This is a genomic window from Rhizobium oryzicola (genome assembly GCF_030504645.1).
GTDB classification, from domain to species: domain Bacteria; phylum Pseudomonadota; class Alphaproteobacteria; order Rhizobiales; family Rhizobiaceae; genus Neorhizobium; species Neorhizobium oryzicola.
This window is the reverse complement of the sequence record NZ_JAUKWQ010000005.1, coordinates 172,133-228,639: the sequence shown is the minus strand read 5'-3', so window position 1 is coordinate 228,639 and position 56,507 is coordinate 172,133. Positions and strand designations below refer to the sequence as shown.

The window sequence follows — 56,507 nt, the reverse complement described above, 5'->3', positions numbered from 1 at the left end:
TCACCGTCGCTCTCAATGAGCAGATCAAGAATGGCAATTACGCCAAGCTCCTGTCCCGTTGGAGCCTGACGGCCGAAGGCGTGAGCGAATCCCGAACCAATCCGCCGGGACTGCCGAAGAAATAATCGCTGGAGCGCGCCGTGGGGCGCGTGTCCTTCCATCCAATGAGGAGAGTGACATCGTGTCGATGTTCCAAAAGATTGGCCGTATTCTCGCGATCAGCCTAGTGCTTGCCAGTGCCGGGCTTGCTTCCGGGGCGTTAGCCGGAGCCGATAGCGTTTACGACCTGTCGCCTGAGCAAAACGGGCGCATTCATGTGCGCAAGAACCCGGACGCGATTGCTGCCATTCCGGCCGAGTTCAAGTTCGTGACGCCGGGCAAGCTCACCGTCGCGTCTGCCGTGGGTGGCCCGCCGCTGAATACTTATGCGACGGATGCGAAGACCGTCGTTGGCTCCGATCCTGATTTCGCCTCCGCCATTGCTGAAAGCCTCGGCCTGCAACTGGAAATCATCCCGGTTGCCTGGGCGGATTGGCCGTTGGGCTTGAGTTCCGGCAAGTATGATGCGGTGATATCCAATGTCGGCGTGACAGAGCAGCGCAAGGAGAAATTCGATTTTTCAACCTATCGGCAAGGTCTCCACGGTTTTTATGTCAAGGCCAATAGCCAGCTCCCCGTAATCAAGGAGCCGAAGGATGCTGCGGGCCTGCGCATTATTGTCGGTGCCGGCACCAACCAGGAGCGCATCCTGGTGCGGTGGAGCGAAGAGAACGTCAAAGCCCGTCTGAAACCGATCCAGCTGCAATACTATGATGACGAGGCTACACAGCTACTCGCGCTGCAGTCCGGCCGTGCCGACGTCATCGTGCAGCCGCATTCCACGCTGGTCTACATCGCTAACCGCGACAAGAATATAAAACGCGCCGGTACTCTCTCGGCGGGATGGCCGGAGCGGTCCGATGTCGCGATCACCACCCGCAAGGGCTCCGGTCTCGCCAATGCCCTCACGATTGCCACGAACGGACTGATCGCCAGTGGCGATTACCAGAAGATCCTCGATCGCTGGCAGTTGATCGACGAAGCCTTGTCGAAATCCGAGACCAATCCGCCCGGACTGCCAAAGTACTGATGCCGAAACAACCACTTGTGCATATTCAAAGGCCCTGACCCATGGCTCTCTCCATTTCGCATATCGGCTTCCTCACCCCCGGCAACTATCCCGATGACGATCCTGCAGCCGGTCTGGAGGATTCGTTGAAGCTCTTTGAGATCGGTGAGGAACTGGGCTTCAACAGTGCATGGGTGCGTCAGCGCCATCTGGAGCATGGCGTGTCGTCGGCGCCGGTCTTCCTCGCGGCGGCAAGCCAGAGAACAAAACGGATCGAACTGGGTTCAGCGGTGATCCAACTCGGTTATGAAAACCCGTTCCGTTTGGCGGAGGATCTGTCGATGGCCGATTCTCTCTCGGGTGGGCGTCTGAATGTCGGCGTTAGCGCAGGTCCGCCGCTGCATGCGGAATTGGTCGCGCCATTGGTCTTCGATGGTGATTGGCGCAGTTTCGATTTCTCATATGGGCGGGTGGAGCGGCTTCTTGATAACCTCTCCGGGCGCTATCTGGGCGATGGTGAAACCTATGTGGTCTCGCCAGGCAACCGCCAAAGGGCCCGATTGCAACCTTTCGCAGCGGGTCTTAAGAACCGGGTCTGGTATGGCGGCGGTTCACTTCGCTCCTATCAGTGGACTGGCAGCAAGGGGCTCAATCTGATGATCGGCAGTCTCACCTCCGGCGATGTCTCCGATCGCTTCGAAGAGACGCAGCTTGCCCAATTGAGGGCCTATCGTGCTCTGTTGCCGACCGGCCGCATTCCGCGGGTCGCCGCCGGACGGGTGATCGTGCCGACCGATAGCGCCGATGCCAAGACACGGGCCCGCTACAGCGCCTATGCGGCCAGCCGCCACGAACGGACCCTGTCCCCGCAGGGGCCGCGTCGCACCCTGTTCAGTCGCGACCTCGTGGGGAGTTCGCAGGAGATTATCGAGCGGCTTCAGGCCGATCCCGTGCTGGCCGAGGTGCAGGAACTGCGTCTCGAACTGCCTTACGAGTTCGCACTGGATGAGTATGTGCAGATCATCACCGATTTCGCCAGGCTGATCGCCCCGCAGATCGGATGGCAGCCGAGGACCGAGCCCATTGCAGCAGCTACGTTGTCGAGCGACCGCCGGTTCGCAAATTAATCTAGTTGTTCAGTAGAATTTAGATGCGTGTTTCTTCGGGCCCGGTCGATAAACACCTATGATCCTGATCGTCGCAATCAAACGGGAAATCCTGCATGGTTGATACGCTTATTCTGCCGGGCCTGAACGGATCGGGCGAGGCGCACTGGCAGCGCATCTGGGTTCGCGAGCGTCCGGACTGCCGGGTGCTGGAGCAGGAGAACTGGGCCTGTCCCGACTTGCGCAAGTGGCGTGCAAGGCTGGAGGAGGAACTGGCGGGTTCCGAAGCCGTCATCCTGGTTGCACACAGCCTGGGCTGTATCCTGGCGGCCAGCCTTGCCTGGTCGCCTTATGCCAGGAAGATCCAGGGCGCGCTTCTGGTCGCGCCCTGCGACATGAAGAAGGTGGAGGAGTTGCACCCGTGTGCCGTCCATCTGGACCAGTTTCCCAATAATCCCCTTCCTTTCCCCAGTCTCGCCATCGGCAGCGCGAACGATCCCTACATGGATCCGGCATCCCTTCAGCGGCATGCTGCCTGGTGGGGCAGCGATGTGAAATCGCTTGGCGCCGTTGGTCATATCAATGTGGCCAGCGGTTTCGGGCGCTGGTCGCAAGGCTATGCCATTTACGATGACTTCGTTGAGCGCTTGAACCGGCGCGATACTTCTGCAAAGCCGCAGCAGCGCTTGCCCGTCCGGACGGACCTCCTGAGCGCCGTCATCGATTCGAAGCTTTCACTCTTCCCGCACTGACAGGCCACACTCATCGATCCCGCTGGCCGGCTCTCGCCGTCAGATTCAACGGCTATTCACGTCTCTTATGAAAGCGAGGACGGAGATCGTTGATCTCCGTCCTCGCGTCTGCGTGGAGCATGCTTGGGAGGATCGGCTCAAAACGCCGCAGACGGAATCCAGCTGGCGGTCACCGCGGTGCTGGTCGAAAAGGCCGGGATCTTCTTGGCCAGTTCTTCGATGGTATTGACGCCGGCATCGCGCAGATCCTTCTGCGTCACCAGCACAGGATCCACCACGATCTGGTGCGGCACATTTTCGCCGGCCAGCTGAAGGGCTGCCGCCCGAATGGAGACCGCGCCGACGACTGCCGGGTTGGTGGCGGCAGTTGCGACCCAGGGACTGCCCTTCTCGGTGATCTCCTGAATATCTGCAGTCGAGATATCGGCCGAATAGATCTTCACCTTGTCCGCGATGCCGAGGTCGTTGACGGCCAGCTTCACGCCGCGGGCAAATTCGTCATAGGGCGCGAAGACCACGGTGATGTCAGGATTGGCGCGGAATACCGCCTTAGCCTGATCTGCGGTGGCGGTCGCCGTTGTATCGCTGACGGTGCCGAAGCGCGCCTTTTCAACGATATCCTTGTTCGCGCCCTTTACCTTTTCCCAGACTTCGTTGCGGCGATCGAGCGGCGCAAAGCCCGCGACGTACACGTAGCCGGCCTTGAAGCTGGTGCCGTTATCCTTCAGTGCCTGCTGCAGGGCCAGTTCCGCCAGCTTGTGGTCGCTCTGTTCGACCTGCGGGATCTTGGGATTGTTGAGGTTGACGTCGAAGGCCACCACCTTGATCCCCTTGTCGAGCGCCTGCTGCACCACGTCGGAGAGCGCTTCCGGCTGGCCGTGATCGATGACGATCGCCTTGGCCCCAATGTTGATGGCCTGCAGGATTTGTTCGCGCTGCTCGGCCGCATTCTGGCGGCCGGGGAAAATCTGGAGATCGACGCCCAGTGCCTTGGCTTGAGACTGCGCACCGGCCTGATAGGCCTGGAAGAAGTCACCAGCAGAAATATAGCTGATGAGCGCGATCTTCACGTCCCCCTTGTCAAATGGAGCAGGCGCGCCGTTCAAACCGGCTGCCATGGCCGATGACGTCGCCAGAAACGCGATTGTCGCGGTGACAGATGATTTCAATCCGATGGAACGCAATGTCATGGAAAGACCCTCTCTTAAGGCACGCGCACCCGACCCTGAATGTCGATGCAGTGCGGAAACCGGCTTCACCGCACGTTCTCGGCGGCGATCATAATAATCCATAATTTTGATAGATAATTCAGCGCGAATTGTTGCGTATTGCGGGGGTGAACCGGGTTTTCTTGCTCCGGCGCGGGCGGGCCTGGAAAAATCTGACTATCGTCAAGCCACAGATTGTTGTGGTTGAACGGGTCTTGGGATTACCCGCGATGAAGTTCGCCAAGCGACTGAAAAGAGAAATCTTTTCTACATTTCAGCTGCCGCAGGCAAGGCGCGTTCTTGAATGACAGGCTGTTGCGATTACCACTCATGGCGCATCAATCACGGACCGCGTCATGCCTCTCATCGATATCGAAAATGTCCGTCGATCCTTTGGATCCACCAGGGCGCTGGCGGGAGCTTCCCTTGTGATCGAGCGTGGCGAAATCGTTGCGCTGATGGGTGCCAATGGTGCCGGCAAATCGACGCTGGTGAAGATCCTGTCCGGCGTTCAGGCGGCCGATAGCGGGTCGATCCGGATGAACGGGCAGGCTTGCGCGCCACAGACGCCAGCGCAGGCCGCGGCGCGCGGTGTCGTCACCGTTCACCAGTCGACGGATCTTGTCGGTATTCCGGACCTGACCGTGGCGGATGCGCTTCTGCTCAATCATTTTGTTGATGGCCGCCAACCCTTCTTTTTGACGGCGCGCAGCGTCCGGCGAACTGCCGCGGATATATTGCGGGAGGCCGGTTTCGATCTGCCGCTCGAGCGTCGGTTTTCGGAGTTGGGGCCTGCGGACCGGCAACTCGTCGCGATCGCGCGGGCGCTATCGATGAAGGCACAGTTGCTGATCCTTGATGAACCGACAGCCAGTCTTTCGACGGAAGAGGCAAGCCGGCTTTACCAGACGGTGCTGGGCCTGAAGGCACGAGGCATCTCGGTTCTCTACATCTCGCATCGCACCGCCGATATCGCTGCACTTGCCGACCGCGCTGTGGTGCTGCGGGGCGGGAAGGATGTCGCGGCCTTTACGCGGCCGATCAACTTCAATGCGGCGATCGAGGCGATGATCGGCAGGCCGTTGAACGCGGCGCGCCCGCAGGCACGGGCTGCCCTTGGGCCGGTCGTGCTGGAGCTGCGAGCGGTTCAGTTGCATCGTGGAACCGCGCGGTTCGATCTTCAGGTGCGTGAAGGTGAGGTTGTCGCGATCACCGGTGTACTGGGGGCCGGCAAGAGCCGCCTGTTGTCTGCGCTGTTCGGAACTCACCATTTTGCAGGCGGGCAGGCATTTCTGGATGGACGCGCCTATGCGCCGCGCAATCCGGCAGAGGCCCTTGCCGCCGGTGTCGTGATGGCCGCCGAGGACCGGCATCGCTCATCCTTGATGCCACGCGACTGGCCGGGAGAAACCATTGCCGCCACCATCAGCCTGCCGCATCTGCCGCGCTGGTATCCGCGTGGCTTGATGTTCTCTGGCCGGGAGACCCAGGAAGCGAACAAGGCGATTGCCAGGCTGGGCATCAAGGCGCAATCGCCGCATCAATCCATCTGGGCGCTTTCGGGAGGCAACCAGCAAAAGGTGGTGCTGGCGCGCTGGGAAGCTGAACCAAGCCGTCTTCTTCTGCTGGACGAGCCTTTTCAGGGGGTCGATGTCGGCGCCCGCCAGGACATCATTGCTGCCATCCGCGCCGACCGCAGCCGCACCACCTTGATTGCCACATCCGATGCCGAAGAGGCCCTCGAGGTCGCGGACCGGGTCCTCGTTATGGAGAACCATAGCTTGCGACCGGAACATCAGAGCGACGCGCCTGCGCCGCTGGAGGAACATGCATGAGCGAGATCAGCCAGAGTCAAGCGGTACCAGCCCCTTATCATCGAAGCACGGCAGATGTGGTGAAGGACATCATCCGGCGCGGAGCCGTCTTCCTGCTCTTAGGCGCCCTGTTCATCCTGTTTACGGCAGCGCAACCGGCCTTCCTGACCGTCAACAACCTGATGAGCGTTTTGCAGGCGGTGTCGGTCGTGGCGATTATCGGGGCGGGGGTCACGGTCACGCTGGCGATCGGCGGGTTTGATCTCTCGGTGGGCGCGGTGGCCGCCTCCAGTGTCATGGCTGCCAGCTATGCCATGATCGTGCTCGGCCTTTCCGCCTGGCAGACCGTGCCGCTGGTGCTGACCTTCGGTGCGCTGGTGGGGCTGGTGAACGCCTTCCTCATCGTCAAGCTGAAGGTGCCGGATCTGCTGGCGACGCTTGCCACCATGTTCCTGTTGACGGGGCTGCAACTCATCCCGACCGCCGGTCGCTCCATTTCCGTTGGCCTGATCCTGCCGAATGGCACGACCGCCACAGGCAAATATGATCCGCTCTTTCTGCTGATCGGCCGCTCCAGTCTGTTTGGTACCGTCCCGCTGCCGGTCGTCCTGATGGCAGTGGTTGCCGTCGCTCTCTACGTGCTGACGGAACATACGCGCTTTGGCCGTCTGCTGTTTGCCACCGGCGGCAACGAGATCGCAACCCGGCTGGCCGGGGGCAATACGGCCCGTATCCGCACCATTGCCTATGTTCTGTCCGGTACGCTGGCGGCGCTTGGCGGCATCATCGTTGCCGCCCGTGTCGGCCGTGGCGATGTGTCGTCCGGTGCGTCCCTGCTGATGGATTCGGTCGCCGCCTCGCTGATCGGCTTTGCGGTGCTCAGCCTCAAGCGTCCGAACGTGCTGGGAACCACGGTGGGCGCGGTCTTCGTTGGGGTTCTCCTCAACGGGCTGACCATGCTCAACGCGCCTTATTACACGCAGGATTTCATCAAGGGTGTCGTGCTCGTGGGGGCGCTTGCGCTGACCTACGGCTTCAGCCGCGCCCGCACCTAAACCCTCCTTTTCAAGTCTATGGGGACATCAATGAAGAGACTGATCAAGACATTCGCCGCCGTGATCGGCGGAACCTTTGTGCGCATGCCGCCATGGCGGCCGGCATTGCCGGTGCGCCGGCACCCTTCGACAAGCGGCAGGTCAACATCGCCGTCGTCAGCTTCCTCGGCAGCGGCGACTGGCTGCAGGCCTTTGAGGCCGGTGTGAAGCGGCAGGCGGATGCGCTTGGCGTAAAACTCACCGTCTCGCAGGCGCGCAACGACAATGAAACGGAGCGCAATCTGGTCGAGCAGGCGATTAATCTTGCCGTCGATGGCATCATCATCAACAATGGCCGTCCCGAAGTGCTGAAGGATGTCGCACAAAAGGCTCTCGACAAGGGCATCAAGGTGGTCGCCTATGACGTGAACCTCGACAATCCGAAAATTCCGCAGATCGAGCAGAGCGACAAGGATATGGCGACCCTGGTTCTCGATCAGGCCATCAAGGACAAGGGCGATGGCTTTACCGGCGGCGCGGTCTATGTGGCGGGCTTTGCGCCGCTCGACCGTCGTTACGCTGTCTGGAAGGATTATATCGCCAAGCATAACCTGAAGGAAAAGGCTGTCTGGGGCGTGGTGAACGATACGGTCCCGGCCTCGGTGGCCGACCAGACCAAGGCTGTGCTGCGCGCCAACCCGGATATTTCCGTCATCTTCACCCCTTGGGATGAGTTCGCGAAGGGCGTGAAACTCGCCATTGATGAACTCGGCGTCGCCAATAAGGTGAAAATCTACGGTGTCGATACCTCCACCGCCGACATCCAGCTGATGATAGAGCCAGACAGCGCCTGGGTTGCAACGGCAGCAACCAATGCTGCCGTGGTGGGTGAAGTCGCGGTTCGTGCCGCGTCGCTGGATATTGCCGGTCAGTTACCCGGCGCATCTGTGCTGCTGAAGCCAACGCTGATCACTCGCGACGATCTCACTAAGAACAATATCGGCACGATCGAGGACTTGCAGAAAAAGTTCCCGGCTTTCCAGAAGAGCGATGCCGCAACGGCAAGCTGGATTCCGGCTGCGAGAAACTGATCAGTTCGCATCGCCTCTTCGGGAGGCGATGCATGTTTACACGAGACATTCGAGACGCATCATGGCCCAGAACCACCTGCCTGCCCCCGATTATGCCCGCAATATGAAACTGATCGGCCATAGCGATATTGGCGGTCGGGGCGATGGTCTGCAATTGATGGTGCATCGCGGCCACGCCTATGTGGCGCATCCCTGGTCACAGGGCTTTTCCATCATTGACGTGCGGGATCCGGCCCATCCGAAGACGGTCAATTATGTGCAGGCGCCAGCCAACACCTGGAACATCCACCTGCAAACCCATGGCGATCTTTTGCTGGTTATCAATGCGCTCGACCTCTTCGCGGATGTGGACACCTTCACCGACGAGAAGGCCTATTACACCCAGTCGGTGGGCGAGACGGTTGCTGCGAAAAAGCGGGAACGCGCCTGGACCGCAGGCATGACGGTGTTCGACATTTCCGTGCCGGATCGCCCGCGCAAGATCGGTCAACTGGATGTGGAGGGCGTCGGCTTCCATCGCCTCTGGTATGTTGGCGGGCGCTATGCCTATGCCTCGGCGCTGCTGGACGGATTTTCAGACTATATCTTCGTCACCATCGACATGGCGGATCCGACGAAGCCGGAACTGGTCGGTCGCTGGTGGCTGCCGGGGATGAACCGCGCAGCAGGTGAGGAGCCTGATTGGGGCGAGGGTCGTCGCTATGCGCTGCATCACGCCCTTGTTCATGGCAACACCGCCTATGCCTGCTGGCGCGATGGCGGGCTGACACTGCTCGACATTACCGATCATGCGGCGCCGAAGCTGATCAAGCACCACAACTGGTCTCCGCCCTATGGCGGCGGCACCCATTCGCCGCTGCCGCTGCCCGGTCGTGATCTCCTTGTCGTGGCCGATGAGGCCGTGCTGGACAATGAGGAAGATGGCCGCAAGCACACCTGGGTGTTCGATATTCGCGTGCCGGAAAACCCGATCAGCATTTCGACCTTCCCGATCCCGAACGAGGCGGATTATGCCTCAAAGGGAGGGCATTTCGGTCCGCACAACCTGCATGAGAACCGGCCTGACAGCTTTCAGTCGGAAACCTTGATCTTTGCGACATGGCAGAATGCCGGCATTCGCGCCTTCGATATTTCCGATCCCTATTACCCGGTCGAGACCGGTGCGCTGGTTCCAGCTGGTCCCACGGTCATGACAGATCGGCGTCCCGGCAGGCCGCAGGTCATCCAATCCGCCGATGTGTTCGTGGATGCAAATGGACTGATTTACGCTACCGATTACAATGCCGGGCTGGAGATTATCGAATACGGCGGATGAGTGTGTTTCGCGGCCCCTGCGCGGTCTCCGGTAACGCGTAACGCGGGGAGGGCTATTGCTCCGATTTTCCGTTTGGAGCAAAAATCTTCCATCAAACGCTACTCTATTATTCCATAATGTCTATCGATTTATAGCGTTTCTGCGATGCTTCTCTCCGGCAAGGCCAAGACCGGCATGGAGAAAGCGATGACCAAGACCATCCATTTCAACGCCTTCGACATGAACTGCGTCGGGCATCAATCGCCCGGTCTTTGGGCGCATCCGCGAGACAAATCCTGGAAGTACAAGGATCTGGATTATTGGCAGGATCTTGCGCGCACGCTGGAGCGCGGCATCTTCGACGGCATCTTCATTGCGGATGTGATCGGCTACTACGACGTCTACAAAGGCAATAATTACCACGCCATCCATCAGGCGGCGCAGATCCCGGTCAACGATCCGATCCAGCTTGCCGCACCGATTGCCCTGGCAACCGAACATCTTGGCATCGGCATCACCGCATCGACCTCCTTCGAGCATCCCTACACCTTCGCGCGCCGTCTGGCGACGGCAGACCATCACACCAAGGGACGCATCGGCTGGAACATCGTCACCTCCTATCTCGAAAGCGGGGCAAAGAATGTCGGCCAGACGGGGCTGCAGCGGCACGACAACCGCTATGAGATCGCCAACGAATATCTGGAAGTGATCTACAAGCTGCTCGAAGGCTCCTGGGAAGAGGGGGCCGTTGTGCGGGACCGGGAGGCACGCGTCTTCACTCTTCCTGAAAAGGTTCATGAGATCGGACATCATGGCAAATATTTCCATGTGCCGGGCTATGGTCTCACCGAACCATCACCACAGCGAACGCCGGTGCTCTATCAGGCTGGTGCTTCGGGTCCTGGCAAGAAATTCGCCGCCGAGCATGCCGAATGCGTGTTCGTCGCGGCGCAGACCAAGACCATTCTGCGTAATTATATCCTCGATATCGAGGAGCGGTTGCGGGTGGCCGGGCGCTCGCGCGCAGACATTCGCATCTACAATCTGCTGACCGTTATTGTCGACGAGACAGACGAGAAGGCGCGTGACCGGTTCCGCGACTATCTCGATTATGTCTCCTATGATGGCGCGCTCACCTTCATGTCCGGCTGGACCGGCGTCGATTTCTCCCATTACGCACCTGACGATCTCGTTCGCAAGGTGGAGACCAACGCCATCCATTCCGCCATCGAAAGCCTGTCCGAAGGCGATCCGAACAAGCGCTGGACCATTCGCGAACTGGCTGAATGGGGCGGCATCGGCGGCATGGGCCCGGTTGTCGTCGGCTCTGCCCAGACGGTGGCGGATGAATTACAGGCCTGGGTGGAGGAAACCGGCGTCGACGGGTTCAATCTTGCCTATGCGGTCACGCCCGAAACCTTCGAATCCATCGTGGACCTGCTGGTGCCGGAACTGCAGCGTCGCGGCGTCTATCCCAAGGCCTACAAGCCGGGAACGCTGCGCGAGAAGTTGTTCGGCAAGGGCCCCTATCTTTCCGAGACACACCCCGCCAACCGTTACCGCGACATCGAAGCGGTAAAGCGGTCCCAGGCATTGCTGCCGACAGGCAGCTGACGATCAACTCACCAGAACAGGATATCGGCCCATGGGTACGCTTCCCGAGAGGAATATCGACTATTCCGTCCATCCCCGCGTCAATTCCGCTGATCCCATTCCGCCGCGGCCTCGTCCCGCAGAGCCTGCGCATATTATCCGCAGTGATGCCGAAGCCATCGCGATTGCGCAAAGACTGGCTGAGAGGTTCAAGGTCGGCGCGGCACTTCGCGATCGGGAAGGTCTCTTGCCGCTGGCGGAGCTGGACGAATACTCACAAAGCGGTCTCTGGAGCATCAACGTGCCCAAGGCCTATGGTGGGCCGGAAGTCTCCTATGCAACGCTCGCCAAGGTGATTTCCATCATCGCTGCCGCCGATCCGGCCATTGCGCAGATCACCCAGAACCATCTGGCGATCGTCGCGACCGTCGATCTCGATGGCACGGAGGAGCAGAAGCAGCTGTTCTTCGGCTGGGCGCTGGCCGGCTTGCGCTACGGCAACGCCTTCTCCGAATCGAAGAGCAAGAATGTCGCGACCTTCGAAACCAAAGTGCGCTTCGAAGGCGACGACGTCATCGTCAGTGGCGAAAAGTTCTACACCACGGGCGCGCTTCTCTCGCATTTCGTGCCGATTGTCGGTGTCGATGAGACGGGCCAAGGCCATCTCGTCTTTGCCGAGCGCGATGCGGCGGGTCTGACCGTCACCAATAACTGGTCCAGTTTCGGCCAGCGCACCACCGCATCCGGATCGGTCAAGATTGATGATGTCCGCCTGCCGCGCGTGCGGGCGCTGAAGGTCACCTCCTTCGATCACCCCACCGTTGGCGGCCCGGTCTCGCAGATCATCCAGTCCGCCATCGATGCCGGCATTGCCCGGGGCACGATCGAAGACACGATTGCCTTCGTCAAGACCCATAGCCGACCATGGGTCGACAGCGGCAAGGAAACGGCGGGAGAGGATCTCTTCACGATTGCTGCGGTCGGTGACCTCAAGATCCGCCTGCATGCGGCCGAAGCACTGCTCGACATCGCGGGTCGTGCGATCGATGCGGCGCGTGCCAACACCACGTTGGAGACCGTGTCCGAGGCGACGATCAAGACCGGCGAATCCAAGGTGCTAACGACAGAGATTGCCATTCTTGCGGCCAACAAGCTCTTCGAGCTGGCTGGTACGCGCTCGACGCTTGCCGAACACAATCTCGACCGCCATTGGCGCAATGCCCGCGTCCATACGTTGCATGACCCGGTGCGCTGGAAGTTCTTCCATGTCGGCAATTATTACCTGAACGGCGTGCACCCGCCGCGCCACGCCTGGAATTGAGGTCATTCATGAGCAGCGATGACCGCAAACTGCACCGTCAGGCGGCCCTGGTGACAGGACGCCCGGCACCGCATGTGCCGCCGCGCCGCCAGCCGGCGCATCGGATCAAGGATGATGCGGAAGCCATTGCTACCGCCAAGGTCTTGGCGCGTGAGTTTGCCGAGGGTGCTGTGGCTCGTGACCGGGAGCGGCGTCTGCCGCTTGCGGAAATCGAGCGATTTTCGCAAGCGGGCCTCTGGGCGATGACGATCCCGAAGGAGTATGGCGGGGCCGGTGTTTCCGGTGCAACGCTCGCCGAGGTGACCGCGATCATCTCGGCGGCCGATTCCTCCATTGGGCAGATCCCGCAAAACCATTTCTACATGGTCGAGGCCCTGCGTCTGGCGGGAACGGAAGAACAGAAGCGGCATTACTTCGCTCGCATTCTGGATGGCGACCGGCTCGGCAATGCCTTTACCGAAATCGGTACCAAGACGCCTGTCGACTTCAAGACCCAGATTGCTGAGCGGGATGGAAAGCTGCTTTTGAACGGGCAGAAATTCTATGCGACCGGCTCGCTGTTTGCCCATATCATCGTTGCCGTTGCCAAGAACGAAAGGGGCCGCGTGCAGATCGTCTTTATCGATCGCGCCACGCCGGGTCTGGAGTTGATCGACGACTGGAGCTCGTTCGGTCAGCGCTCGACCGGAAGCGGAACCGTAACCTTCGACAATGTCGAGGTGACAGCCTTCCAGGTGGTCGATCATGATGTCGTCTTCGAACAGCCGACGCCCATGGGACCGCTGGCGCAGATTGTCCATGCGGCCGTGCAGGTAGGGATAGCGCGCAGCGCATTGGCCGAGACGATCTCCTATGTCAGGGCCTATGCGCGGCCGTTCTTCGAACTCGACATCGAACACGGTTACGAGGATCCGCACAGCATTCACGCGGTCGGCGACGTCTCGATCCGCGTGCATGCGGCGGATGCCCTGCTGGCGCGGGCGGGTCATCTGCTGGATGCGGCAATCGCGGAGCCAAACGAGCGGACCGTTGCGGCGGCCTCCATCGCGGTTGCCGAAGTCAAGGCTTACGGTACGGAGGCGGCACAGCTTGCCGCCAACAAGCTGATCGAGCTCGGCGGTGCCCGCTCCACCTTGGAAGCTTACGGGCTCGATCGCTTCTGGCGCAATGCCCGCACGCATTCGCTGCATGATCCGGCGCGGTGGAAATACCACCATATCGGCAATTACTATCTCAACGGAAAGCTGCCGCCACGGCACGGGGCGATCTGAGGCGGTAAATCAGCGTGGGCGTTGCATTGACATCGGCCTCTGGGTCCAATGCTCCATAGCTGCTGATTCAAAAACCCCCGGCGAGAAAGCCGGGGGCGAAAGAAGCTTAATCGGGTCTGCGGTTCTGTTATCGAAGGCGCTTGGCTGCCGGTTCAGGCACCAGCTCGCCGTTCAGGCGGCGGTCCAGATAGTCCTCGCATTCGCCCATCAACTCATCGACCTTGCCGTTGAAGAAGTGGTTGGCGCCTTCGACTGTGCGATGCGTGATGAGGATGCCCTTCTGTGTCTTCAACTTTTCGACCAGCCCGTTCACATCCTTCTCCGGCGCGACCTTGTCCGAATCGCCGTTGATGATGAGGCCGGAAGACGGGCAGGGCGCCAGGAACGAGAAGTCATAGATGTTCGGCTGAGGCGCAATCGAGATGAAGCCTTCGATTTCCGGGCGGCGCATCAGAAGCTGCATGCCAATCCAGGCGCCGAAGGAATAACCCGCCACCCAACAGCTCTTCGAGTCCGGATGCAGGCTCTGCACCCAGTCGAGCGCGGACGCGGCGTCGGACAGCTCGCCTGCGCCGTGATCGAACTCACCCTGGCTGCGGCCAATGCCCCGGAAGTTGAAGCGCAGCGTGGTGAAGCCGCGCTTCTGGAACATGTAGAACGCCTGGTAGACGATCTGGTTGTTCATCGTGCCACCGAACTGCGGATGCGGGTGCAGGATGATGGCGATCGGCGCGCTCTTTTCCTTGGAGGGCTGGTAGCGTCCTTCGAGGCGGCCGGCTGGGCCGTTGAAAATGACTTCGGGCATCGATACTCCGGTCAGATTTTTCGGTTCAAAACCGTTTCCGCAGCCGCTTTGACTTGACGAAGTCGCTCAGCTTTTCTAGAACTCAGTTTAGAACCGTTCGAAACTTTGGGTCTCCAATGGAAACCCCAATGGTCGTCCTTTACGGCATGCGCGACGAAAATTTCAAGGGAAATGCGTCGTTCATCTCTAAGTAGACTGGGAAGTTAACTCGGCAATGGCTGTCACAAGAGCATATCTGGACTGGAACGCGACGGCACCGCTCAATGCGGTGGCGCGAGCCGCGATGCTCGAAGCCTATGATCTGCCGGGAAACGCTTCGTCTGTTCACGCCGAAGGGCGCCGTGCGCGCGCTGCCTTGGAAAAGTCGCGGCGCCAGGTTGCTGCCCTCGTACAGGGAGAGGCGCAGAACGTCATCTTCACAAGTGGTGCCACGGAAGCGGCCAACCTGGTTCTGACACCCGAATACCGCATGGGCCGGGCGCCCTTGCGTATCGGTCGGCTATTCGTGTCGGCCATCGAGCATCTGGCCGTCAGGGATGGTGGCCGTTTCCCAACGGATCGCGTTTCGGAAATCCCGGTGACGGCACAGGGGGTGCTGGATCTCGCAGCGCTTGAGGCAGCACTTGCTGCGCATGATCCGGCAGAAGGACTGCCGATGGTCGCGGTCATGCTTGTTAACAATGAAACCGGCATCATCCAGCCTGTTGCGGAGGCTGCGCGTCTGACCCACGCCAAGGGCGGCATCCTCGTCGTGGACGCCGTTCAGGCTGCTGGTCGCGTGGATATCGACATCAACGCGCTCGACGCGGACTTTCTCATCGTCTCCTCGCATAAGATCGGCGGCCCGAAAGCGGTGGGCGCCTTGATTGGCCGGGGTGAGATCATGATGCCGGCGCCTTTGGTGCGCGGTGGCGGCCAGGAAAAGGGTCACCGCTCCGGCACGGAGAATTTTCCGGGCATTGTTGGCTTTGGCGCTGCGGCGGACATCGCAGTTCGTGATCTCTCGGAACGCGTGTCTCTGATCAGCGCGCTGCGGGATCGACTGGAATGTGAAATGCGTTCCACTGTGCCTGAGGTGATCATCCATGGTGCCGATGTGGCGCGCGTCGCCAACACGACCTTCTTCACGCTGCCGGGTCTGAAGTCCGAAACCGGTCAGATTGCTTTTGATCTCGAAGGCGTATCGCTTTCCGCCGGGTCTGCCTGCTCGTCCGGCAAGGTCGGTCAGAGCCATGTGCTGGCGGCGATGGGATGCGATCCGGCGCTTGGAGCGCTGCGTATATCGCTGGGACCGGACACGACTGACAAGGATATCGACAAGGCGCTTGCCGCCTTTCGCAAGATTGCTGGCCGCCTGAAGCCGGCAGGACAGGCGGCGTGACCTTGCAAAGTTGCGGAAACGCAAAAATATGCTTGCCAAATGGTGGGAAAACCGCCTTCTGGCGCCTACATAGGGGCGAACCCCCGCCACACTTAGACAACCTGCCGGACCCTTGATTCCGGCTAGATTGGAGAATGACCATGGCTGCCGTGCAGGAGACGATCGATCAGGTTCGCCAGATCGATGTGGACCAGTACAAATATGGCTTCGAGACCGCGATCGAAGTGGAGAAGGCTCCAAAGGGCCTGTCCGAAGAAATCGTCCGCTTCATCTCCGCGAAGAAGCAGGAGCCGGAATGGATGCTGGAATGGCGTCTTGACGCCTATCGCCGCTGGCTGACGATGGAAGAGCCCACCTGGGCGCGCGTCGACTATCCGAAGATCGACTTCAACGACATCTATTATTATGCAGCGCCGAAGAGCGCGTCCGGCCCGAAGTCGCTGGACGAGGTCGATCCGGAGCTGTTGAAGACCTATGAGAAGCTCGGCATTCCGCTGAAGGAACAGGAAATCCTGGCCGGCGTCGAAAAGCCGCGCGTGGCCGTCGATGCCGTCTTCGACAGCGTGTCTGTCGTGACGACCTTCAAGAAGGAACTGGCCAAGGCCGGCGTGATCTTCATGTCGATCTCGGAAGCCGTGCGCGAGCATCCTGAACTGGTGAAGAAGTATCTGGGGTCGGTCGTTCCCGTCACCGACAACTACTATGCGACGCTGAACTCTGCCGTGTTCACCGACGGGTCCTTCGTCTTCGTGCCGAAGGGCGTTCGCTGCCCGATGGAGCTCTCCACCTATTTCCGCATCAACGAGAAGAACACTGGCCAGTTCGAGCGCACGCTGATCATTGCCGAGGAAGGCGCGTACGTCTCCTACCTCGAAGGCTGCACAGCACCGCAACGCGACGAGAACCAGCTGCATGCGGCTGTCGTTGAACTGGTCGCGCTTGACGATGCCGAGATCAAGTATTCGACCGTGCAGAACTGGTTCCCGGGCGACAAGCAAGGCAAGGGCGGCATCTACAACTTCGTCACCAAGCGTGGCGATTGCCGTGGCGACCGCTCCAAGATCTCCTGGACGCAGGTCGAGACCGGCTCTGCCATCACCTGGAAATATCCGAGCTGCATTCTGCGCGGCGACGACAGCCGTGGCGAGTTCTACTCGATTGCCGTTTCCAACGGTCACCAGCAGGTCGATAGCGGCACCAAGATGATCCATCTCGGCAAGAACACGTCGAGCCGCATCATCTCCAAGGGCATTGCCGCCGGGGTTTCGCAGAACACCTATCGCGGCCAGGTCTCGGCGCATCGCAAGGCAACGAATGCCCGTAACTTCACGCAGTGCGACTCGCTTCTGATCGGCGACCGCTGCGGCGCGCATACGGTGCCGTACATCGAGGCGAAGAATTCTTCCGCACAGTTCGAGCACGAGGCGACCACGTCGAAGATTTCCGAGGACCAGCTGTTCTACTGCCTGCAGCGCGGCATTCCGGAGGAGGCCGCGATCGCGCTGATCGTGAACGGCTTCGTCAAGGAAGTCATTCAGGAGCTGCCGATGGAGTTCGCCGTGGAGGCGCAGAAGCTGATCGGCATCTCGCTGGAAGGCAGCGTGGGCTAACGGTCCAAGGATCAAGAACAAGGGGCGTCCGAGGCGCCGAGGGAACTGACAGGCGGCTCTTGAACCGCCCTATGAACAGGAACGACAACATGCTTGAAATCAAGAACCTGCACGCGCGTATCGCCGAGGACGGCACCGAGATCATCCGCGGCCTCAATCTGACGGTCAAGGCTGGCGAAGTGGCGGCCATCATGGGCCCCAACGGCTCCGGCAAGTCGACGCTGTCCTACATCCTGTCGGGCCGCGAGGACTACGAAGTGACAGAGGGCGACATCCTCTATAACGGCGAGAGCATTCTGGAGCTTGATCCGGCCGAGCGCGCGGCACGAGGCATCTTCCTGGCCTTCCAGTATCCGGTCGAAATTCCGGGCGTTGCCACCATGCAGTTCCTGAAGGTCGCGATGAACGAGCAGCGCAAGGCCCGCGGCGAAGCGGAACTGACGACGCCTGACTTCATGCGGCGCGTCAAGGAGGCGGCTGCCGAGCTGAAGATCAATCCTGACATGCTGAAGCGTCCGCTCAATGTCGGCTTCTCCGGCGGTGAAAAGAAGCGCGCGGAAATCCTGCAGATGGCGCTGCTGGAACCGAAGCTTTGCGTGCTCGACGAAACCGATTCTGGTCTCGATATCGACGCGCTGAAGATCGTCGCCGATGGCGTCAACGCGCTCAAGTCTCCTGATCGCGCCACGATCGTCATCACCCATTACCAGCGCCTGCTCGACTACATCGTGCCGGATACGGTGCATGTCCTCTACAAGGGCCAGATCATCCGCACCGGCGACAAGGATCTGGCGCTGGAGCTGGAAGCCAATGGTTATGCCGACATCATCGGCCAGGCCGCCTGATCGAAACACGGGGAATGGGTATGAACATGCAGACGACAAGCCGGCTGACCGCCGCTGAATCTGCGCTGATCGACGCCTATACCGGCCAGCTCGGCGAGCTGCCCGGCAACGGTGCCGTCATCAGTGCCCGCGATCGCTTGGTGGACGATCTGAAGACCAATGGCTTGCCGACGCGCCGCGTCGAGGCCTGGCACTACACCGATTTGAAGACGCTGCTGCGTTCGGTTCCGATGGACGCTGGTACAGGCAGCGCGGATGCCATCGAACCGCTCGTCGCTGGCGCGCATGTCATCGGCACTCGCCAGGGCCAGATCGTCGGCAAGCCATCGGTAGAAGGCGTCGTTGTCGGTGCATTCGCCGACATGCTGCGCGAAGGGACGGCGGCTCCAGGCCTTTCGGTGATCGATCGCGACGACACGATCGGCAAGATCAATGGCAGCTTTGTCCGCGACGGGCTCGTGCTGGAGTTTCCGGCGGGTGTCACGGTAGAACAGCCGATCGAGATCCAGGCGCTGCATGGCGCCGGTCAGGCGCATACGCGCTTTCCTGTCAGCTTCGGTGCTGGCTCCAAGGCTGTCGTTATCGAGCGGCATGCGCAGACGGGCGAGGGCTCTGCATTTGTGTCGTCCGTCAGCGATATTTCGCTGGAGGATGGCGCTGACGTCACCTGGATCGTGCTGCAGCAGCAGGGCGCTGACGATACGCATCTCGGACAGGTGCGCATCCGGGTCGGCGAAAATGCCAAGCTGAAGCTCTTCGTGGTCAATGCCGGCGGCAAGCTGGTGCGCCAGGAGTTGCGCGTCGATGTGGCGGGTGAGGGTGCCGAACTCTCGCTGCGTGGCGTCAACTTGCTTGGCGGCGATACGCACACGGATGTGACGCTGGTTCTCGGCCACAACGTGCCGAACACGAACTCGACGGAAATCTTCCGCAACGTGGTGTTCGATCGTGCTCGCGGCGTGTTCCAAGGCATGATCAAGGTTGCGCTTGATGCGCAGAAGACTGATGCCCGCATGGCCTGCAACACGCTGCTGATGTCGGACGACGCAGAATTTGCCGCCAAGCCAGAACTCGAAATCTTCGCCGACGACGTGCAGTGCGGCCATGGTGCGACGGTTGCCGATATCGACGACAATCACCTCTACTACTTGATGGCGCGCGGCATTCCGCGCAATCACGCGCGCGCCATGCTGGTCAATGCCTTCGTGGCGGAGATCGTCGAGGAGCTGGAAGATGAGGCACTGGTCGAGGCGCTTGAAGGCGTGATTTCGACCTGGCTCGCCAAGCATGCCTGATCATGGCCCAACCTCTCCATCGTCATGCTCGGGCTTGACCCGAGCATCCATGGACGGACGAGTTTGTCAGAAAATGAGTGGATCCTCGGCGCAGGGCCGAGGATGACGCAGAGCAAGGAGCGACGCTCCCGGGTCAGATCGGCCTTTGTGACCGCCCTGTCCGAAAGCGCGAATTGAAAGGGTCTGCAATGGGCCAGATGAATTCGACCGCCTACGATGTCGAAGCAATCCGCAAGGATTTTCCGATCCTCTCCACCCTGGTGCACGGCAAGCCGCTGGTCTACCTGGACAATGGTGCCTCGGCGCAGAAGCCGCAGTCGGTGATTGACGCGATCAGCCAGGCCTATTCCCATGAATATGCCAATGTGCATCGCGGCCTGCATTACCTGTCCAACGCCGCGACTGAAGCCTACGAGGCTGCGCGTGAAAAGGTGCGCCGCTTCCTGAATGCGCCGTCGGTGGACGATATTGTCTTCACCAAGAACTCGACCGAGGCGATCAATACGGTCGCCTATGGCTGGGCGATGCCGCACCTGAAAGAGGGCGATGAGATCGTTCTGACGATCATGGAGCATCACTCCAACATCGTGCCCTGGCATTTTCTGCGCGAGCGGCAAGGTGTGAAGCTGGTCTGGGTGCCGGTCGATGACGATGGCGCATTTCATCTCGAAGACTTCGAGAAGTGCCTGACGGACAAGACACGCCTGATCGCGATCACTCATATGTCGAATGCGCTCGGCACCGTCGTTCCGGTCAAGGATGTCTGCCGCATTGCCCGCGAGCGCGACATTCCTGTTCTGGTTGATGGAAGCCAGGGCGCCGTGCATATGCCGGTCGATGTGCGCGATCTCGATTGCGACTGGTATGTGATGACCGGCCACAAGCTCTACGGTCCGTCCGGCATCGGCGTGCTCTACGGCAAGGCCGATCGGCTGCGCCAGATGCGGCCTTTCCAGGGTGGCGGCGAAATGATCATCGAGGTCGGTGAGGATATCGTCACCTACAATGATCCGCCGCACCGTTTTGAGGCCGGCACGCCGCCAATCGTGCAGGCAATCGGCCTTGGTTATGCACTGGATTATATCGAGAAAGTAGGACGCGAGGCGATTGCAGCCCATGAGGCGGATCTGACGGCCTATGCGACCGAGCGGTTGCGAGCGATCAACTCGCTGCGCATCATCGGCAACGCGCCCGGCAAGGGTGCCATCTTCTCGTTTGAGTTGGCGGGCATCCATGCCCATGACGTTTCAATGGTCATTGACCGCAAGGGTGTCGCGGTGCGTGCCGGCACCCATTGCGCCATGCCGCTCTTGAAACGGTTCGGCGTGACGTCTACTTGCCGTGCATCCTTTGCGATGTACAACACGCGCGCCGAAGTGGATGCGCTGGCCGACGCGCTGGATTATGCGCGCAACTTCTTTGCCTGAGGACAGACAAAATGTCGACCGAAGAAACCATTCCAAAGTGGGATGCCCGCGAAGGCATCATCAATTCACCGATCCCGGCAGACGAACTTGCTCGGCTTTCCGATGATATCGTGGCGGCGCTGAAGACGGTCTACGACCCGGAAATTCCCGCCGATATCTTCGAACTTGGTCTCGTCTACAAGATCGATATCGAAGACGACCGCCTGGTGAAGATCGTCATGACGCTGACGGCTCCGGGCTGCCCGGTCGCCGGCGAAATGCCGGGCTGGGTGGAAAATGCTGTCGGCGCCGTGGAAGGTGTCTCCGGCGTCGAGGTGGAAATGACCTTCGATCCGCCGTGGACGCCAGAGCGCATGTCGGAAGAGGCGCAGGTGGCCGTCGGCTGGTATTGAGCCAGTCGATGCGTTAGTCTCGTCAGGACTGAAGCGGAGGCTGGATTATGGCGCGCGCGCATCCCATTCGCATCGAACTGAATGATGACATGAGCGAGATCGTTGAAAGCGTTCTCGAGAGCGGCGAGTTCCAATCCGCCGATGAGGTCGTTTCGGCGGCGCTGAATGCCTTCCAGGTGCAGCGCCTGCTAGCAAACTTCGCGCCGGAGGAATTGGATGCGCTGATCCAGGAAGGTATCGACAGCGGCGAACCGATCGATGGAGAAGAGTCATTCCGTCGCTTGCGAGCTCAATTTGAGCGCGATTTCGGGATGAAGGCCGAATGAGCTATCGCCTTCGGCCACGGGCTGAGCGCGACGTGTACGAGATTATGTCCTACATCGGAAAGCATAATCCGCGAGCGGCACTGCGTTGGCAGGATGAGATCTATGCGACGTTCCAGCTGCTCTGTTCTATGCCTGGGATCGGTGCTGCCCGTGAAACCTCAAGGCTCAAGAGCCGGATGTTTTCGAAGGACGGCTATCTGATTTTCTGTCGGCCTGATGATGAGGGTATTGAAATTCTGCGTGTCCTCCACGCAGCTCGCGATTGGCCGAAGCTGCTGCGATAGCTTGCCTTATTGATAAGGAAGCGCTTGGCGCTTACATTATATTTCGAACCACCGGACCTTGAACCCGGTTGCGTGAAGGAGAATGAGCCGATGGGCTTTGCAGTGATGAGCATGACGGATGCTGCCGCGTCCCGCGTGAAAGCGATCGTGGAAAATTCCGGGCCGGATGCAAAAGGTATCCGCGTCGGCATCAAGAAGGGCGGTTGCGCCGGCATGGAATACACGGTCGATCTGGTGACCGAACCCAATGCCAAGGACGATCTGATCGAGCATGCCGGTGCGAAGGTTTGGATCGAGCCATCCGCCGTGCTTTATCTCTTGGGCACGCAGATGGATTTCGAAGTGACCAAGATGCGCTCCGGCTTCACCTTCAACAATCCGAACCAGACATCCGCCTGCGGCTGTGGCGAATCGGTAGAATTGAAGCCAGCCGATCTGGCACAACTCGCGAAAGAGCGCGCCGCAGAGCAGGTCGCCACCTAACGCGCCTACGTCAGGGCGTCAGTTCCGAGAGATAGTGAAGAAGCTTTTCCGTCGCCGCCGCCGCTCCGGCGGCGTCTTTGTTTTGTATGGACCGGATGATGCCGACATGCAGGCTGACGGAGCGATCCATGCCCTCGGCGGATGCGGTTGAAAACCAGAGACGGCGCGAATGTGTCTGAAGAGCGCCCAGTGCTCCGGTCACGAAACGGTTTGGGCAGGCTTCTTCCATCAGGTCATCGAAGCGCTTGTCGGCGGTAAGGAAGGCCTCGATGTCCGATGTGGCTGCCGCACCACTCATGTCTTTCGCGCATTCGATCATTTTTTGCCGTTGTGCGGCGCTGGCATGCTCGGCCACAAGACTCGCCGCCAAGGGTTCAAGGCGCTTGCGCACTTCCATAATCTCGGCGTAATCGGACGCCACGATATCTGTGATTTGCAGGCCGATCCGAGGGCGCACCACAATCAGGCCCTGCCATTCCAGCTTCTGGATGGCTTCACGAACCGGGGTCCGGCCATGGCCTGCTGCCTCGATCAACTGCTTTTCCGTGACCAGTGCTCCAGGTGCGAGCTTCAAGGTCACGATCAGGTTTTCCAGCACGTGATAGGCTTGGCGGCTCAGCGAATCCGGGATGGTGGCGGGTGAGGTGAGCGTATTCATGATTATCTGATATATCAGTGCTTGACATGTCGCAATCGGAATGCGTATGAATGCTGATATATCAGCTTAAGGAGAGCGATCATGTGGCGCGGTGTGTTTCCGGCAGTAACGACGAAGTTCAAAGACGATGGCTCCCTGGACCTGAAGGAGATGGAGCGCTGCTTCGGCCTGCAGTTCGAAGCGGGTGTGGACGGCATGATCGTATGCGGCTCGCTTGGCGAGAACATGACGTTGGAGCCTTCCGAGAAGATTGAGATCCTGAAAGTCGCGAAGTCGGTCGCAGGGACCAAGCCGGTGCTCATGACCGTCTGCGAAAGCTCGACCCAACGAGCGAAGACGGCTGCAAAGGCTGCTGCGGAAGCCGGCGCCAATGGCCTGATGATCCTGCCGGGCGTGCCTTACAAGTCGGCACCCTCGGAGACGCTGAACCATGTTCTTTCGGTCGCGACGGCGTCCGGCTTGCCGTCGATGGTCTACAACAACCCGATCGCCTATGGCGTCGACGTGACCATTCCGATGTTCGAGGAACTGGCGAAGAACGAACTGATCGTCGCCATGAAGGAATCGACTGACGATATCCGCCGCATTACCGATGTCTTCAACGCTTTCGGCGATCGCTTCGATGTCTTCACCGGCGTCGATAACCTTGCGCTCGAAAGCCTTATGATGGGTGCGCATGGCTGGGTCGCCGGCCTCGTCGTTGCCTTCCCGAAGGAGACGGTTGCGATCTGGAAGCTGTCGCAGGCCGGTCGTTATGTGGAAGCGCTCGCCATCTATCGCTGGTTCCGCCCGCTGCTTGATCTCGATGTGTCCACCTTCCTGGTGCAGAACATCAAGCTGGCAGAAGTGCTGGCGATCCAGACCAATGACCGCGTTCGCGAACCGCGCCTGCCGCATTCGGGTGCAGAGCGCGCCCGCCTGACCGCCATCATCGAGAAGGCGATTGCCGAGCGTCCGGTTCTGCCGAGCCTGTAAGGCTTCCAGATCCTTCATCGACCGCAAGCACAAAGCGCCCCGATCTCCGCAAAGAGAGCGGGGCGTTTGCTGTTAAGGGCGTCATGAAGGAAAGTTGTCAGTCCCGCTTGATGGTCGCCAGCACATCCCAGATCGTTGCGCCTGTTTCGAACACGGCGGCATTGGCCTTGAAGCTTTCGGAGGCACCGATCAGATCGGTCATCTCGCCAGCGACATCGACATCATTGTCGCCATCACGGCCTGTTGTCGTCGCTTGCGTGACGGATGCGCTGACCTGCCCGTTCGGACCGGACGATAATTGGGTGGAGAGGCGGGCATAGCCGGGGTGGCTGGCGTTTGCGATGTTGTTTGCTGCCGTCGAGACGCGCAACGTCTGTGCCTGCATGCCGGACACGGCTGTGGTCATGGCAGTGGATATGCTCATCGTTCCCAATCCTCTCCAGGCAAATATGCCTGTCGCAACCTTCTAGACGAAGATGACACTGGATGCCTCAAGCATCGCTGATGTTCGTTCATGAGAGATGAATGATGAAGCTGCACTTGGCTCGATTGCAGCTGAGGCGTGCCAATCCCGCGATCAATCCTTTCGGATGTCTTACTCCACGGGTGTTTGCCGCTCCACGAATCTCTCTTGAAGCATGTTCAGAAAGGCACGAACAGCAGGATTGGCGCGCCGGCTTTCCGGCCACAGCGCGGTGACCGTGTTTCGCTCCACCTCGAAACCCGTCAAAATAGGTAGGAGATCGCCGCGCTTGACGTGAGGTGTCGCGACGAACGAGGCGCATATTCCGATGCCGGCACCTGCGACCAGCGCCGCGACGACGGCCTCGCTGGCATCGACGAGGATGCCGGACTTTGGCAACAGCTCGATCTCCCGCCCGCCGATTCTGAATGGCCAGCGAAACATCTGCCCCGTGCTCTGATAGCGCAGGTTGACCGTGTCGTGGCTCTCCAGCTCATCCGGATGTTGCGGCACACCACGTTCTTCGAGATAGGCGGGCGAAGCGTAACATCCGAGATGAATCGGTGCGAGCTTGCGCGACAGCAGCCCGCTATCGGCCAGTTCTCCGATGCGCACCGCAATATCAATACCTTCATCGACGAGATCGACCAGTTGGTCGCTAAGGCGCAGATCGATTGTCACCCTTGGATTCTGCCGTCGATAGGCTGGCAGCATTGGTGCGATGACATGGAGACCGATCGGCAAAGAAGCCGCGATCCGCAAGGTGCCCGATGGCTCCGCGCGTGTCGAAAGGACCGTCTGCTCGATCTCCTGCGCCTCACGCAAGAGGCGCAGCGCTTTATCATGAAGCTCGCGCCCCTCCGGCGTCAGTGCCAGCGAGCGCGTCGTGCGGGTGAAAAGGGCGACACCGAGATGCCGCTCCAGCCGCTGCACACTTTTGCTGATGGCGGACGGCGAGACAAACAGCGAACGCGCCGCAGCGGTATAGCTACCGAGCGATCCGGCGCGCGCAAAGGCGATGAGACCGGTCAGGCGGTCGAGGGTTATTTGTTCCGTCATGGCATAAGTATTGCGCCATGACGCCTGATTATCAAGCCGATGCTGTCCCCATACATCTCCTTGAGAAGCGAAACGCGCAATGGAGAAATGCGATGAGCGAGATGATGAAGGCTGTGCGTCAGCACGCGTTTGGTGGTCCTGAGGTGCTGGTTTATGAAGATGCACCCAAGCCGGATGTGCAAGCGGGGGAAGTACGCATCCGCGTGCATGCGGTCGGTATCAATCCGCCGGACTGGTACCTGCGCGAGGGTTACAAAATGCTGCCGCCCGAATGGCAGCCGAAGGTGACATTTCCGGTGATCCTGGGAACCGATGTCTCCGGCGTTGTGGATGCTATCGGCGATGGCGTATCAGGCTTTGCCGTGGGTGATGCCGTCTATGCGACGGTCCGCTTTCCGACGGGGTTGGCGGGAGAGAGCCGCGCCTATGCGGAGTATGTCACCATTCCCGCCAGCGAAGTCGCGATCAAGCCTGAGGGGATCAGCCATGTGGAGGCGGCAGCGGCGCCCATGTCACTGCTGACGGCCTGGCAGTTCCTGGTCGATCTCGGGCATGACGAGCCCAATCCGCTGCAGCCCTATCGCCATGTTCCGGTGCCGCTGGAGGGCAGGCGGGTCCTGGTCAATGGAGCAGCCGGCGGCGTAGGGCATCTGGCGCTGCAGGTCGCAAAGTTGAAGGGCGCGCATGTCATCGCTGTTGCCTCCGGCAAGCATGAGGCTCTGCTACAGGATCTCGGCGCGGACGAAATCATTGATTACACCAGGATCGTACCCGAAGATGTCATGCGCGACCTGGATCTGGTGGTGGATGCTGTGGGCGGCCCGACCAGCGGCCGTTTCCTGAAGACGTTGAAGCGGGGCGGGGCCTTGTTTCCGATCTTCCCTTTGGGCTTTTCGGATCGCGAAGAGGCGCAGGCAATGGGTGTGACGGTATCGGCCACGCAGGTCCGCTCAAGCGGCGCGCAACTGGCTGAGCTTGCGCCGCTGCTGGATCAGGGCAAAATCCGTGTGGTGATCGACAGCACCTATCCGCTGGCCGACGCGGCTCTGGCCCATGCACGCGCCGCCAAGGGGCATATTCAGGGCAAGATCGTGTTGACGGTGTAGCCATGACCGGCCCGAGATTGCGGGCGGGAACGAGGCAATGGTTCGAAATGGTTGGCACGACGATGTGTGATGCGGCCACGCGCGCCGTCCTGCCAGCGAGCATGACGGTCTACCTGGTCGAACGCTATCTGGACGGTGTGACGCAAGCTGATGGTCGCGTACAAGGTATCCGGTTCGACATTATCGCTGGAATGCCCTCGTTCCAGATTGGGGTTTTGCCCCAGGAGAAAGGTGATATCACGATTGAAATCACAATGGCCGCAGCCAGAAGGCTGAACAGCTTGACGAGTGCCGATCCCGCCTATCGCCAGGCAATTGCGGATTCTCTCGGCACCGGCGAGATGGTGGTGGACGGTGATTTGCGCCGCTTGGGACCTTGGCTGGAAGAGGTCCATGATATCATCGTCAAACGTACGGCATGATCGTTCATGCGCGAGGTGAGGCCGGCAACAAGCGCCGGCCCGCCGCTGTATGTCACGGCGTGACTGTCAGTTTCGTCTTCATGCCGGCTTCGTAATGGCCCTTGATGTTGCAGAGCAGCAGGTAGTTGCCCGCAGTGAGCTTCACCTTCAGCTGGCCATCCTTGCCCGGCTTCAGATCGGCCACTTCGCCGAGACTTTTCAGTTTCGATTCGTCGACCCGGTGCTTAGCGGCATTGAGCGGGATCTTGTCGTCGGCAGTTTTCAGCTTGATCAGAACCATTTCATGCTCTTCACCGGCAGCGGCATTGTGGACCTTGAAGGTGACGTCACCGGCTGGAACCGTGTCGTGATCCAGCTTGATCGCCATCGGCCCTCCGCCTTCACCCTCTTCGGTGACAAGGATGGTCGTGCTGGCGGCAAAGGCCTGCGACGCGAGCATCATCGATGCAGCGATGAGAGCGGACCTGCTCAGAGTGACTGTCATGGGGTTTCCTCCTTTGGTTGAACCCGAGGGGAGGCTAGGCACTGATTCTGACAGTTGGCTGAAGGTTGTCACAGCAGAAATCGACAAAGGCGCGTGCGGCAGACAAGACCGGAAGTTGCGTTCGGGACAGAAGTGAACCGTACGCAAACAAAGCTTCCGATCCCAAGGAGATCAGCTCATGACGTCGTCGCAAACATCCACCACCGTTGTTCTCGTTCACGGCGCCTGGGCCGATGGCTCCAGCTGGCAGCGGGTCGTGCCCCTTCTGCTTGAAGCCGGGGTCACGGTTCGGGCTGTTCAGAACCCCACCACGTCGCTGGCTGATGACGTCGCCGCAACGCAGCGCGTCCTGAAGACGATCGAGGGTCCCGTCGTCCTCGTCGGCCACAGCTGGGGCGGTGCCGTCATCGCCGAAGCCGGCAACGACCCGAAGGTGAAGGCGCTCGTGTTCGTCGCAGCTCTGCCGCCCGGCACGGGGCAGTCGGTCGGCGACCTCGTCGGTTCTCACCCCACGCCTCCCGGCCTTTCCAAGATCACCGATGACGGCAACGGTTTTCTGTGGCTGAGCGAGGAAGGCTGGAACGACTATGTCGGCCAGGATCTGCCGAAGAATGAAACGACACTTCTCTACACTCTGCAGCCGCCGCTACCGGTCACGACGTTCGGCGACAAGATCTCCAAGGCCGCCACCGAGACACGTCCCAACTGGTACATCGTCTCGACCGAAGATTGCATTGTCAGCGTGGAATTGCAGTATGAGCTGGCCAAGGGCATAAAAGCCAAGACGACCGAGCTCGCGGCGAGCCATCTCTCACTGCTGTCGAAGCCACGCGAGGTGGCGGATGTGATCCTCGATGCGGTGAAGACGGTTTCCGCCTGACGCCTTAAAACTGAAAGGCGGGGTGATTGGTCACCCCGCCTCCATTTCCTTACTCGGCAGCCTGCGCATATTCCTCCATCGGAGGGCAGGTGCAGACGAGATTGCGGTCACCATAGACATTGTCGATGCGGTTGACCGGCGACCAGTATTTGTCCACGCGGAACGAGCCTGGCGGGAAGCAGGCCTGTTCGCGGCTGTAGGGCCGCGTCCATTCACCCACCAGATCCTCCACCGTATGGGGGGCATTCTTGAGCGGGTTGTTCTCCCGGTCCATCTTGCCCTCCTCGATCTGTCGCGCTTCCTCGCGGATCGCCAGCATGGCGTCGCAGAAGCGGTCGATCTCGGCCTTGGTTTCAGATTCGGTCGGCTCGATCATCAGCGTGCCGGCGACCGGCCAGCTCATGGTCGGCGCATGGAAGCCGCAGTCGATCAGGCGCTTCGCAATGTCATCGACCGAAACACCGGCGGAAGCCGCCAGCGGACGGGTGTCGATGATGCATTCATGCGCCACGCGGCCCGCAGCCGACTTGTAGAGCACGTCATAGCTGCCGGCGAGACGGGCAGCGATGTAGTTGGCGTTGAGGATCGCCACCTTGGTCGCTTGCGTCAGGCCTTCGCCACCCATCATCAGGCAGTAAGACCAGCTGATCGGCAGGATCGACGGCGAACCGAAAGGGGCTGCCGAGACGGCACCTTCGCGGCCGTCCCATTCCGGGTGACCGGGCAGGTAGGGTGCGAGATGCGCCTTGACGCCGATCGGACCCATGCCGGGACCGCCGCCGCCATGCGGAATGCAGAAGGTCTTGTGCAGGTTGAGGTGGGAAACGTCGGAGCCGATGTCGCCGGGGCGGGCAAGACCCACCATGGCGTTCATGTTGGCGCCGTCGAGATAGACCTGACCGCCATGCTGGTGCGTGATCTCGCAGATCTCCCGTACGGTTTCCTCGAACACGCCATGCGTGGACGGATAGGTGATCATGCAGGCGGAAAGATTGGCGGAATGCTGTTCTGCCTTGGCGCGGAAATCATCCAGATCCACATCGCCGTTTTCCTTGGCCTTCACAGGCACGACCTTCATGCCGACCATCTGCGCCGAGGCCGGATTGGTGCCATGCGCGGAGGTGGGGATGAGGCAGACATCGCGATGGGTATCGCCGCGCGCGATGTGGTAGTTGCGGATGGTCAAAAGGCCCGCATATTCGCCCTGCGCGCCGGAATTCGGCTGCATGGAGAAGGCGTCGTAGCCTGTGATCTGGCATAGCTTGGCCGACAGATCCTCGATCATTTCCTTGTAGCCAGCGGCCTGATCGACCGGGGCGAAGGGATGCATGTCGGAGAATTCCGGCCATGTGATCGGCAGCATTTCCGCCGTGGCATTCAGCTTCATGGTGCAGGAGCCGAGCGGAATCATCGCCCGGTCGAGCGCCAGATCGCGGTCGGAGAGCCGGCGGATATAGCGTGTCATTTCGCTTTCCGCACGGTTCATGTGGAAGATCGGATGCGTCATATAGGCGGAGGTTCGCAGGAGATCCTTCGGCAGCCGGTAGTCGGCTTCGAAATCCGAAACCTTGAAGTTGCCGCCAAAGGCGCGCCAGACGGCTTCCAGCGTCACCGGCCGGGTACGCTCGTCCAAGGACATGCCGATCTTGGTCGTTCCCACCTTGCGCAGGTTGACACCTTCGGCCACGGCGGCGCGCAGGATGAGGCCCTGCATATGGCCGACTTCGACGGTGATCGTGTCGAAGAAGGTTTCCGGCTCGACGGTGTAGCCGAGCTTCTCAAGGCCCTTGGCCATCAGCACGGCCTTTTTGTGGACCTGCTGGGCAATCGCCTTCAAGCCTTCGGGACCGTGGAAGACGCCGTACATGGAGGCCATGACGGCGAGCAGCACCTGCGCCGTGCAGATGTTGGACGTCGCCTTTTCGCGGCGGATATGCTGTTCGCGGGTCTGGAGCGACAGGCGATAGGCGCGGTTGCCGCGCGCATCGACGGAGACGCCAACGAGACGGCCGGGCATGGAACGCTTGTGCGCATCCTTGACCGCCATGAAGGCTGCATGCGGGCCACCATAGCCCATCGGCACGCCAAAGCGCTGCGAGGAGCCGATGGCGATATCCGCACCCATTTCACCGGGCGATTTCAGCAGCGTCAGCGCCAGAAGATCGGAGGCCACGGCCGCCACGGCACCGGTCTGGTGCAGACGGGCGATCAGGCCGGAGAAATCATGCGCATGGCCATGCGTGCCCGGATATTGGAAGATCGCGCCGAACACGTCGACCGGATCGAGATCCGTGAACGGATTGCCGATGATGACCTTCCAGCCGAGCGGCGCGGCGCGGGTTTCGATCAGCGCGATCGTCTGCGGATGGCAGGCGGCGTCGACGAAGAAAGCCGTCGCCTTCGACTTCGCCTGACGCTGGCAGAGCGCCATGGCTTCGGCGGCAGCGGTCGCTTCATCCAGCAGCGAAGCATTGGCGACATCGAGGCCGGTCAGGTCGCAGATCATGGTCTGGAAGTTCAAGAGCGCTTCCAGGCGGCCTTGAGAAATTTCCGGCTGGTAGGGCGTATAGGCCGTGTACCAGGCCGGGTTTTCCAGAATGTTGCGTTGGATGACCGGGGGCGTCACGGTGCCGTAATAGCCCTGGCCGATCAGCGAGGTCAGCGGCTGGTTCTTGTTGGCGGTCTCGCGCAGGCGGTCGAGCGCCTCGCGCTCGGTCAGCGCTGCACCCCAGGCCAGCGGCTCGCGCTGGCGGATGGAGGCGGGAACGGTCGCGTCGATGAGGGCATCGAGCGAGCGGTAACCGATCACCTTCAGCATCTCGGCCATTTCTGACGGCGAGGGGCCGATATGACGCCGATTGGCAAAGTCATAGGGCTGGTAATCGGTGAAGTGAAAATCGCGCGTGTCAGACATCAGGCGATGAGCTCCTTATAGGCTGCCTCGTCCAGCAGGTCCTTGGCGTCGGCGACATTGGCGAGCTTCAGCTTGAAGAACCAGCCCTTGCCCTGCGGATCGGAATTGACCAGCGACGGGTCCGAGGTGATCGCCTCGTTGATTTCGACGATCTCGCCGGCCAGCGGACAATAGACATCGGAAGCGGCCTTCACGCTTTCAACCGTTGCGGCTTCGCCATTCTTCTCGAAGGTCGCGCCGACGTCCGGCAGTTCGACGAAAACGAGGTCGCCGAGCTGGTCGGCGGCATGCTGGGTGATGCCGACGGTTGCAACATCGCCCTCGAGCTTCAGCCATTCGTGTTCAGCGGTGAATTTCAGCATGATTTTAGTCCTCTCTGAAGGAAATTGGGAATTCGTTTGAAGCAGGGCGCAAGCACGCCCCCCTCTGGCCTGCCGGCCATCTCCCCCACAGGTGGGGAGATCGGATCGGCGCGCCCATTTCCCAACTCATCAACGCCGGTGAAAGGCGAGAGGCTGCTGCCTGTTGATCTCCCCCCTTGTGGGGGAGATGGCCGGCAGGCCAGAGGGGGGCTTGGGCTGGCAAGACCATCATTTGGTTACCGCTTATACGTCGGCGTGATGAAGGGCAGGGCGGCGACCGTAACCGGCAGATATCTACCGCGCACTTCCGCAAACACCTGCGTTCCGGCACTGGCGAACTCGGTCGGCACGTAACCCATGGCGACTGGGCCTTCGACCGAGGGGCCAAACGTGCCGGATGTGACTTCACCGATCTCCGTCTTGCCTTCGGCATCGGCGTAGAGCTTGGCATGGGCGCGCACCGGCGCCTTGCCTTCCGGCTTCAGACCGACGCGGCGGCGGGCCGTACCATTGGCGAGTTCGCCCAGAATGCGCGTCGCCCCCGGAAAGCCGCCGGCGCGATCGCCGCCCGTCTTGCGGGCCTTCTGGATCGCCCATTCCAGCGATGCCTCAATGGGCGAGGTGGTGGTGTCGATGTCATTGCCGTACAGGCAGAGCCCGGCTTCGAGGCGCAAAGAATCGCGGGCGCCGAGCCCGATCGCCTCGCAATCGTCATGGGCCAGCAATGCCTTTGCCAGTTCCTCCGCCTTGTCGGCGGGAACGGAGATCTCATAACCGTCTTCGCCCGAGTAACCCGAGCGGGAGACGATGCAGGAAGCACCCACCAGCGTCACGTCGCGCACATCCATGAATTTCATGGCTGCGACCTCAGGTGCCAGAGACGCCAGCACGGCTTCCGCTGCCGGACCCTGAAGCGCGATCAACGCGCGGTCTTCGAGAAGCGTCACCGAACAGCCGGCGAGATGCGTCTTCATATGCGCCACATCGGCGGCCTTGCAGGCGGCGTTGACGACAACGAGAAGATGATCGCCGCGATTGGTGATCATCAGGTCGTCGAGGATGCCGCCATTATCATCGGTGAAGAAGCCGTAGCGCTGGCGGCCCTCTTTCAGGCCGAGGATGTCGACCGGCACCAGCTTTTCCAGCGCCAGCGCTGCATCCGCATAAGCTCCGGAGTGAGCCTTCACGATGACCTGCCCCATATGGGACACGTCGAACAGGCCAGCCTTGGAGCGGGTCTGGAGATGCTCCTTCAGCACGCCTGCCTGATATTGCACCGGCATGTCATAGCCGGCAAAGGGCACCATGCGCGCGCCGAGCGACAGATGTAGATCATGAAGGGGGGTAGTGGAGAGTGGGCCGCTATCGGTCAAGAACGCCTCCAGGGTCGTGTGCGGGGCAAAGCCGCACGAGCTCAGTTACTGGCACGGAGTCGTGCCGTTCAAAGAGCCCCCTCTGTCCTTCGCGCCTGAGATTGTTATCCCTTCGGCGAGCTCTTCGCGTCGAAAAAGCTTCTCTCCAGAGTCCTGCAGGTCCCGCTGGTCCTTTTGCCTGAGAGTTTCCGGGGCGGTTGCTCCTTCGGCGCCGCATCGAAGCGGTTTCTCCCAGCGAGATGTTGCGGTCATTATGAGAGGAGGGCGCCACTTGGCAAGGGGCAAACGTCGCAAGCGACATGAATTTTGTCGCGCCGCGAAAACTCTCTCATGGTTGATCCCCGTCAAAGAGCCGCAGCTTCCGTTTTGCTCTTGTTCCCCGCATCGAATATGCAAAAGATGGTTCGAGAGGATTGAGAGGCAATGGATAGCAGTCGGACGAAAAGCGGCAAGGTCTTGCGCATCCTGTGCGCGCTTGTGCTGTTGTCCCTCGGCCTTGCCCATCAGGCGCCTTCGGTCGGCCTGGCTGCCATCGATATCGATCATTTGGAAACCTATCGTCTGCCGGATGGTAGTTTCGCCTCGCTCTGCCTGAACTCCAGTGAGGACCATAAGGCAGCCCCCAGCGGTCTCTGCGAAGCCTGCCTGCTCTCGGCATCAATCATCTTGCCGCCACCGGACGATAAGGGCTGGCTGCTGGTCGATCGTGCCTTCCTCATCAACGCCTTGTCGTATCCGGACGCCGCGCTTGGCTCGTCCAATATCATTACTGCGCGGTCCAGAGGCCCGCCATCCATCTCCTGAAACTGTTTTTTGGGAACAACAGGCTCAATGCCGCATGCGCGGCAAACATGGCGCAGACCCGGCAGGGCTCGTCATCAGGGGATGAATAATGAAGAACTCGATCTATCTGGCCGCATCGGCCATCGCGTCACTGGTCCTTGCGGGGCAGGCCAGTGCGCATGTGACCTTCGTGAGCGCGACTGCAAAGCCCGGCGCCACTGTAGTGCTGCAATTGCAGGTGCCGCATGGTTGCGATGGGAAGGCCACAACGGAACTGCAAGTGAAGCTGCCTGAAGGATTTTATGGTGCCAAGCCGCAGCCCAAGGCCGGGTGGGAGCTTGAGGTCATCAAGGGGACCTATGCCAAACCGAGCAGCGACCATGGCAAGCCGGTGACATCTGGAGCGACTGAGATCCGCTGGAAGAACGGCAACCTTTCCGACGACTTCTATGACACGTTCGTCATCCAGGGAAAATTTGACGGCTTGGCTGAAGGTGCGGTCGTCGCCTTCCCGATCATCCAGATCTGCGGGACTGACAAGGCGGAGTGGACACAGATTGCCGCTCCGGGTGTGGATGCCCATTCGCTGAAGAGTCCGGCGCCCACGGTCAAGATCACCGCCGGTGACAAGCAGGCACAGGCCATGACGCCTGCCTCCGTGGGGGCGCTCAAGCTCACCGGCGGCTTCGTCAAAGCCATGCTGCCAGGTCAGCCGGTCGGTGGCGGTTATGTCACCATCGAAAATGCCGGTTCAGGCGATGACAAACTGGTTGCTGCCTCCTCGCCAGCGGCGAGTGAGGTGGAGTTGCACGAAATGGCCATGGTCAATGATGTGATGAAGATGCGCAGGCTTGAGGGCGGAATCGTTCTGCCTGCTGGCAAGACCACCGAATTGAAGCCTGGCGGCTACCATATGATGTTCCAGAAAGTGAAGGAGCCCTTCAAGGAGGGCGGCAAGGTGCCCGTCATGTTGACCTTCGAGAAGGCGGGTAAAGTCGAGATCACTCTGCCCGTAACCTCTGCCGCGCCGGGCGGTGAGCACGATCATCACTGATGCGAGCAGCAGGACGCCTATATCTCCTTGTAGGCGTCCTCCACTTCATCCCGGTTCACTGGATACTGCTGCTGATGGTTCGTGTTGAGATCCAAGGCAAGCGGAACCGGAGGCAATAGCCCCTGGATGTCATCGGTTGCCTCGCCATGGGTGCGACGCTCGTTTTTCTCGGCTTCGACGCGGGTGTCACGCACATGGTCGGCAGTGCTCACGCGCCGGGCCGGCCGCATGGCATCCATGGCATAGCCAGCTGTCGTGGCCGATACGGTTATGACCTGTGTCATGACACATACAATCTCCCTTGTTGAGGCGAGGGACGCAACTTGTTGAAATGGCGTGAGGCAATCCGACGGGATGCGAGGCGACAGCCGTGCAGTGATGCTTCATGCATCAGGATGGCTTTTCAAAAATATGACTTCAGCCCTCGCGCTAGAAATTATGCGTGACCTTTTCTTCGCCGGTCTTTAAGTTGCCCATTCGAATTTTAGCAAAGTTCCCGATTTTTGCGCGTGGGTTCAATATGTTGAACGTTTTGCTTGTTGCCTTCGGTGGCGCGGTGGGCTCTGTGTGCCGTTATCTGACGGGTGTGTTCATGACCCGTCTCTATGGACCCATGTTCCCCTGGGGCACGTTGACGGTGAATGTGCTGGGCTCCTTTGCCATCGGCTTCCTCACAGAACTCGTGGCGCGGCGGCTCAATGCTTCCATGGAAATGCGGCTTCTCATCGTCACAGGTTTTCTTGGCGGCTACACCACCTTCTCGTCCTTCTCGCTCGATACGGTGGCGCTGATGGAGCGAGGTGCGAGTGCTGCTGCGGTTTCCTACGTCGTGGTCAGCCTCGTCGTTTCGCTGGCAGCCACGTTCGGCGGTCTTGCTCTTGGCCGCGCGGTGCTTTGACGTGACATCCGCATATTTGCGCTTTCCCTTGAGAGGCGAAATCATCTAAAGGCTGAGTAATGGCGGGCGTTGGCCCCATCCTTTAGTCATGAAAGAGCTTTGATGGCTGGCATCGAGCATATCCGTGTGGACGCGGACGAGGCGGGCATGCGCCTCGATCGCTGGTTCAAGATCCATTATCCGGGCCTCGGCTTCGGCGCGCTGCAAAAGTTGTTGCGCTCAGGCCAGATCCGCGTCGATGGCGGACGCGTCAAATCCGATACCCGCGTGCAGCCGGGACAAATGGTGCGCGTGCCCCCCATGGATGTCGATCCAAAGGGACCGAAGGCCGGGCCGATCGCCGGCAAGGATTTGAAGCACAGCGGCGATGCCGAGCTTCTGGCGCGCATGCTTCTGCATGAGGATGACAAGGTCTTCGTGCTGAACAAGCCAGCGGGTCTTGCCGTCCAGGGCGGTTCGGGCGTTACGCGCCATATCGACAAGATGCTGGATGCCTGGGTGAACCAGAAGGGCGAGAAGCCGCGTCTGGTGCATCGTCTCGACCGTGACACCTCAGGCGTTCTGGTTATTGCCCGCACGCGCGGCGCGGCCCAGAAGCTGACTGCAGCCTTTCGTGAGCGCGATACCAAGAAGACCTATTGGTCGCTGGTGAAAGGCCTGCCGAGAAAGCGTGAAGACAAGATCTCCACCTGGCTGGTGAAGGAGCAGACGCCGGATGGCGACCGCATGCGCATTGCCAAGCATGGCGAGGAGGGGGCGGATCACGCCGTCTCCTTCTACCGCGTCATCGACACGGCCGCACAGCGTCTCTCCTGGCTGGAGATGGAGCCCTATACGGGGCGAACGCACCAGCTTCGTGTTCACGCCCTGCATATCGGTCACCCTATTATCGGCGATCCCAAATATTTCGACGAGGATCCGAACTGGGATTTCCCGGGCGGCGTCCAGAAGCGCCTGCATCTGCATGCCCGTCACATCGATATCCCGCATCCGTCCGGCGGCCGGTTGAAGGTCACCGCACCACTGCCCCCGCATATGGTGCAGAGCTGGAACTTGCTCGGCTTCGACCAGGCGGATGGCGTAAAGGACGATGAATAATATGAAGCTGGTCCTGTTCGATTGCGACGGCACGCTGGTCGATAGCGCAGCCCTCATCCACGAAACGATGCGCCGCACCTTTGCCCAGTTCGGCAAGCCTGAGCCGACCGTCGAGGCGACAAAGTCGATCATCGGCCTGACGCTGGATATCGCGATCGCTAGCATGCAGGGCAAGCCGCATGCGGATGACGAGGCCGTCGAGATGATGGCCTATTACAAGTCTCTGTTTGCCACTGTTCGTGCCGATCTGGATTACAGGGAGCCGTTGTTCGAAGGCATTCGCGAGGTGATCGATACGATTGGCCCGCGCGAAGACCTGCTGTTGGGCGCTGTCACCGGCAAGTCGCGCCGCGGACTGAATTCGGTGCTGGACACCCACGACTTCCGCAAGTGGTTTATCGTCAGTCGTACGGCGGATGATTGCCCCTCGAAGCCGCATCCGGCCATGGTCAGCGAATGTTGCGATGAAACCGGCATGCGTCCGGAAGACACCCTTGTCATCGGCGATGCGATTTACGATATGCAAATGGCAAAGGCGGCAGGCGCGACAGCCATCGGCGTTGCCTGGGGCTATGCCTCGATTGCCGAACTCAAGGCGGCCGGCGCTGATGTCATCGTCAACCATCCCCGCGAGCTTTTGAGCCATATCGGGTGAGGACTATTACGCGACCATGAGTGATCTTTTCGACCTGCCCGAGGGCCTGAGCCATCCAGATCCGACGCGCCGTGCGCAGATCCAGATGCACAAGCCTCTGCCAAAGCGCTTTTACACCGAGGCAGCCGTCGCTGCCGTGGAGGAAGGGCACGCCATCCATCTGGACGGCAAGCCTGTCCGCACGCCGGCCAAGAACCTTCTGCTGCTTCCGACGGCAGCACTTGCGGAACTGGTTCGCGATGAGTGGGCAATGCAGGGCGAGGTGATCGATCCCGGTACCATGCCGATCACCCGCCTGGTGAATACCGCGATCGATGGTATCGCGCAGGACACGCAGGCTGTCTTTGAGGATATCCTGCGCTTTTCCACCAGCGACATGCTGTGCTACCGCGCCGATGGTCCCGAAAACCTAGTTCTGCGGCAGAGGGAGCAGTGGGACCCAATCCTCGATTGGGCGGCGTCCAGCCTCGGCGCGCGCTTCATCCTGATCGAAGGCATCATGCCGCAGGAGCAGCCGCGCGAGACGATTTCCGCCCTGTCTGCCGCGCTTCGCAAATATGACAATGCCCTGGATCTGGCGGCACTTCATACCGTCACGACACTGACCGGCTCGGCGCTTCTGGCGCTCGCATTCGCGGAAGGGCAGATCAGCGCCGATGAGGCCTGGGCACTTGCGCATCTGGATGAAGACTGGACGAACGAGCATTGGGGTGTCGACGCGGAAGCAGAGCTTCGGCGGTCGAAACGCGAACAGGAATTGCGCGCGGCGGTGGCAGTATTTCGGTCGCTGCGGTGAGCGACTTAACGGAATTCTAACCGTGTTTGTGGATGATCGGGGAAATGTTTCCGGTGATCCATGCGAGCGCTTCTCTTTCGCATCTTTGTGTCCCTTCTGGCCATCGTTGCTCTTAGTAGCTTCCGCATGGCAGAGCAGAAACGTGCGCCTGAAACCCATCTTCTTTACGATGTTCGCGCGGCCTTCGTGACTGCGAAACCGGACGTATCGAAGGATCTCGTCTCGGAAACCAATCGTCTGGTGGAGCAGGCCATTCGTGCGACCTTCCGACAGGTTTCCTTGCCGCGGACGGTTTTGACCATCCGCATTTCAAGAGCGACGAAATTCCCGCTTCTGGTCGGCGCCCGCTATTCGGCCGATATATCCGTGGATGCTACGGCAGTCGGCAATGGCGAGAAGATCGCAGCCGGAACGTTCTCGGTTTCGACATTCGCTCTGAACCACGAGCACGCCGATCATGTTCTTGCGGACCGAATCTGTGACCGCATCGTCTCGGAGTTTCGCCTGCAGGATAGCGGCCCATCATCCCTGGCGACGGCGCTTTTCCCCTAGATACCGAAGGGTTGACGAAGTCGATCCTATTCCTCAGGTTGCACTCGCCCGTTTCTGCTGTGAGGCCAGGAACGGATTACATTGCAGCATATCTGGGAGGATATATTCAAATGCTACCAAAAGGTATGGTTTTAGCGGTTGCGACTACATTGATGCCTATCAGTGCTTCCTCGGAAAATCGATTCGATCGCATACGCCCGGATGCGCCCGAGTTGGCCTCTTATGGCTCCCACACCATCGGTGTCAGAACGATCAAGGTGGTCAATGCAAAACAGGTGAATGTGTTGAAGGCACAGGCGGGTGAGGACTTGCCGACGTATGACCGGCCGCTGACCCTTGAAGTCTGGTATCCGGCCAAGGTCGAAACACCTGGTGGCGACTATCGCGTCTTCATGCGCGATGGAAAGACCGAAGTGACCATTTCCGGTCGCGCTGTGCGCGACGCGACGCCCGAGACGGTGATGACAAAGTTTCCGTTGATTATCCTCTCGCACGGTTTTCCTGGGAACCGCTACTTGCTCGCGCATCTGGGAGAAAACCTTGCCAGCAAAGGCTATGTGGTCGCATCCATCGATCATACGGATAGCACCTATAACGATCGCGCCGCCTTCGGCAGTACGCTTGTCAATCGTCCGCTAGACCAGAAATTCGTGCTTGATGAGATAACGCGCCTGAGTGAACAGCCAGGAAACTTCCTCTCGGGCCTTGTGGATCCGTCGCAAACCGGACTGATCGGTTATTCGATGGGCGCTTATGGTTCCATGATTACCGCGGGTGCCGGCATATCACCATCTGGCGTGGCGTTAAAATCTGTCGGCGTTGCCGATAATGCCCCAGCGAGGACGCTGGCAATTCATCAAGCGCGCAGCGAGAGCCATGCCAAGCTCTTCGATCCGCGTTTCAAGGCGATCATTGCCATTGCTCCCTGGGGCTACCAGAAGGGGTTGTTCGATGCCGAGGGACTGATGGAAGCCAAGGTGCCGATTTTCTTCATGGGTGGCAGCGCCGATGATGTCGCTGATTACAACAAGGACATCAGGGTTTTCTTTGAGGGCGTCAAGAAGGTTGATCGCTACCTGTTGACCTTCGAGCATGCCAACCACAATGCTGCGGCTCCCATGCCGGCGCCTGCGGAAAGCTGGCCCGTCAACGCGGATCTCGGTTTCTCGCCCTTCGATCATTATGGCGATGCAGTATGGGATACAGTCAGAATGAACAACATCGCCCAGCATTTCGCCACCGTCTGGTTCGATCTCAAGGTCAAGGGCGATCAGTCCAGGGCCGCTTATCTTCAGTTGGTCGAAGATTCGGAAAAGGGTGTTTGGGCGACGAACCCGGACGGTACGCCGAAGCCGGAGCATAACTACTGGAAGGGCTTCCGTAACCGTACAGCGAAGGCATTGAAGCTGGAACACCGCGCTGCTGACTAACGCGCTTATCTCGGTGCTCCGGGGCAGATACTACTCCGGAGCCGAGAGCCTATCAGGGCTAAATGGAATCGTTCTGCCGGAAGCATTTTTTGTCAGGATCAAGGCTTTCGGCGAAGGGCATACCTCCTGGTACGGTCGAGACGAAAGCCGAAGATAATGGCGGAAAATGATCCGGCCCTTCGGGTTGGCTGAGGCGGGGTCATCTGCTTTGTCGAGCGGCTTGGCCGTATGCTTCGGCTACGGCGCGCGCCGCTCTCCTTGCATCTGTTCCCGCCTGAGCCAACTGAACTGTTTCCATTTAACCCTGATAGGCTCCAGCTCAAATCTTTACGTCTTTATTTAAATTATCTGAAATTCCTGGTGAGGCAGCCAAGACAAGCCGAGAAACTGCACAGCGGGATCAATAGGTTGTGATCCAAATTCCACTTTAGTTGATTTAAATTTTTTTAAGGTTCCGGCTAACCCTCAGCCCGCAATTCGTACCACGGAGAGGGTAATGTCTATTTCTGAACGTCTCAATTCCTTGCAGCCCCAGGCTTTGGCGGTTCTGCGCATCATGACGGGCCTGCTGTATCTTGAGCACGGCACCATGAAGCTTCTTGCATTCCCTGCCGCACAGATGCCGGGTCCGCTTCCGCCGCTCCTTCTTGTGGCCGGTATCCTGGAACTTGTGGGTGGTGCACTATTTGCCATCGGCTTCCTGACACGCCCTGTCGCCTTCATCCTCTGCGGCCAGATGGCCGTTGCCTATTTCATGGCACATTTCCCGAAGGCGTTCTTCCCCGCAATGAACGGCGGCGACGCGGCCGTCCTCTACTGCTTCATCTTCCTGTTCTTCATCTTCTCCGGCGCTGGCGCCTGGGCTGTCGACAAGAAGAAGTAACCTGTTGCGCGTGCCCCGTTACCTCAATGGAACGGGGCTCGCATTTTGCGATCAGCTGGACATTTTCAGTCCCGCCACCCCGGCCAGAATGAGGCCGATGGATGCCAGACGGGTGATTGTCGGTGGTTCGGCGAAAAGCACCATCCCCAGAATGACGGCCCCTGCGGTTCCCAAGCCCGTCCACACTGCATAGGCTGTGCCGACCGGCAGATCACGAAGCGCAAGCCCCAACAGGCCAATGCTGGCAATTATGCACATCACCGTCAAAAGGCTCGGCGTGAGCTTTGTAAAGCCTTCGGTATATTTCAATCCGATTGCCCAGCCGGTTTCAAGAATTCCAGCAAGCAGAAGATAGATCCAGGGCATTGATCGCTCCTTTTCAAAGAGCGAGGCCGTCCCCGCGGATTAGCGCGCTGATTCTGCGCAGGCGGTCGTCCGCCTACGCATTATATGGGCGCGTCAGTTTCTCCTTCAGCCGCTTCAGCCGAGGCGCTCTGCGTGCCAGCGCAGGTGATCATCCATGAAGGTGGAGATAAAATAGTAGGAGTGGTCGTAGCGCTCTTGCATGCGCAGCGTCAGTTTAATGTCCGTCTCCGTGATCGCCTCTTCGAACAGCCAGGGACGCAGACCGCTTTCGAGGAAGCTGTCGGCCGTACCCTGGTCGATCAGGAATTCCGGGAAGCGCGCACCGTCCTCCACCAGTGCACAGGCATCGTATTGCCGCCATGCGGCACGATCAGCGCCAAGATATTTCTCCAATGCCGGAGCAGACCAATCTGCCGTCGAAGGTTGCACGATGGGGGCGAAGGCGGAGCAGCTTTTGAAACGATCTGGGTTTTTGAGCGCGATGGTCATGGCGCCATGGCCGCCCATGGAATGGCCGAAAATACCCTGTCGGTCCATATCCACGCGGAATTGCTGGCTGACGAGCGCCGGGAGTTCCTCAGTGATGTAGGTGTACATCCGGTAGTGGTCCGCCCAGGGCTTCTCTGTGGCATCCAGATAGAAGCCCGCGCCCTTGCCCATCTGCCAATTTGTCAGCTCGTCCGCCACGTCATTGCCGCGCGGGCTGGTATCTGGGCAGACGATGATGAGGCCGAGTTCGGCCGCCATGCGTCTGTATTCGCCCTTTTCCATCACATTCGCATGAGTGCAGGTGAGACCTGAAAGGTACCAGAGAACGGGGCGCTTTTCGTGGATTGCCTGTGGCGGCACGAAAACGGCAAATGTCATCTCGCACTTGCAGGCGTCCGACTCATGCTGGAAAACGCCCTGCATGCCACCGAAAGCGGTGTTCTGGGAAAGGACTTTCATCGGGAAGACTCCGGTGTCTCTATCAGTTGGCAAGGGAGACCACCGCGTTAACGGCGGCGGCGACCAGGATAGTGTTGAAGAAGAAGGCGAGCACGCTGTGCGCGAGATTGATCCGGCGCACGGCTGTCGTTGTAATGGCGACGTCCGATGTCTGGGCGGTCATCCCGATCACGAAAGAGAAATAGATAAACTCCCAGCCACTGGGTTCATCCGTTTCGGGGAAGCTGAAGCCGCCCTGCTGGACCAGTTTTCCCTCCGTATCGGCCACGCGTCGCCAGTAATGGTGGGAGTAATGCATGGCGAACATGGTGTGGATTGTCAGCCAACCCCCGATAACCGATAGGAATGCGATAGCGACCTTGACGGCGCTGTGATCGTGCGAGCCGTTCAAGGCGTTGAAGAGTGCGGCAATCGTTGCCACGACAGTCATCAGGGTCACAAAGAGAATGACATAAGCCGGCGCGTCGTCGCGCTCCTTGCTCGTCTTCAGGCGAGCGACCGTCAGGTGTGGGATGCGCAGTGCCATCATGCCGAGATAGGCGAAGAAGAAGCACAGCGCGGCGATTTCAAGCGCCAGATGCGGCACCAAATAGAACAGCAATGGCAGCGGCAGGATGCCGGCGGCGGTTGCAACATAGAAGGGGCTGCGTCGGCGGTGGTGCCATTTGGTGGCGGGTGTCATGGCGTCGTGTTCCCTTCTGTCGCAGCCTTCGCGCGACGGCAGAGCCTATCCAGAGTTTCCAGGAAGCGCGAGCGGTCCTTTGGCGCGAAGGGGGCATTGTAGCCCTTGCTCTCGCCGGTTTCGCGTAGATGCTGCCCGAGGTTGCGCATGGCGCTTGCCATGCCGATATTGGTCTCGTCAAAGATCCGGCCGCTTGGTCCCGTTACCAGTGCAGCCTTTGCCACACAGCGTACCGCCAGAGGAACATCAGCGGTGATAACGATGTCGCCCGCCGCCACATGGTCCACGATCCAGTCGTCTGCGGCATCGAAGGAACCGGAGACGATGACATTGCGGATCATTGGATCGCGCGAAGGGCGCAGGCCCGAATTGGCGACGAAGGTCACTTCCAGCGCGTGGCGTTCCGCGACCTTGATGATCTCGGCTTTGACAGGGCAGGCATCGGCATCGACGTAGATCATCATCTCACCAGTTCAGTTCCGGGATTTCGCCGTTAAACCAGGCCGGCTCATGCACGAAGTCCAGCGCCTGCGGCAGGTGGCGCCTGAGGCTGCCGAGCGGGGGCAGGGGCGAATCCTCTCCCCATGGATCGATCGCATTCTTTTCCAGAATGACGGAGATCTCATCTTCTTGCGTCAGGCAATGGACGTTGCTGCAATCGAACCCGGCCAGAACCAGATGGTAGAGAACGAGACCGGCGTTCCAGATGGAAAGCTCCCCCTGCAGCATTGGATGGCGAAGCGCTGGCACAGTAAGACCAAGGATGGAGCGCTCCGGCAGCAAATCATGCAAACGACGCAGAAAGCGTTGCGGATCGCGTTCCTGCTGGAGGACGTTGATCGCGATGATGCAGTCGAACGTCTTGGGCAGCACCGAGGAGTGGACAGTCCCGGTGTGAACGATGAGCTCTGCCGAAAGGTCAGCGAGCGGCGTCTCGGGCCGTACGATCGTGCTCACACTTAGACCGGATGCGAGAAGCATGTCGCATCGCCGCTGCCACCCTGCGCCGAAATCCAGAACCGTGTCGAACTCGTGCGTTTCAAGTAGCTTGGCGAGCATCGCCGCGCCAGGCAGTTCGTGGGTGTCAGGCACAAGATCGCTGGCGGCAAGTTGCGCCTGACCAAGATGCTGCTTCAAGAGCTCCAGACGCTTCCGCAGCATCCGGTTTTCGATCTGCAGCGGCTCCAGTACCTCGTGCATCATGGATTGCAGCCGACGTATCTGCTCCTGCTGTGCAACAATCAGCGGTTCGCTTGCTTCCGATCCTTTGACTGTATCTGTTGTCAAACCTCGGGCAAGCCGTTCCGCAAGGCTGATGACCGGCGCTGCATTCTCTGAAGGATCATTCTCCTCCGGATGGTACCCGGAACCGGACAGGACAATGTCGTCGCCGATTTGGAATTTCTGACTGGAAAACACGAAAGAAAACGCGCAGTCGCGAAGCGAGCCTTCGTCTGTCCGCACCTCGATGAGCGCATGCAAACCGTCGCAAGAGAGAATCGCGGGGGTGCAGACGCTCCCTGTATTTGGGCACGCCCGGAGATCAGCCGAGTCGATGCTGACCAATGGTGGGCGAAAGACGATGAGGTACTGACCAACCGCCTTGCGGACAACGTGAAATCCCTCGCCGTGCAGGACCTCACCATCTGTTCCGACCGAACCTGCTACCACCCGTTCCGACATGCCTGCTCCTGTGGTGCGCCAGCAAATGCGATGGCGCGAATATGGGCGGCTCATCACCGCCCATTCTTGGCAGAAGGCAATACGATGCTGATCAGTAGATCACAACCGATCGGATGCTTTCGCCCCCATGCATCAACTCAAAACCCTTGTTGATATCTTCGAGCGGCATGGTGTGGGTAATCATCGGGTCGATCTCAATCTTGCCGTCCATATACCAATCGACGATCTTCGGCACGTCTGTGCGACCACGTGCACCGCCAAAGGCGGTGCCCATCCAGCTACGGCCCGTCACAAGCTGGAAGGGGCGTGTGGAGATCTCCTGGCCAGCGCCAGCAACGCCGATCACCACTGATTTACCCCAGCCGCGATGCGAGGCTTCCAGCGCCTGGCGCATAACTTTCGTGTTGCCAGTGCAATCGAACGTGTAGTCGGCGCCGCCGATCTGGTCGGCACCGCGCTTCGTCATGTTGACAAGATAGGGCACAAGATCGTCGCCAACTTCCTTTGGGTTGACGAAATGCGTCATGCCGAAGCGCTCGCCCCAAGCCTTCTTGTCGTTGTTGAGATCAACGCCAATGATCATGTCGGCACCCGCAAGACGCAGACCCTGGATGACGTTGAGGCCGATGCCGCCGAGACCGAAGACGATGGCTGTCGCACCGATCTCCACCTTGGCGGTGTTGATGACGGCTCCAATGCCTGTCGTCACGCCGCAACCGATATAGCAGATCTTGTCGAAGGGCGCGTCCTGGTTGACCTTGGCCACTGCGATTTCCGGTAGCACCGTGTAATTGGCGAAGGTGGAGCAGCCCATATAGTGATGGATCTTGTCCTTGCCGATAGAGAAGCGGCTGGTGCCATCGGGCATGAGGCCCTGGCCCTGGGTGGAGCGGATCGCGGTGCAGAGGTTCGTCTTGCGTGACAGGCAGGAGGGGCATTCGCGGCACTCCGGCGTGTAGAGGGGAATGACATGATCGCCCTTCTTCACGGAGGTTACGCCTGGGCCCACATCCACGACGATACCCGCACCCTCATGGCCGAGAATGGCGGGGAAGAGGCCTTCCGGATCAGCGCCCGAGAGTGTGAAGTCGTCCGTGTGGCAAATGCCTGTGGCTTTGACTTCGACCAGGACTTCACCTGCACGCGGACCTTCCAGCTGCACGGTCATGACTTCCAGTGGCTTGCCAGCCTGTACGGCAACGGCGGCGCGGACATCCATAATGTGTTCTCCCTAAATTTCGCGAGTCGCACGGACATTGGCATGCTGGCCTAATCGGCTCAAGCCGAAAGGCGGCATCGGAGGGGATGATGAACGACACATGCGGATGCACGGTCTCGTCAGAGATCTAGGCGGAAATATCCAGGCAATCATCCTGATCGCGCAACCGCGCGACGAACTCGTTCCAGGCCGGATCGTGGGCTTCGGGCGGTGCTATTGCGTCGATCGCCATCAGAACCATGCGTTCCAGCGGCATGAGCATGACGTGGCCACGGTCAACAGCTGCACGCAGGACCCGCCATATCGCTTCCATGTCGTGTTGCGAGATGCCTCTAACCTCGAGATCCTGATCGGCTATGTCGAGCAACCGAGCCATCAGGCACTTTCGGATCTGATCGAGCGCGAAAGCCGAGAGGCTGACGGGCGTTTCTGCCGCGATCTCGATGCTGTGGAGGAGAACTTCCATTTCCAGCGCGCTCTGAATGGTCCCGCTCGGCGCCAGAAGTCGCTGAAGCCACCGGCTTTTCGATTCACTGAGCGTTCCCGCAGGCTGCAAGTGGTGCACAACGAAGAGCGCCAGAGATTCGACGAAATAGCTTTCCCATTCTGGGCAGGGCACTTCACAGTTGCGGCTGATGGTGATGAGCATATGCGCATCAGCCCAACTCGTGACGCCATCAGGAAGAGAATATTTGCGCAGCAGCATGACATCGCTGCTGGAAATGCTGTTCTTTCCGGCAAGCATGCACGCGGGAAAGGGAAGACCTTCAACACTCATCTTACTGCTCCGTTTCATCATGAAACTGGATTTGACATCAGACCGATTCAATTCGGCGGGACGCATAGAAGAAACGTTCACGTCACCCTGCGTCGCGGAACCGACTATCAATTCCGAATCGTTGATAATAGATGAACCGGAGCAGTTAACCGGCAGTAAGGCTGCTGTGGTTTGCTGCCGCACTGCGTGCCGCATTGATACGCTCGCGCCAGATGATGAAAAGGCCGGAAGCGACGATCACCACAATGCCCGACCACTTGGAGAGAGTAGGAAAATCGCCGAACAGAAGATAGCCCAGCACAGTCGCGGAAATAATTTCGAAATACTGGAATGGTGCCAGCAGCGAGACCGATGCTAGGCGGAAGGCACGCACCACGAGCAGATGCACATAGCCGGACAGCGATCCAAGAATCAGAAGCAGGATGAGACCGAGCGGCGAGCCGGGCAGGGAGAGGCTGAAGTCTCCGACGCCCGCAGAATTGCCCGCCAGCAATACAGTGCCCATCAAAGCCGTGCCGCCAATGCCTGACATCATCTGCATGGTCAGCGGTGAGTCGCCTTCTCCCAGAGCCCTGTTGAGAAAGAGATACAGCGTGAAGAGCGCCGCACAGGCAACAGGAAGCAGGGAGGTCCAGCCGAAGATGGCAAAGCTCGGCTGGATAACGATCATGGCGCCGCCAAAGCCGACGAGGATCGCCAGCCAACGCCGCCAGCCGACCTTCTCGCCAAGGAACAAGGCCGAGAGAATCGTCAGCATGAAAGGCTCGACGAAATAGATGGCGAAGACATCGGCCAGCGGCATGTATTTGACCGCCGCGAAGAACATCAGGCTGGCGCTGGCATGCAAAGCGCCGCGCAGCAGGTTCATCCAAGGGCGCTTGACCTTGGCGAAGCTGCCAACCTGCCAGAAGAACAGTGGCGCCAGAACCACGAGCTGCACGAAGAAGCGGTAGAATGTGACTTGCCCCGGGGACATGGTCTCAAACGTCGCCATGTATTTGGCGATCGCGTCCATCATCGGCAGAACGACCATACAACCCGCCATCAGTGCCATGCCCTTGACGGAGTTTTCTGTGGTCGTGGCAGTGGCTGGCATCGCGATCATCCTGTGGTGCCATCATCAACCACAGGCGGTCATGACTCGGCAAGATCTGCATAACGCTGAGTGGTGGCAAAACCACACGAGCGCTGCCTTGCAGTTATTGAGGCTTGAAAGATAAGGGGGGCGAGTACAATGAATTATGTGGTGAGAACGCTGGGATTCGAACCCAGGACCTACTGATTAAAAGTCAGTTGCTCTACCGGCTGAGCTACGCTCTCTCACTGGCGCGAAGCGCGTCTTTGAAAGTGCGCGGAACATATGCAGATGGGTCCCTGCGGTCAACCCGGCAAAATGGAAAATTTGCACAGCGTCAACAGAGGAAAAATGCGGCCATGGGAGAGGGGAACCAAGTGCTCCGCGCATGCTTCATAAACGTCACCGAGTATCCACAAGTAGCCTGGCAGATACTGAAAGCGTTGGTTCGATTCTGAGAAGTCAGATGAGGGGATTATCGCAAGAGATTAAAAGGCAACAAAAAACCCGGCCGAAGCCGGGTTTGTTTGGTGCGGTCGAGAAGACTCGAACTTCCACGGGTTGCCCCACAGCGACCTCAACGCTGCGCGTCTACCAATTCCGCCACGACCGCATCGTGGTAGGCCTTCTTGCGTCGGCGAGGGAGCATCTAGCAAAGGGATTTGATGCGCGCAAGTGCGTCGTGACAGATTTTTGAAAGATAAAATTGGCCTGTGGATACCTATATAGAAGAAGCCTTGCATTGCAGGCCTTTTGGCATGCAATGCAAGAACACGACATTTTTCGCTGACGAGACTGGCCATGCTGACCCGCACCGATCTGAACCTGACCATGCTGCCGATACCAGGCTCTCCACCCGTTCGCTGGCGCATTTCCGATTCCCTCATCCCATACGATGAAGCGATCGCCACCATGGAACGGGAAGTGGCCGACATCGCCGAGGGGCGTGCGGACGAACTTGTCTGGCTGCTGGAGCATCCGCCACTCTACACGGCCGGCACCAGCGCCAACGCCGCTGACCTGATCGAGCCGGACCGGTTCCCTGTGTTTGCCACAGGACGCGGTGGCGAATATACCTATCACGGTCCCGGCCAGCGTGTGGCCTATGTCATGCTGGACCTGAAACGCCGCCGTCAGGATGTGCGGGCCTATGTGGCGGGTCTGGAAGAAGTGATCATCCGCTGTCTGGCCTCCATGAACGTGCGCGGCGAGCGCCGCGAGGACCGCGTCGGCGTCTGGGTGCGTCGTCCGGAGAAGCCGCCGCTGCCGGATGGAACCATTGCCGAAGACAAGATCGCGGCGCTCGGCATTCGCCTGCGCCGGTGGGTGAGTTTCCATGGCCTGTCGCTCAACGTCAATCCGGATCTGTCGCACTTTTCCGGCATCGTGCCTTGCGGCATCTCTGCCTATGGCGTGACCAGCCTTGAGGACCTCGGCATGCTCGTGATGATGCAGGACGTGGACATGCGCCTACGCGAAGCCTTTGAGGAGGTTTTTGGCTCGACGGTGACGGAGAGAGACCGTTGAGGATGTCCCGAGTTGACAAGTGCAAAAGGGCGATGCTCATGCATCGCCCAAGCCCGTTGTCATTAACTCGTCAAGACTGCCAAGGGCCATGAAACGCGGCCAATGCCCGTCATTTCGCCCCATCAGCAGGCGCTGTAAGCAGGACCAATGTGATTGCGTCTAGATGAATAGCAGATTGGCGCGGTCAATGAACTCAACGTCTTGTCCGGTCGGCATCTCGACCGTACCAATCTGATGCAAATAGAGATACGGAGAGGAGCCCTCCTTTGGAACATCCGCGTAATAAATGTAAAATTGCGGAATTTTAGGGGCACCCACCAGAAAATAAGCTTTCCCACCGCCTTGGACAGAGAACCAACCCTCGTCGATTAGTCGGCTAAGGCTCTGCATATCAGAGGGAACGTTGGAGAAGATGAGCGCCACTTGGTTTGTCACATCCGCTCCGTCTCCTTTGAGGCCTCCCCTTGTTGGGTCGACCTGGAATGGCGTGGTGTAAGTCTTCGGCGTACCTGTCGCGTCGACCACATCCTTGACGTCGAAAGCGAGTATTCCCTTGGTGCCACCAACCTGGGGATCGCCCCCGCGAAAACCCTTTATCTGCAATAATCCACTTTGCGTCCAGTCTGGGGGCAATCTGTCTTTGCCATTGATATAAATTGTATCGAACCCTCCGCCGGAGATATCCACGGTATCCCGCCCGCTGCCAGGGTCGATTTTGTCGTTACCACTACCACCCTTGATGGTGTCGTTTCCGGCCTGGCCGTAGATCGTCCAGTTGTTCACCGAGCCTGATTTGTCGATGATGTCAGCGCCGTCGGTTCCTGTAAAGGTCGAGTCCTCCACAAGGTCGCGGATGGCGAAGTTGACGGACTGCGTGGTCGCGTTTCCGGCTTGATCCGTTGCGATGACTTTGAAGGAGGTAGGGTTACCGGCTGCTTCGAAATCGAAGCTCCGGTTGGCGGTGACAGTTCCATCCGCCGAAATGGAGAAGTCTGCCTTGCTGCCATCATCCAGGGTGTAGACGACCGCCTGCTTGCTGTTATCAGCGGTTGTCGCCTTGTAGACGATGGCGTTGACGCTGTTGTTCTCATCAATGGTAGCGCTGGAGCCCGAAGAAAAGACCGGCTTAGTGTCATCCTTCACATTAAAGGTGATTGTCTGGGATACACTGTGTTGTCCATCAGAGACGGCAACATCGATCGAAGCCGTCTTCATCTGACCGTAATCGACGGCCCTGAGCAGCTTGATCGTGCCATCTGCATTGACCGCAAACAACGACTTGTCACCGGTGGATAGCGAGTAAATCAGCTTGTCGTTATCCGGGTCGGTGGCCGCGGCGGTGTAAATGGTTGCGCCAATGGCGCTGCTGTCTTTGAGGTCGACACTGATGGCCGATGACGCGAATGACGGTGCGACATTGGCGCCGGGAACCTTGAGGATGCTGGCTGCACTTTCGTTTTTGTAACTATCTGTCGCCGTAGCAGTGAATGTAATGCCATTTTTCAAATCGAAGGTCGGAAGCGGACCGCTATATACCCATTGGCCGCTGCCGTTGGTTTCGACACTTCCGAAATAGGTTCCGTCCGCTTTCAGGGTAATGGTCGCCCGGGGCTCAGCAGTGCCGCTCAGCGATGAGCTTGCTTTGTCGTAGGTAATGCTTGGCGCATTGGGTGCAACATTGTCGTATGTCAAATACTCGACAGCCGCTGCACTTGTGTTGTTAGAAGAATCTGTTGCCGTGGCGGAAAAATAGACCTGAACATTGTTCTGGTTCGGTTTAATCCAGCCGTCGTATCTCCAGTCTCCGTTCGCGTCGGCTTTTACGGTGCCAAGAGATACAACCTGTCCGGCCGTTGCCCCAGCACCTTCGCTGATCAGCGTGACAGTAGATAGTGCTTCCGCTTTGCCAAAAAGCGTCTTGGTATCAACGTCGTACCGTATGACCGGCGGCCGGGGAGCCACGTTGTCATAGGTTACTTGGACGGTAGCGGTTAAGCTGGGGTTATTGCTCGAATCGGTAACAACTGCCGTAAAACCCAGTCCCGTGTTGTTGTTGTCCGGAAGCTTGGTCAGCGAATAGGACCAGATCTTGTCAGGGCCCACCATGATGCCAGTGGCGATAACGGTCTGGCCGCTTATCAGCGAAACAGTGGAACCGGGTTCCGCTGTCCCACTAAACGTTCGGGTGGTTATGTCGAGAGCGATAGCCGGCGCGTTCGGAACGACATTGTCGTCTTTCAGATAGAAGGTGCCCGCCCTGCTGACATTGCCCCATCCGTCGGTCGCAGTTGCCGAAAAAAGCACTGACACACCGTCTTGGTTTGGCCCAGACGAACCGTCATATCTCCACTCTCCGTTTGCGTCGGCCTTCACGGTACCAAGCGCCAAAGGAGTGTCGGTATTCGCATCCGCTCGTTTGCTAAAAAGCGTGATCGTCGATAGCGGTTCAGCAGTGCCGGTAAGGATCTTGGCGAACTTATCATAATGGAAAATGACAGGTGCCTGCGGAGCAACGTTATCGTACACTATATGTTCGATTGTTGCTGGACTGGTGTTGTTAGAGGTATCTGTTGCCGTTGCAGAAAAGAAGATCGGTATGCGTCCCGGGTTGGGACTAATCCAACCATCATACTTCCATATGCCTTTTTCATTGGCCGTTACGGTGCCAAGCGAGACAGTCGTGCTGCCTTTGGGGCCCGCGTTTTCACCCAGAAGCGTGATTGTTGACAGAGGTTCGGCCGACCCGAAAAGCGTCATCGTGCCCGCATCCATCCGAATGGTGGGAGCTCCAGGCGCTACGTTGTCATAAGCTGCCTCGACCGTGGCAGCGGCGCTGGTGTTGTCGCTCGCATCTGTGGCGAGGGCGCTGAATATGACAGCTTTCGATCCCGTATTGGTCGGAAGCGTGCCGTCGAATGTCCAATTGCCATTACCATCCGCCTTGACTGTTGCAAGATCAACGCCGTCGGCTTTCAGCAGGATGCTCGCACCTGCTTCTGCCGTTCCTTTCAACGTCTTCGAGTTCACATCAATGGCAACAGTCGGCGAAGATGGCGCCACATTGTCATAGACGGCCTTCACCGTCGTCGGCTTACTCACATTGTTTGCAGCATCCGTTGCGGTTGCCGTAAAACTTACCTCAGTGCCGTTGTTGACCGGCAGTTTACCCGCATAGACCCATTGGCCCTTCTGGTCGGCCTTGATGTCTTTTGCCAGAATTTGGGTGCCGACACTGAGGGTAATGGTCGATCCGGCTTCGGCCGTCCCGCTGATGCCAGCTTTGCTAGCAGTCATGGTAGGCGCGTCGGGAGGCGTTGTGTCCGGGGCAGGGCCGCTCTGGTCCGTGCCCCCGCTGCCTGGCGTCCCAGTCGTTCCGGTTCCTGATGTCGGCCCGCTGCCGGTGGCGTTTCCGGCAATCGTCTGCACTTTGGTGACTGTGGTATCTATGGTCGAGACCGTAGCAGGATTGTCTTTGGTGACGGTCGATAGAAACTCACGCGCCGCCTGTGCTGCGGTATTGCCCACATAGGCCGCGATCTTGGCGGGCGTATCGAGCCGAGCCGTAAAGAGATCGGCGGCAGCAACTTTCGTCGTAACCGTCTGAAGATCGCTGTCCTTGGCGCCATCCAGAATGGCAATCGCGATGTTGTTGATATTGAAGCGCCCGGATTGCATCTGCTGCACCCAGAACTGAATGCCAGAAGGCTCTCCCGCTCGACCAAGCAGCGACTGGTAGATGGCATTCACAACCTGCTCGCTGCTCATGCCCGCAAAGCGTGACTGGTATTCGGCCGTCCCGGTCAGATTGCCAATCCCGGATAGGTCGGTGCCGTTCTTCGTGACGCTGTTGAAATAGGCGAGGCCGGTTGGATCTGCAGGACGTCCGAACAGCGCGACGTAAATACCCTGAATACTGGCCATGTGAATTCATCCGCTCAATTATGATAGTTGAGCGGATGATCACTTTCTCACTTCGGCTTCAACGAATATGATCTATGAGGAAGCGGGCATGCTGGCGATCTCATAGATAATTCTTGGGAATTATCCCTTTTATCCAGCGCTGTAGGGTATGGTCATACCAGCCAGATCCCATCCGAGATCTGCGCGCTGACCCCTGCTTTGTTTTCGGCACTTTCGGAAAAGCCGGCCAAGGCGGCAGCCTTGCTCATGCCGTGGTTAAGCTGATCAATCCAGAAGGCGGTTCCGCCCGCGTCGCCTGTGCGGTGCAGGATGTTCTGGTACAGGGTCGCGACGAGAGAGGCACTCGACATTTTTCCTCCATAGAGGCCGTTGAACTCCTTGGAGTTCACGAAGGCGTCGGAGACGGATGTCAGGGATGCATTATTATCGAGAGCCTTCGTCCAGTAGGACAGGCCCTGCGCATCCGGCGCACGATTGAACGCCGCCTTATAGAGTCGATAGGCCGCGCCGGCATTGCCGTTGACATCGAAGGCTAGGGTCCCGTCATCGAACTTCAGGCGTGCGATGTCGATCAAGTGATCCGTGCCCGTCGATGGACTGCTCACAACGATGCCTTGCGCATCGCGTGAGATCTGATAGCTGCTTTTCAGTCCGGCATAGACCACCGTGTCGCGGCCGCCACCGCCGACCAGCGTATCATTACCGCCATGGCCGATGAGCGTATCGTTTCCAGGCCCGCCGTTGAGAATGTTCGCGGCGGCGTTGCCTGTCAGAACATTGGCTTGCGCATTGCCAGTCCCGTTGATTGCCGCGGTGCCTGTCAGGGTCAGGTTTGCCTGCCCATCCTGCAACGTCGTGCTCTTGTCGGACACGACATCCATGGTGCCCGTGGACGGCACGGAATAGGCGCGGATATAGTCGATTTTCATGTCGGCGCCGGTGAAGCTGGCATCGGGATTGCCGGGCCAGTAGCCGCCGATCGCGAGATTGGCCAGCAGGAACATGGGCTTGTTCATGTCCGGCGGGGTCGCGGTGCGGAAGACTTCGCTGCCGTCCAGGTACCAGACCAGCTGATCCTTGGTCCAGAGTACGCCATAAGTATGCATCCCGGCGGTGATGTCACCGGCCCAGGACGCAACAGCAGTCTGGGTATGCTTGCCGGTGCTGTTGGAGTGGGCCGTGTGGTAGATGGTCGATCTATCGCCGACGGCTTCGATCACGTCCAGCTCCGGTGGCCAGGAACCATCAGCTGGTAGCAGCCAGAAGGCAGGCCAGACACCTTTGCCAGCGGGCAGCTCGGCCTTCATTTCGAAATAGCCATAGAGTTGCGAGAAGGAGCCGCGCGACGAAATCATGCCGGATGTGTATTGCAGGCCGGTAGCCGCCTGCACGGCAGCGCTGGCGCGCTCCGCATGAATGTTCAACACGCCATCGCTGACGGAAAAGGGATCGACGCCAAAGCCCCGATAGGTCCTGTCGACATAGACTTCCAACTCGCCATTCGAAGCGAGCGTGTGTCCCGTCGGTCCATCGGAATAGGATGTGCGCCAGGGGCCGCCATCCATTTTGAGCTTCAGCGTGTCGAACTCATCCGCAAAGGTCAGCTTCATGCGGTTGGTATCAACGCCGTACTGAAAATTACCGGCCGAAAAATCTGCAAGTCGATGGCTCTTGAAGGTGATGCTGTCATCCTGTCCGAGCTGGAGGATGACATCGCTACCATTCTGGCGCATACGCGCCATCACATCGGCGAATGAATAGAGACCGAACTGGCCGATCTGCGCCATGTCGCCGCCGGAGCCTGTCTGGAAGTCGGTGATGACATCCTTACCGTCACCGGGCCGGAAGATGAAAACATCCGCCCCGCCACCGCCCGTCAGGGTGTCGTTGCCCTTGCCGCCATAAAGCTGCTGGCGGCCATCTCCGCCTGTGATCACATTGTCCCCGTCATTGCCGACGCCATAGATGTTGGCGTTCAAGACCTTTAGGTTTTCGACATTGGCCGGAAGCGTAAAGTTCTGATAGGCGACCACGGTATCATTGCCGCCGTTGGGCTGTTCGATAATCGTGTTCTGCCAGTTCTTCACATAGTAGGTGTCGTCGCCGGCACCGCCGATCAGGGTCGTCTGGCCGTCGAAACCGCCAAGGTCATCATTGCCTGATGTACCGGTCAACGTTAGCCCCGCAGCCGTCGCCCACTGGTTCACGCCCTTGATCGTTGAAGCCATATCATCACCACGCCGCCGACCCATGCGGCAGACTTTTTAAAGTGACGGCGCGCAGGCCGCCCCGTCCTAGGAAGTGATACAGTATCAACTAACACTTTAAAGAGTGCTAATGTTGCGGCGCAAAGGCATCAGCTCTCTTGCGCGACAAGAAACATCGGTCCGCCTTTGTGCGCGGGAAAGCCATAGCCGTTGATCATCACGAGATCGATGTCACTGGCGCGGGCGGCGATCCCTTCATCGAGAAGCGCTTGGCCTTCATCTGCCATGGCCGTCAGAAGCCGCTCCAAAATCTCAGACCCTGAAAACGTCTTCGGTGTGATGCCCTTGGCTGCACGGCAGACTTCGATCAGGGCCGTCACATCCGGATCGATCTCCCGCTTGCCATCCGCATAGCGATACCAGCCGAGCCCTGCCTTCTGGCCGAAGCGTCCTGCCTGGCAGAGCCGGTCGGCGATTTCGACATAGCGATCTGACGGATTGCGCGTTGCCGCCTGCCGCTTGCGCCGTGCCCAGGCGATTTCCAGCCCCGCCATGTCATAGACGGCAAAAAGCCCCATGGGGAAACCGAAGGCTTCCAGCACCGCGTCGATCTCATGGGGCAGGGCACCGTCTTCCAAGAGATATTCCGCCTCACGCCGATAGGCAGAGAAGATGCGGTTACCGATGAAGCCTTCCGTGACGCCTGTCACGATGGCCAGCTTGCGCATACGCTTGGCAACACCAAGACCTGTGGCCAGAACCTCTGGCGCTGTCTTGGCGCAGTTCACCACCTCGACCAGCCGCATGATGTTGGCT

The 56,507-nt window shown here is 59.4% G+C and carries 55 protein-coding genes, 2 tRNA genes and 1 riboswitch (2 of these 58 running past the window's edge); of the genes, 34 read left to right on the top strand and 23 right to left on the bottom strand.

The features are described from left to right. The 4 genes from Q2T52_RS17070 to Q2T52_RS17055 all read left to right on the top strand — a co-directional run. Positions 1–125 carry the final stretch of an ABC transporter substrate-binding protein gene (locus tag Q2T52_RS17070; protein ID WP_302077995.1) on the top strand. 814 nt of this gene lie to the left of the window's left edge, so 125 of the gene's 939 nt are visible here — the last part of the coding sequence; its start codon lies beyond the left edge, outside the window; it ends in the stop codon at positions 123–125. 62 nt (positions 126–187) lie between these two features. Then, on the top strand, positions 188–1,129 hold the full coding sequence (locus tag Q2T52_RS17065; protein WP_302078166.1) for an ABC transporter substrate-binding protein: 942 nt from the start codon (positions 188–190) through the stop codon (positions 1,127–1,129). Positions 1,130–1,170: 41 nt separating this feature from the next. After that, positions 1,171–2,235: an LLM class flavin-dependent oxidoreductase gene (locus tag Q2T52_RS17060; RefSeq protein ID WP_302077994.1), complete on the top strand. Its 1,065-nt coding sequence runs from the start codon at positions 1,171–1,173 to the stop codon at positions 2,233–2,235. Between the two features lie 95 nt (positions 2,236–2,330). Beyond that, on the top strand, positions 2,331–2,966 hold the full coding sequence (locus tag Q2T52_RS17055; protein WP_302077993.1) for an RBBP9/YdeN family alpha/beta hydrolase: 636 nt from the start codon (positions 2,331–2,333) through the stop codon (positions 2,964–2,966). 137 nt (positions 2,967–3,103) lie between these two features. On the opposite strand, the gene Q2T52_RS17050 is transcribed toward Q2T52_RS17055, so the two are convergent. Next, positions 3,104–4,084, bottom strand: a complete 981-nt coding sequence (locus Q2T52_RS17050) for a substrate-binding domain-containing protein (protein WP_436799551.1) — start codon at positions 4,082–4,084, stop codon at positions 3,104–3,106. Positions 4,085–4,530: 446 nt separating this feature from the next. Between Q2T52_RS17050 and Q2T52_RS17045 the strand changes: the two genes are divergently transcribed. The 7 genes from Q2T52_RS17045 to Q2T52_RS17015 all read left to right on the top strand — a co-directional run bounded on the left by Q2T52_RS17045 (position 4,531) and on the right by Q2T52_RS17015 (position 13,592). Continuing rightward, entirely contained in the window at positions 4,531–6,009 is a 1,479-nt protein-coding gene (locus Q2T52_RS17045) for a sugar ABC transporter ATP-binding protein (RefSeq protein ID WP_302077991.1), read from the top strand. Beyond that, complete coding sequence (locus Q2T52_RS17040) at positions 6,006–7,043, top strand: ABC transporter permease (protein WP_302077990.1); 1,038 nt, start codon at positions 6,006–6,008, stop codon at positions 7,041–7,043. The genes Q2T52_RS17045 and Q2T52_RS17040 overlap by 4 nt, the downstream gene beginning before the upstream one ends. 50 nt (positions 7,044–7,093) lie before the next feature. Beyond that, positions 7,094–8,113, top strand: coding sequence for a substrate-binding domain-containing protein (locus Q2T52_RS17035; protein WP_302078165.1), 1,020 nt, complete (start codon positions 7,094–7,096; stop codon positions 8,111–8,113). A gap of 61 nt (positions 8,114–8,174) precedes the next feature. After that, a complete protein-coding gene (locus Q2T52_RS17030; RefSeq protein WP_302077989.1) occupies positions 8,175–9,428 on the top strand; it encodes an LVIVD repeat-containing protein in 1,254 nt (417 codons plus the stop codon). A gap of 186 nt (positions 9,429–9,614) precedes the next feature. Next, complete coding sequence (locus Q2T52_RS17025) at positions 9,615–11,021, top strand: LLM class flavin-dependent oxidoreductase (RefSeq protein WP_302077988.1); 1,407 nt, start codon at positions 9,615–9,617, stop codon at positions 11,019–11,021. 31 nt (positions 11,022–11,052) lie between these two features. Continuing rightward, complete coding sequence (locus Q2T52_RS17020; protein WP_302077987.1) at positions 11,053–12,321, top strand: SfnB family sulfur acquisition oxidoreductase; 1,269 nt, start codon at positions 11,053–11,055, stop codon at positions 12,319–12,321. An 8-nt stretch (positions 12,322–12,329) separates the two neighbouring features. After that, on the top strand, positions 12,330–13,592 hold the full coding sequence (locus tag Q2T52_RS17015) for an SfnB family sulfur acquisition oxidoreductase (RefSeq protein WP_302077986.1): 1,263 nt from the start codon (positions 12,330–12,332) through the stop codon (positions 13,590–13,592). A gap of 127 nt (positions 13,593–13,719) precedes the next feature. On the opposite strand, the gene Q2T52_RS17010 is transcribed toward Q2T52_RS17015, so the two are convergent. Beyond that, complete coding sequence (locus tag Q2T52_RS17010; RefSeq protein WP_302077985.1) at positions 13,720–14,397, bottom strand: alpha/beta hydrolase; 678 nt, start codon at positions 14,395–14,397, stop codon at positions 13,720–13,722. Positions 14,398–14,611: 214 nt separating this feature from the next. On the opposite strand from Q2T52_RS17010, the gene Q2T52_RS17005 reads away from it, so the two are divergent. From Q2T52_RS17005 to sufA, 9 genes are all read left to right on the top strand, one after another. Then, positions 14,612–15,778 carry a cysteine desulfurase family protein gene (locus tag Q2T52_RS17005; protein ID WP_302077984.1) on the top strand — a complete coding sequence of 389 codons (1,167 nt, stop codon included), beginning with the start codon at positions 14,612–14,614 and terminating at the stop codon, positions 15,776–15,778. Between the two features lie 140 nt (positions 15,779–15,918). Then, positions 15,919–17,388, top strand: a complete 1,470-nt coding sequence (gene sufB / locus Q2T52_RS17000) for a Fe-S cluster assembly protein SufB (RefSeq protein WP_302077983.1) — start codon at positions 15,919–15,921, stop codon at positions 17,386–17,388. 89 nt (positions 17,389–17,477) lie between these two features. Further along, positions 17,478–18,233, top strand: coding sequence for a Fe-S cluster assembly ATPase SufC (gene sufC / locus Q2T52_RS16995; RefSeq protein ID WP_302077982.1), 756 nt, complete (start codon positions 17,478–17,480; stop codon positions 18,231–18,233). Between the two features lie 20 nt (positions 18,234–18,253). Continuing rightward, entirely contained in the window at positions 18,254–19,528 is a 1,275-nt protein-coding gene (gene sufD, locus Q2T52_RS16990) for a Fe-S cluster assembly protein SufD (protein WP_302077981.1), read from the top strand. A gap of 188 nt (positions 19,529–19,716) precedes the next feature. Then, a complete protein-coding gene (locus tag Q2T52_RS16985; RefSeq protein ID WP_302077980.1) occupies positions 19,717–20,955 on the top strand; it encodes a cysteine desulfurase in 1,239 nt (412 codons plus the stop codon). 11 nt (positions 20,956–20,966) lie between these two features. Beyond that, the gene (locus Q2T52_RS16980; protein ID WP_302077979.1) at positions 20,967–21,347 is read left to right on the top strand and encodes an SUF system Fe-S cluster assembly protein; all 381 of its coding nucleotides are present in this window, start codon (positions 20,967–20,969) and stop codon (positions 21,345–21,347) included. 47 nt (positions 21,348–21,394) lie between these two features. Then, complete coding sequence (locus tag Q2T52_RS16975; protein ID WP_302077978.1) at positions 21,395–21,673, top strand: ribbon-helix-helix domain-containing protein; 279 nt, start codon at positions 21,395–21,397, stop codon at positions 21,671–21,673. Then, a complete protein-coding gene (locus Q2T52_RS16970; RefSeq protein ID WP_302077977.1) occupies positions 21,670–21,957 on the top strand; it encodes a type II toxin-antitoxin system RelE/ParE family toxin in 288 nt (95 codons plus the stop codon). The genes Q2T52_RS16975 and Q2T52_RS16970 overlap by 4 nt, the downstream gene beginning before the upstream one ends. A 90-nt stretch (positions 21,958–22,047) precedes the next feature. After that, positions 22,048–22,440 carry a Fe-S cluster assembly scaffold SufA gene (gene sufA / locus Q2T52_RS16965; RefSeq protein ID WP_302077976.1) on the top strand — a complete coding sequence of 131 codons (393 nt, stop codon included), beginning with the start codon at positions 22,048–22,050 and terminating at the stop codon, positions 22,438–22,440. A gap of 10 nt (positions 22,441–22,450) precedes the next feature. Here sufA and Q2T52_RS16960 read toward each other — a convergent pair whose 3' ends face one another. Then, on the bottom strand, positions 22,451–23,098 hold the full coding sequence (locus tag Q2T52_RS16960) for a GntR family transcriptional regulator (RefSeq protein WP_302077975.1): 648 nt from the start codon (positions 23,096–23,098) through the stop codon (positions 22,451–22,453). An 81-nt stretch (positions 23,099–23,179) separates the two neighbouring features. On the opposite strand from Q2T52_RS16960, the gene Q2T52_RS16955 reads away from it, so the two are divergent. Further along, a complete protein-coding gene (locus Q2T52_RS16955) occupies positions 23,180–24,073 on the top strand; it encodes a dihydrodipicolinate synthase family protein (RefSeq protein WP_302077974.1) in 894 nt (297 codons plus the stop codon). 97 nt (positions 24,074–24,170) lie between these two features. Here Q2T52_RS16955 and Q2T52_RS16950 read toward each other — a convergent pair whose 3' ends face one another. Both Q2T52_RS16950 and Q2T52_RS16945 read right to left on the bottom strand, forming a co-directional pair. Further along, entirely contained in the window at positions 24,171–24,497 is a 327-nt protein-coding gene (locus Q2T52_RS16950; RefSeq protein WP_302077973.1) for a flagellar basal body rod protein FlgC, read from the bottom strand. A gap of 171 nt (positions 24,498–24,668) precedes the next feature. Then, the gene (locus tag Q2T52_RS16945; protein WP_302077972.1) at positions 24,669–25,595 is read right to left on the bottom strand and encodes a LysR family transcriptional regulator; all 927 of its coding nucleotides are present in this window, start codon (positions 25,593–25,595) and stop codon (positions 24,669–24,671) included. 92 nt (positions 25,596–25,687) lie between these two features. Between Q2T52_RS16945 and Q2T52_RS16940 the strand changes: the two genes are divergently transcribed. Continuing rightward, on the top strand, positions 25,688–26,701 hold the full coding sequence (locus Q2T52_RS16940; RefSeq protein ID WP_302077971.1) for an NADP-dependent oxidoreductase: 1,014 nt from the start codon (positions 25,688–25,690) through the stop codon (positions 26,699–26,701). A 47-nt stretch (positions 26,702–26,748) separates the two neighbouring features. Further along, complete coding sequence (locus tag Q2T52_RS16935) at positions 26,749–27,123, top strand: hypothetical protein (protein ID WP_302077970.1); 375 nt, start codon at positions 26,749–26,751, stop codon at positions 27,121–27,123. 52 nt (positions 27,124–27,175) lie between these two features. Here Q2T52_RS16935 and Q2T52_RS16930 read toward each other — a convergent pair whose 3' ends face one another. Next, positions 27,176–27,607 (bottom strand): plastocyanin/azurin family copper-binding protein, encoded by a 432-nt coding sequence (locus tag Q2T52_RS16930; RefSeq protein WP_436799549.1) that lies wholly within the window; start codon positions 27,605–27,607, stop codon positions 27,176–27,178. Positions 27,608–27,785: 178 nt separating this feature from the next. Here Q2T52_RS16930 and Q2T52_RS16925 point away from each other — a divergent pair, with 178 nt between their 5' ends. After that, a complete protein-coding gene (locus tag Q2T52_RS16925; protein WP_302077969.1) occupies positions 27,786–28,487 on the top strand; it encodes an alpha/beta hydrolase in 702 nt (233 codons plus the stop codon). A 49-nt stretch (positions 28,488–28,536) separates the two neighbouring features. Here the strand turns inward: Q2T52_RS16925 and gcvP are convergent, their stop codons facing one another. The 3 genes from gcvP to gcvT all read right to left on the bottom strand — a co-directional run bounded on the left by gcvP (position 28,537) and on the right by gcvT (position 33,136). Continuing rightward, entirely contained in the window at positions 28,537–31,401 is a 2,865-nt protein-coding gene (gene gcvP, locus Q2T52_RS16920) for an aminomethyl-transferring glycine dehydrogenase (RefSeq protein WP_302077968.1), read from the bottom strand. Beyond that, a complete protein-coding gene (gene gcvH / locus Q2T52_RS16915) occupies positions 31,401–31,763 on the bottom strand; it encodes a glycine cleavage system protein GcvH (protein WP_302077967.1) in 363 nt (120 codons plus the stop codon). The genes gcvP and gcvH overlap by 1 nt, the downstream gene beginning before the upstream one ends. 236 nt (positions 31,764–31,999) lie before the next feature. Beyond that, positions 32,000–33,136, bottom strand: a complete 1,137-nt coding sequence (gcvT, locus tag Q2T52_RS16910) for a glycine cleavage system aminomethyltransferase GcvT (protein WP_367187331.1) — start codon at positions 33,134–33,136, stop codon at positions 32,000–32,002. 156 nt (positions 33,137–33,292) lie between these two features. After that, positions 33,293–33,380, bottom strand: a riboswitch (glycine riboswitch). A gap of 179 nt (positions 33,381–33,559) precedes the next feature. On the opposite strand from gcvT, the gene Q2T52_RS16905 reads away from it, so the two are divergent. Both Q2T52_RS16905 and Q2T52_RS16900 read left to right on the top strand, forming a co-directional pair. Further along, positions 33,560–33,940: a hypothetical protein gene (locus Q2T52_RS16905; protein ID WP_302077966.1), complete on the top strand. Its 381-nt coding sequence runs from the start codon at positions 33,560–33,562 to the stop codon at positions 33,938–33,940. A gap of 88 nt (positions 33,941–34,028) precedes the next feature. Then, entirely contained in the window at positions 34,029–34,973 is a 945-nt protein-coding gene (locus tag Q2T52_RS16900; protein ID WP_302077965.1) for a copper chaperone PCu(A)C domain-containing protein, read from the top strand. A 17-nt stretch (positions 34,974–34,990) separates the two neighbouring features. On the opposite strand, the gene Q2T52_RS16895 is transcribed toward Q2T52_RS16900, so the two are convergent. Continuing rightward, on the bottom strand, positions 34,991–35,257 hold the full coding sequence (locus Q2T52_RS16895) for a hypothetical protein (protein WP_302077964.1): 267 nt from the start codon (positions 35,255–35,257) through the stop codon (positions 34,991–34,993). 236 nt (positions 35,258–35,493) lie between these two features. Here Q2T52_RS16895 and crcB point away from each other — a divergent pair, with 236 nt between their 5' ends. The 7 genes from crcB to Q2T52_RS16860 all read left to right on the top strand — a co-directional run bounded on the left by crcB (position 35,494) and on the right by Q2T52_RS16860 (position 41,285). Then, positions 35,494–35,871, top strand: coding sequence for a fluoride efflux transporter CrcB (gene crcB / locus Q2T52_RS16890; protein ID WP_302077963.1), 378 nt, complete (start codon positions 35,494–35,496; stop codon positions 35,869–35,871). 102 nt (positions 35,872–35,973) lie between these two features. Next, complete coding sequence (locus Q2T52_RS16885) at positions 35,974–36,969, top strand: RluA family pseudouridine synthase (RefSeq protein ID WP_302077962.1); 996 nt, start codon at positions 35,974–35,976, stop codon at positions 36,967–36,969. Between the two features lies 1 nt (position 36,970). Then, complete coding sequence (locus Q2T52_RS16880) at positions 36,971–37,624, top strand: HAD-IA family hydrolase (RefSeq protein WP_302077961.1); 654 nt, start codon at positions 36,971–36,973, stop codon at positions 37,622–37,624. A 16-nt stretch (positions 37,625–37,640) separates the two neighbouring features. Next, on the top strand, positions 37,641–38,420 hold the full coding sequence (locus tag Q2T52_RS16875; RefSeq protein ID WP_302077960.1) for an ATP12 family chaperone protein: 780 nt from the start codon (positions 37,641–37,643) through the stop codon (positions 38,418–38,420). A gap of 126 nt (positions 38,421–38,546) precedes the next feature. Then, the gene (locus Q2T52_RS16870; protein WP_302077959.1) at positions 38,547–38,972 is read left to right on the top strand and encodes a hypothetical protein; all 426 of its coding nucleotides are present in this window, start codon (positions 38,547–38,549) and stop codon (positions 38,970–38,972) included. 212 nt (positions 38,973–39,184) lie between these two features. Continuing rightward, complete coding sequence (locus Q2T52_RS16865; RefSeq protein WP_302077958.1) at positions 39,185–40,402, top strand: alpha/beta hydrolase family protein; 1,218 nt, start codon at positions 39,185–39,187, stop codon at positions 40,400–40,402. Positions 40,403–40,898: 496 nt separating this feature from the next. After that, positions 40,899–41,285 (top strand): DoxX family protein, encoded by a 387-nt coding sequence (locus Q2T52_RS16860; protein ID WP_302077957.1) that lies wholly within the window; start codon positions 40,899–40,901, stop codon positions 41,283–41,285. A 51-nt stretch (positions 41,286–41,336) separates the two neighbouring features. On the opposite strand, the gene sugE is transcribed toward Q2T52_RS16860, so the two are convergent. From sugE to Q2T52_RS16810, 10 genes are all read right to left on the bottom strand, one after another. Continuing rightward, positions 41,337–41,651 carry a quaternary ammonium compound efflux SMR transporter SugE gene (gene sugE, locus Q2T52_RS16855; protein WP_302077955.1) on the bottom strand — a complete coding sequence of 105 codons (315 nt, stop codon included), beginning with the start codon at positions 41,649–41,651 and terminating at the stop codon, positions 41,337–41,339. A 114-nt stretch (positions 41,652–41,765) separates the two neighbouring features. Next, the gene (gene fghA / locus Q2T52_RS16850; protein WP_302077954.1) at positions 41,766–42,599 is read right to left on the bottom strand and encodes an S-formylglutathione hydrolase; all 834 of its coding nucleotides are present in this window, start codon (positions 42,597–42,599) and stop codon (positions 41,766–41,768) included. Positions 42,600–42,621: 22 nt separating this feature from the next. Beyond that, positions 42,622–43,281 carry a DUF1345 domain-containing protein gene (locus Q2T52_RS16845; protein ID WP_302077953.1) on the bottom strand — a complete coding sequence of 220 codons (660 nt, stop codon included), beginning with the start codon at positions 43,279–43,281 and terminating at the stop codon, positions 42,622–42,624. Next, on the bottom strand, positions 43,278–43,742 hold the full coding sequence (locus Q2T52_RS16840) for a YaiI/YqxD family protein (RefSeq protein WP_302077952.1): 465 nt from the start codon (positions 43,740–43,742) through the stop codon (positions 43,278–43,280). Before Q2T52_RS16840 ends, Q2T52_RS16845 begins: the two co-directional genes overlap by 4 nt. A 4-nt stretch (positions 43,743–43,746) precedes the next feature. Next, complete coding sequence (locus Q2T52_RS16835; protein WP_302077951.1) at positions 43,747–44,964, bottom strand: class I SAM-dependent methyltransferase; 1,218 nt, start codon at positions 44,962–44,964, stop codon at positions 43,747–43,749. A gap of 91 nt (positions 44,965–45,055) precedes the next feature. After that, positions 45,056–46,183, bottom strand: coding sequence for an S-(hydroxymethyl)glutathione dehydrogenase/class III alcohol dehydrogenase (locus tag Q2T52_RS16830; protein ID WP_302077950.1), 1,128 nt, complete (start codon positions 46,181–46,183; stop codon positions 45,056–45,058). 127 nt (positions 46,184–46,310) lie between these two features. Continuing rightward, a complete protein-coding gene (locus Q2T52_RS16825) occupies positions 46,311–47,156 on the bottom strand; it encodes a hypothetical protein (protein ID WP_302077949.1) in 846 nt (281 codons plus the stop codon). Beyond that, on the bottom strand, positions 47,107–48,057 hold the full coding sequence (locus Q2T52_RS16820; RefSeq protein ID WP_302077948.1) for a DMT family transporter: 951 nt from the start codon (positions 48,055–48,057) through the stop codon (positions 47,107–47,109). Before Q2T52_RS16820 ends, Q2T52_RS16825 begins: the two co-directional genes overlap by 50 nt. 148 nt (positions 48,058–48,205) lie before the next feature. Next, positions 48,206–48,281: transfer RNA gene (locus Q2T52_RS16815), tRNA-Lys, on the bottom strand. Between the two features lie 283 nt (positions 48,282–48,564). Further along, positions 48,565–48,649: transfer RNA gene (locus Q2T52_RS16810), tRNA-Leu, on the bottom strand. Between the two features lie 188 nt (positions 48,650–48,837). Here Q2T52_RS16810 and lipB point away from each other — a divergent pair. Continuing rightward, complete coding sequence (gene lipB, locus Q2T52_RS16805) at positions 48,838–49,563, top strand: lipoyl(octanoyl) transferase LipB (protein WP_302077947.1); 726 nt, start codon at positions 48,838–48,840, stop codon at positions 49,561–49,563. Between the two features lie 159 nt (positions 49,564–49,722). On the opposite strand, the gene Q2T52_RS16800 is transcribed toward lipB, so the two are convergent. From Q2T52_RS16800 to Q2T52_RS16790, 3 genes are all read right to left on the bottom strand, one after another. Beyond that, the gene (locus Q2T52_RS16800; RefSeq protein ID WP_302077946.1) at positions 49,723–53,484 is read right to left on the bottom strand and encodes an Ig-like domain-containing protein; all 3,762 of its coding nucleotides are present in this window, start codon (positions 53,482–53,484) and stop codon (positions 49,723–49,725) included. 152 nt (positions 53,485–53,636) lie between these two features. Next, complete coding sequence (locus Q2T52_RS16795; RefSeq protein ID WP_302077945.1) at positions 53,637–55,712, bottom strand: family 16 glycosylhydrolase; 2,076 nt, start codon at positions 55,710–55,712, stop codon at positions 53,637–53,639. Positions 55,713–55,840: 128 nt separating this feature from the next. Next, positions 55,841–56,507: the final stretch of a 3-hydroxyacyl-CoA dehydrogenase NAD-binding domain-containing protein gene (locus Q2T52_RS16790; RefSeq protein ID WP_302078162.1), read on the bottom strand. The gene runs 1,304 nt beyond the window's last position; the window shows 667 of its 1,971 coding nt (coding positions 1,305–1,971); its start codon lies off the right edge, out of view; its stop codon occupies positions 55,841–55,843.

Coding starts and splice junctions, on each gene's coding strand:
- Q2T52_RS17065 (WP_302078166.1), top strand. CDS start 188: ATGTTCCAAAAGATTGGCCGTATTCTCGCGATCAGCCTAGTGCTTGCC.
- Q2T52_RS17060 (WP_302077994.1), top strand. CDS start 1,171: ATGGCTCTCTCCATTTCGCATATCGGCTTCCTCACCCCCGGCAACTAT.
- Q2T52_RS17055 (WP_302077993.1), top strand. CDS start 2,331: ATGGTTGATACGCTTATTCTGCCGGGCCTGAACGGATCGGGCGAGGCG.
- Q2T52_RS17050 (WP_436799551.1), bottom strand. CDS start 4,084: ATGGCAGCCGGTTTGAACGGCGCGCCTGCTCCATTTGACAAGGGGGAC.
- Q2T52_RS17045 (WP_302077991.1), top strand. CDS start 4,531: ATGCCTCTCATCGATATCGAAAATGTCCGTCGATCCTTTGGATCCACC.
- Q2T52_RS17040 (WP_302077990.1), top strand. CDS start 6,006: ATGAGCGAGATCAGCCAGAGTCAAGCGGTACCAGCCCCTTATCATCGA.
- Q2T52_RS17030 (WP_302077989.1), top strand. CDS start 8,175: ATGGCCCAGAACCACCTGCCTGCCCCCGATTATGCCCGCAATATGAAA.
- Q2T52_RS17025 (WP_302077988.1), top strand. CDS start 9,615: ATGACCAAGACCATCCATTTCAACGCCTTCGACATGAACTGCGTCGGG.
- Q2T52_RS17020 (WP_302077987.1), top strand. CDS start 11,053: ATGGGTACGCTTCCCGAGAGGAATATCGACTATTCCGTCCATCCCCGC.
- Q2T52_RS17015 (WP_302077986.1), top strand. CDS start 12,330: ATGAGCAGCGATGACCGCAAACTGCACCGTCAGGCGGCCCTGGTGACA.
- Q2T52_RS17010 (WP_302077985.1), bottom strand. CDS start 14,397: ATGCCCGAAGTCATTTTCAACGGCCCAGCCGGCCGCCTCGAAGGACGC.
- Q2T52_RS17005 (WP_302077984.1), top strand. CDS start 14,612: ATGGCTGTCACAAGAGCATATCTGGACTGGAACGCGACGGCACCGCTC.
- sufB (WP_302077983.1), top strand. CDS start 15,919: ATGGCTGCCGTGCAGGAGACGATCGATCAGGTTCGCCAGATCGATGTG.
- sufC (WP_302077982.1), top strand. CDS start 17,478: ATGCTTGAAATCAAGAACCTGCACGCGCGTATCGCCGAGGACGGCACC.
- sufD (WP_302077981.1), top strand. CDS start 18,254: ATGAACATGCAGACGACAAGCCGGCTGACCGCCGCTGAATCTGCGCTG.
- Q2T52_RS16985 (WP_302077980.1), top strand. CDS start 19,717: ATGGGCCAGATGAATTCGACCGCCTACGATGTCGAAGCAATCCGCAAG.
- Q2T52_RS16980 (WP_302077979.1), top strand. CDS start 20,967: ATGTCGACCGAAGAAACCATTCCAAAGTGGGATGCCCGCGAAGGCATC.
- Q2T52_RS16975 (WP_302077978.1), top strand. CDS start 21,395: ATGGCGCGCGCGCATCCCATTCGCATCGAACTGAATGATGACATGAGC.
- Q2T52_RS16970 (WP_302077977.1), top strand. CDS start 21,670: ATGAGCTATCGCCTTCGGCCACGGGCTGAGCGCGACGTGTACGAGATT.
- sufA (WP_302077976.1), top strand. CDS start 22,048: ATGGGCTTTGCAGTGATGAGCATGACGGATGCTGCCGCGTCCCGCGTG.
- Q2T52_RS16960 (WP_302077975.1), bottom strand. CDS start 23,098: ATGAATACGCTCACCTCACCCGCCACCATCCCGGATTCGCTGAGCCGC.
- Q2T52_RS16955 (WP_302077974.1), top strand. CDS start 23,180: ATGTGGCGCGGTGTGTTTCCGGCAGTAACGACGAAGTTCAAAGACGAT.
- Q2T52_RS16950 (WP_302077973.1), bottom strand. CDS start 24,497: ATGAGCATATCCACTGCCATGACCACAGCCGTGTCCGGCATGCAGGCA.
- Q2T52_RS16945 (WP_302077972.1), bottom strand. CDS start 25,595: ATGACGGAACAAATAACCCTCGACCGCCTGACCGGTCTCATCGCCTTT.
- Q2T52_RS16940 (WP_302077971.1), top strand. CDS start 25,688: ATGAGCGAGATGATGAAGGCTGTGCGTCAGCACGCGTTTGGTGGTCCT.
- Q2T52_RS16935 (WP_302077970.1), top strand. CDS start 26,749: ATGGTTGGCACGACGATGTGTGATGCGGCCACGCGCGCCGTCCTGCCA.
- Q2T52_RS16930 (WP_436799549.1), bottom strand. CDS start 27,607: ATGACAGTCACTCTGAGCAGGTCCGCTCTCATCGCTGCATCGATGATG.
- Q2T52_RS16925 (WP_302077969.1), top strand. CDS start 27,786: ATGACGTCGTCGCAAACATCCACCACCGTTGTTCTCGTTCACGGCGCC.
- gcvP (WP_302077968.1), bottom strand. CDS start 31,401: ATGTCTGACACGCGCGATTTTCACTTCACCGATTACCAGCCCTATGAC.
- gcvH (WP_302077967.1), bottom strand. CDS start 31,763: ATGCTGAAATTCACCGCTGAACACGAATGGCTGAAGCTCGAGGGCGAT.
- Q2T52_RS16905 (WP_302077966.1), top strand. CDS start 33,560: ATGGATAGCAGTCGGACGAAAAGCGGCAAGGTCTTGCGCATCCTGTGC.
- Q2T52_RS16900 (WP_302077965.1), top strand. CDS start 34,029: ATGAAGAACTCGATCTATCTGGCCGCATCGGCCATCGCGTCACTGGTC.
- Q2T52_RS16895 (WP_302077964.1), bottom strand. CDS start 35,257: ATGACACAGGTCATAACCGTATCGGCCACGACAGCTGGCTATGCCATG.
- crcB (WP_302077963.1), top strand. CDS start 35,494: ATGTTGAACGTTTTGCTTGTTGCCTTCGGTGGCGCGGTGGGCTCTGTG.
- Q2T52_RS16885 (WP_302077962.1), top strand. CDS start 35,974: ATGGCTGGCATCGAGCATATCCGTGTGGACGCGGACGAGGCGGGCATG.
- Q2T52_RS16880 (WP_302077961.1), top strand. CDS start 36,971: ATGAAGCTGGTCCTGTTCGATTGCGACGGCACGCTGGTCGATAGCGCA.
- Q2T52_RS16875 (WP_302077960.1), top strand. CDS start 37,641: ATGAGTGATCTTTTCGACCTGCCCGAGGGCCTGAGCCATCCAGATCCG.
- Q2T52_RS16870 (WP_302077959.1), top strand. CDS start 38,547: ATGGCAGAGCAGAAACGTGCGCCTGAAACCCATCTTCTTTACGATGTT.
- Q2T52_RS16860 (WP_302077957.1), top strand. CDS start 40,899: ATGTCTATTTCTGAACGTCTCAATTCCTTGCAGCCCCAGGCTTTGGCG.
- sugE (WP_302077955.1), bottom strand. CDS start 41,651: ATGCCCTGGATCTATCTTCTGCTTGCTGGAATTCTTGAAACCGGCTGG.
- fghA (WP_302077954.1), bottom strand. CDS start 42,599: ATGAAAGTCCTTTCCCAGAACACCGCTTTCGGTGGCATGCAGGGCGTT.
- Q2T52_RS16845 (WP_302077953.1), bottom strand. CDS start 43,281: ATGACACCCGCCACCAAATGGCACCACCGCCGACGCAGCCCCTTCTAT.
- Q2T52_RS16840 (WP_302077952.1), bottom strand. CDS start 43,742: ATGATCTACGTCGATGCCGATGCCTGCCCTGTCAAAGCCGAGATCATC.
- Q2T52_RS16835 (WP_302077951.1), bottom strand. CDS start 44,964: ATGTCGGAACGGGTGGTAGCAGGTTCGGTCGGAACAGATGGTGAGGTC.
- Q2T52_RS16830 (WP_302077950.1), bottom strand. CDS start 46,183: ATGGATGTCCGCGCCGCCGTTGCCGTACAGGCTGGCAAGCCACTGGAA.
- Q2T52_RS16825 (WP_302077949.1), bottom strand. CDS start 47,156: ATGCGGCACGCAGTGCGGCAGCAAACCACAGCAGCCTTACTGCCGGTT.
- Q2T52_RS16820 (WP_302077948.1), bottom strand. CDS start 48,057: ATGCCAGCCACTGCCACGACCACAGAAAACTCCGTCAAGGGCATGGCA.
- lipB (WP_302077947.1), top strand. CDS start 48,838: ATGCTGACCCGCACCGATCTGAACCTGACCATGCTGCCGATACCAGGC.
- Q2T52_RS16800 (WP_302077946.1), bottom strand. CDS start 53,484: ATGGCCAGTATTCAGGGTATTTACGTCGCGCTGTTCGGACGTCCTGCA.
- Q2T52_RS16795 (WP_302077945.1), bottom strand. CDS start 55,712: ATGGCTTCAACGATCAAGGGCGTGAACCAGTGGGCGACGGCTGCGGGG.